This window comes from Tianweitania sp. (assembly GCF_032053605.1).
GTDB lineage: Bacteria > Pseudomonadota > Alphaproteobacteria > Rhizobiales > Rhizobiaceae > Tianweitania.
In genome coordinates, this window is the sequence record NZ_DAMBUH010000024.1 from 1 (window position 1) to 42,226 (window position 42,226).

At 60.2% G+C, this 42,226-nt stretch carries 35 protein-coding genes and 1 pseudogene; 24 read left to right on the forward strand and 12 right to left on the reverse strand.

The features are described 5' to 3' along the window. Window positions 1-34 precede the first annotated feature (34 nt). The 7 genes from RTX98_RS08090 (at window position 35) to RTX98_RS08120 (ending at window position 7,001) form a co-directional block, all read left to right on the forward strand. On the forward strand, window positions 35-1,495 hold the full coding sequence (locus tag RTX98_RS08090) for a pyruvate dehydrogenase complex E1 component subunit beta (protein WP_312795848.1): 1,461 nt from the start codon (window positions 35-37) through the stop codon (window positions 1,493-1,495). Between the two features lie 49 nt (window positions 1,496-1,544). Continuing rightward, on the forward strand, window positions 1,545-2,912 hold the full coding sequence (locus tag RTX98_RS08095) for a pyruvate dehydrogenase complex dihydrolipoamide acetyltransferase (RefSeq protein WP_416223086.1): 1,368 nt from the start codon (window positions 1,545-1,547) through the stop codon (window positions 2,910-2,912). Window positions 2,913-2,918: 6 nt separating this feature from the next. After that, window positions 2,919-3,557 carry an SGNH/GDSL hydrolase family protein gene (locus RTX98_RS08100; protein WP_312795852.1) on the forward strand — a complete coding sequence of 213 codons (639 nt, stop codon included), beginning with the start codon at window positions 2,919-2,921 and terminating at the stop codon, window positions 3,555-3,557. A gap of 10 nt (window positions 3,558-3,567) precedes the next feature. Further along, on the forward strand, window positions 3,568-5,031 hold the full coding sequence (lpdA, locus tag RTX98_RS08105; protein ID WP_312795854.1) for a dihydrolipoyl dehydrogenase: 1,464 nt from the start codon (window positions 3,568-3,570) through the stop codon (window positions 5,029-5,031). Between the two features lie 139 nt (window positions 5,032-5,170). Continuing rightward, window positions 5,171-5,428, forward strand: coding sequence for a GlsB/YeaQ/YmgE family stress response membrane protein (locus RTX98_RS08110; protein WP_312795855.1), 258 nt, complete (start codon window positions 5,171-5,173; stop codon window positions 5,426-5,428). Window positions 5,429-5,571: 143 nt separating this feature from the next. Beyond that, window positions 5,572-6,546 (forward strand): lipoyl synthase, encoded by a 975-nt coding sequence (lipA, locus tag RTX98_RS08115; RefSeq protein WP_312795856.1) that lies wholly within the window; start codon window positions 5,572-5,574, stop codon window positions 6,544-6,546. Further along, complete coding sequence (locus RTX98_RS08120) at window positions 6,546-7,001, forward strand: type II toxin-antitoxin system RatA family toxin (RefSeq protein ID WP_312795858.1); 456 nt, start codon at window positions 6,546-6,548, stop codon at window positions 6,999-7,001. The genes lipA and RTX98_RS08120 overlap by 1 nt, the downstream gene beginning before the upstream one ends. A gap of 1 nt (window position 7,002) precedes the next feature. Here the strand turns inward: RTX98_RS08120 and RTX98_RS08125 are convergent, their stop codons facing one another. Continuing rightward, window positions 7,003-7,494, reverse strand: coding sequence for a CinA family protein (locus tag RTX98_RS08125; RefSeq protein ID WP_312795859.1), 492 nt, complete (start codon window positions 7,492-7,494; stop codon window positions 7,003-7,005). Next, the gene (locus RTX98_RS08130; RefSeq protein ID WP_312795896.1) at window positions 7,491-8,684 is read right to left on the reverse strand and encodes a bifunctional 2-C-methyl-D-erythritol 4-phosphate cytidylyltransferase/2-C-methyl-D-erythritol 2,4-cyclodiphosphate synthase; all 1,194 of its coding nucleotides are present in this window, start codon (window positions 8,682-8,684) and stop codon (window positions 7,491-7,493) included. The genes RTX98_RS08125 and RTX98_RS08130 overlap by 4 nt, the downstream gene beginning before the upstream one ends. A 147-nt stretch (window positions 8,685-8,831) precedes the next feature. Between RTX98_RS08130 and dusB the strand changes: the two genes are divergently transcribed. From dusB to hflX, 9 genes are all read left to right on the forward strand, one after another. After that, window positions 8,832-9,827, forward strand: coding sequence for a tRNA dihydrouridine synthase DusB (gene dusB, locus RTX98_RS08135; RefSeq protein WP_312795860.1), 996 nt, complete (start codon window positions 8,832-8,834; stop codon window positions 9,825-9,827). Next, a complete protein-coding gene (locus tag RTX98_RS08140) occupies window positions 9,824-10,957 on the forward strand; it encodes a nitrogen regulation protein NR(II) (protein ID WP_312795861.1) in 1,134 nt (377 codons plus the stop codon). Before dusB ends, RTX98_RS08140 begins: the two co-directional genes overlap by 4 nt. Beyond that, on the forward strand, window positions 10,954-12,408 hold the full coding sequence (ntrC, locus tag RTX98_RS08145) for a nitrogen regulation protein NR(I) (protein ID WP_189502176.1): 1,455 nt from the start codon (window positions 10,954-10,956) through the stop codon (window positions 12,406-12,408). The genes RTX98_RS08140 and ntrC overlap by 4 nt, the downstream gene beginning before the upstream one ends. 114 nt (window positions 12,409-12,522) lie before the next feature. Further along, complete coding sequence (locus RTX98_RS08150; RefSeq protein ID WP_312795863.1) at window positions 12,523-14,796, forward strand: PAS domain-containing sensor histidine kinase; 2,274 nt, start codon at window positions 12,523-12,525, stop codon at window positions 14,794-14,796. Continuing rightward, window positions 14,786-16,150, forward strand: coding sequence for a sigma-54 dependent transcriptional regulator (locus tag RTX98_RS08155; RefSeq protein ID WP_312795864.1), 1,365 nt, complete (start codon window positions 14,786-14,788; stop codon window positions 16,148-16,150). Before RTX98_RS08150 ends, RTX98_RS08155 begins: the two co-directional genes overlap by 11 nt. A 19-nt stretch (window positions 16,151-16,169) precedes the next feature. After that, complete coding sequence (gene trkA / locus RTX98_RS08160; RefSeq protein WP_312795865.1) at window positions 16,170-17,546, forward strand: Trk system potassium transporter TrkA; 1,377 nt, start codon at window positions 16,170-16,172, stop codon at window positions 17,544-17,546. Between the two features lie 11 nt (window positions 17,547-17,557). After that, a complete protein-coding gene (locus RTX98_RS08165) occupies window positions 17,558-18,418 on the forward strand; it encodes a D-amino-acid transaminase (protein WP_312795866.1) in 861 nt (286 codons plus the stop codon). 120 nt (window positions 18,419-18,538) lie between these two features. Next, complete coding sequence (gene hfq / locus RTX98_RS08170) at window positions 18,539-18,787, forward strand: RNA chaperone Hfq (RefSeq protein WP_189502186.1); 249 nt, start codon at window positions 18,539-18,541, stop codon at window positions 18,785-18,787. A gap of 9 nt (window positions 18,788-18,796) precedes the next feature. Continuing rightward, a complete protein-coding gene (hflX, locus tag RTX98_RS08175) occupies window positions 18,797-20,152 on the forward strand; it encodes a GTPase HflX (RefSeq protein WP_312795897.1) in 1,356 nt (451 codons plus the stop codon). On the opposite strand, the gene mazG is transcribed toward hflX, so the two are convergent. From mazG to RTX98_RS08220, 9 genes are all read right to left on the reverse strand, one after another. Continuing rightward, on the reverse strand, window positions 20,135-20,974 hold the full coding sequence (mazG, locus tag RTX98_RS08180) for a nucleoside triphosphate pyrophosphohydrolase (RefSeq protein ID WP_312795870.1): 840 nt from the start codon (window positions 20,972-20,974) through the stop codon (window positions 20,135-20,137). The two genes, hflX and mazG, sit on opposite strands and share 18 nt — an antisense overlap. Before the next feature lie 197 nt (window positions 20,975-21,171). Beyond that, entirely contained in the window at window positions 21,172-22,377 is a 1,206-nt protein-coding gene (locus RTX98_RS08185) for an ABC transporter substrate-binding protein (RefSeq protein ID WP_312795872.1), read from the reverse strand. 130 nt (window positions 22,378-22,507) lie between these two features. Further along, window positions 22,508-23,326 carry an MBL fold metallo-hydrolase gene (locus RTX98_RS08190; RefSeq protein ID WP_312795874.1) on the reverse strand — a complete coding sequence of 273 codons (819 nt, stop codon included), beginning with the start codon at window positions 23,324-23,326 and terminating at the stop codon, window positions 22,508-22,510. Window positions 23,327-23,330: 4 nt separating this feature from the next. Next, window positions 23,331-24,122: a TatD family hydrolase gene (locus RTX98_RS08195; protein WP_312795876.1), complete on the reverse strand. Its 792-nt coding sequence runs from the start codon at window positions 24,120-24,122 to the stop codon at window positions 23,331-23,333. Window positions 24,123-24,124: 2 nt separating this feature from the next. Continuing rightward, entirely contained in the window at window positions 24,125-25,735 is a 1,611-nt protein-coding gene (metG, locus tag RTX98_RS08200) for a methionine--tRNA ligase (RefSeq protein ID WP_312795898.1), read from the reverse strand. A gap of 2 nt (window positions 25,736-25,737) precedes the next feature. Next, window positions 25,738-26,778 (reverse strand): DNA polymerase III subunit delta', encoded by a 1,041-nt coding sequence (locus RTX98_RS08205; RefSeq protein WP_312795878.1) that lies wholly within the window; start codon window positions 26,776-26,778, stop codon window positions 25,738-25,740. After that, window positions 26,771-27,442, reverse strand: coding sequence for a dTMP kinase (gene tmk, locus RTX98_RS08210; protein ID WP_312795880.1), 672 nt, complete (start codon window positions 27,440-27,442; stop codon window positions 26,771-26,773). The genes RTX98_RS08205 and tmk overlap by 8 nt, the downstream gene beginning before the upstream one ends. Before the next feature lie 80 nt (window positions 27,443-27,522). Continuing rightward, window positions 27,523-28,707, reverse strand: a complete 1,185-nt coding sequence (locus tag RTX98_RS08215) for a D-alanyl-D-alanine carboxypeptidase family protein (RefSeq protein WP_416223084.1) — start codon at window positions 28,705-28,707, stop codon at window positions 27,523-27,525. A 63-nt stretch (window positions 28,708-28,770) separates the two neighbouring features. After that, entirely contained in the window at window positions 28,771-29,892 is a 1,122-nt protein-coding gene (locus tag RTX98_RS08220) for a septal ring lytic transglycosylase RlpA family protein (protein ID WP_312795884.1), read from the reverse strand. A gap of 296 nt (window positions 29,893-30,188) precedes the next feature. On the opposite strand from RTX98_RS08220, the gene RTX98_RS08225 reads away from it, so the two are divergent. Next, the gene (locus RTX98_RS08225; protein WP_312795885.1) at window positions 30,189-30,935 is read left to right on the forward strand and encodes a glucose 1-dehydrogenase; all 747 of its coding nucleotides are present in this window, start codon (window positions 30,189-30,191) and stop codon (window positions 30,933-30,935) included. Between the two features lie 112 nt (window positions 30,936-31,047). Here the strand turns inward: RTX98_RS08225 and RTX98_RS08230 are convergent, their stop codons facing one another. Beyond that, the gene (locus tag RTX98_RS08230; protein WP_312795887.1) at window positions 31,048-31,215 is read right to left on the reverse strand and encodes a hypothetical protein; all 168 of its coding nucleotides are present in this window, start codon (window positions 31,213-31,215) and stop codon (window positions 31,048-31,050) included. Here RTX98_RS08230 and bcsN point away from each other — a divergent pair. The 7 genes and pseudogenes from bcsN to RTX98_RS08260 all read left to right on the forward strand — a co-directional run. Next, window positions 31,184-32,146: a cellulose biosynthesis protein BcsN gene (gene bcsN / locus RTX98_RS20790; protein WP_416223085.1), complete on the forward strand. Its 963-nt coding sequence runs from the start codon at window positions 31,184-31,186 to the stop codon at window positions 32,144-32,146. The two genes, RTX98_RS08230 and bcsN, sit on opposite strands and share 32 nt — an antisense overlap. A gap of 225 nt (window positions 32,147-32,371) precedes the next feature. After that, window positions 32,372-34,561: a UDP-forming cellulose synthase catalytic subunit gene (bcsA, locus tag RTX98_RS08235; RefSeq protein ID WP_312795889.1), complete on the forward strand. Its 2,190-nt coding sequence runs from the start codon at window positions 32,372-32,374 to the stop codon at window positions 34,559-34,561. Window positions 34,562-34,824: 263 nt separating this feature from the next. Beyond that, window positions 34,825-37,014 (forward strand): cellulose biosynthesis cyclic di-GMP-binding regulatory protein BcsB, encoded by a 2,190-nt coding sequence (locus tag RTX98_RS08240; protein ID WP_312795900.1) that lies wholly within the window; start codon window positions 34,825-34,827, stop codon window positions 37,012-37,014. Then, on the forward strand, window positions 37,011-38,075 hold the full coding sequence (locus tag RTX98_RS08245; protein ID WP_312795890.1) for a glycosyl hydrolase family 8: 1,065 nt from the start codon (window positions 37,011-37,013) through the stop codon (window positions 38,073-38,075). Before RTX98_RS08240 ends, RTX98_RS08245 begins: the two co-directional genes overlap by 4 nt. Further along, the gene (locus RTX98_RS08250; RefSeq protein ID WP_312795891.1) at window positions 38,072-40,573 is read left to right on the forward strand and encodes a cellulose synthase; all 2,502 of its coding nucleotides are present in this window, start codon (window positions 38,072-38,074) and stop codon (window positions 40,571-40,573) included. The genes RTX98_RS08245 and RTX98_RS08250 overlap by 4 nt, the downstream gene beginning before the upstream one ends. A 141-nt stretch (window positions 40,574-40,714) precedes the next feature. Further along, the gene (locus tag RTX98_RS08255; RefSeq protein ID WP_312795892.1) at window positions 40,715-41,836 is read left to right on the forward strand and encodes an acyltransferase; all 1,122 of its coding nucleotides are present in this window, start codon (window positions 40,715-40,717) and stop codon (window positions 41,834-41,836) included. A gap of 36 nt (window positions 41,837-41,872) precedes the next feature. Then, a pseudogene (locus RTX98_RS08260) lies at window positions 41,873-42,226 on the forward strand (formate dehydrogenase); the annotation flags it as partial.

Here is a 42,226-nt window from a genome sequence, read left to right on the forward strand (position 1 = left end):
CTACACCGACATTCTGCTTTGAGGAGAGACGGGTATGCCGATCGATATCCTTATGCCCGCTTTGTCTCCCACGATGGAGGAAGGCAATCTCTCGAAATGGTTGAAGAACGAGGGTGATTCTGTTGCCCCTGGCGACGTAATCGCCGAGATCGAGACCGACAAGGCAACCATGGAAGTGGAAGCCGTCGACGAAGGCACGCTTGGCAAGATCCTGATTGCGGCTGGAACCGAAGGTGTGAAGGTCAATACGCCGATCGCGGTTCTGCTGCAGGAAGGCGAGAGCGCTGGCGATATTGGATCCAGCAAGCCTTCTAGTTCCGAAGATGCAGCAGCATCGCCGGTCGCGAACGTCGACAAGGAAGACAAGGCGACTGTGAGTTCTGCCGGTGATGCAGGCGAGAAGGCGCGCCGCTCGACGGACGAGCCGTCGTCTCAGGCCGACAACACAAAGGTTCCCGCGACGCCGAAGGCAGAGGTCGCAGCTGATCCGGATATTCCGGCCGGAACGGAAATGGTTGCGACAACCGTTCGCGAAGCCCTTCGCGACGCCATGGCGGAAGAAATGCGCCGTGACCAGGACGTGTTCGTCATGGGTGAAGAGGTTGCAGAATATCAGGGCGCCTACAAGATCACGCAGGGCTTGTTGCAAGAATTCGGCCCGCAGCGTGTGGTCGATACGCCCATTACAGAGCACGGTTTTGCCGGTGTCGGCGTCGGCGCGGCGATGTCCGGATTGAAGCCGATCGTCGAGTTCATGACCTTCAACTTCGCGATGCAGGCGATCGACCAGATCGTCAACTCGGCCGCGAAAACGCTTTATATGTCGGGCGGCCAGATGGGCGCGCCGATCGTGTTCCGTGGCCCGAACGGTGCTGCGGCACGCGTAGGTGCCCAGCACAGCCAGGATTATGCGGCCTGGTACAGCCACATACCAGGCCTGAAGGTTGTGCAGCCCTATACTGCTGCCGACGCAAAGGGTCTGTTGAAGGCTGCGATCCGCGATCCCAATCCGGTGATCTTCCTCGAAAACGAGATCCTTTACGGTCAGTCGTTCGATGTGCCGAAGCTGGATGATTTCGTCTTGCCGATCGGCAAGGCGCGCATCCATAAGCAGGGCAAGGATGTGACGATCGTGTCGGCCGGTATCGGCATGACGTATGCCGTTAAGGCAGAGCTGGAACTGCGCGAATTGGGCATCGATGTCGAGATCATCGATCTGCGCACGATCCGTCCGCTGGATTTCGACACGATCCTCGCTTCGGTGAAGAAGACGAACCGGCTCGTGACCATCGAAGAAGGCTTCCCGCAAAACTCGGTCGGCGACCATATCGCCAGCCAAGTCATGCAGCGCGCCTTCGATTATCTGGATGCGCCGGTCATCACGGTTTGCGGAAAGGACGTTCCGATGCCCTATGCCGCGAACCTAGAAAAGCTGGCTTTGCCGAGCGTTGCGGATGTGGTCGAGGCGGTCAAAGCCGTCACCTACCGGGGTTAAGGGGAGCGTCATGCCGATCAACATCACCATGCCGGCCCTGTCGCCTACGATGGAAGAGGGCAACCTCGCCAAGTGGCTGGTCAAGGAAGGCGACAAGGTTGCGCCCGGCGATGTGATCGCCGAGATTGAAACGGACAAGGCCACGATGGAAGTCGAGGCTGTTGACGAAGGGACCGTCGCCAAGATCGTGGTTCCAGCCGGCACTGAAGGCGTGAAGGTCAACTCGCTCATCGCTATCCTCGCGGCCGAGGGAGAAGACGTCAGCGCGGCTGCAGCGGGTGGTGGCGACGCCGCTTCCCCGCAGACCGCTCCGGCAAAGCAGCCAGCAAGCACCAAGTCGGAAGAGGACGCAGCAACCAAGTCCGGTTATGGTGGCAGTGCGGCTTCTGCGGCAGGCTCCGAGAAGCCGGTGGAAGCTGCAATGAGCGAGGCTTCACAAGCTACTGCTCCCGCGAAGTCGGAAGGTGGGCGGGTATTCGCGTCTCCGCTGGCGCGTCGCCTGGCGAAGGATGCCGGGATCGATCTCGCAAGTCTTTCGGGCTCCGGCCCGCGTGGTCGCATCGTGAAAGCCGACGTGGAAGGTGCGGGCAAGGCCGGCGCAACTCAGCCGGTCACTTCGACAGCTGAGACGGCCGCTTCAACTGCTCCCGCTTCGGCACCCAAGGCCATGTCAGACGAAGCGGTTCTCAAGCTCTTCGAGCAAGGCTCCTACGAACTCGTGCCGCATGACAACATGCGCAAGACGATCGCGCGGCGTCTGGTTGAAGCCAAGACGACCATCCCTCACTTCTACCTGACGGTGGATTGCGAACTCGATGCGCTTCTGGCGCTTCGTCAGCAGCTCAACGCCGCAGCTCCGATGAAGAAGACCGAAAAGGGCGACGCGCCGCTCTACAAGCTTTCGGTCAACGACATGATCATCAAGGCGATGGCGCTCGCGCTGCGCGATGTTCCAACGGCCAATGCCTCGTGGACGGAAACCAACATGGTCATACACAAGCATGCCGATGTTGGCGTGGCCGTGTCCATCCCAGGCGGGCTGATCACGCCGATCATCCGCCGCGCGGAAGAAAAGTCGCTCTCGACCATCTCCAACGAGATGAAAGACCTTGCCGCACGAGCACGTTCGCGCAAGCTGAAGCCCGAGGAGTACCAGGGCGGCACGACTGCCGTTTCCAACCTCGGAATGTTCGGCATCAAGGACTTCTCCGCAGTCATCAACCCGCCGCATGCCACGATCCTCGCGATCGGCGCAGGCGAGGAGCGGGCTGTCGTGAAGGGCGGCGAGATCAAGGTTGCGACCGTGATGTCCGTGACGCTTTCGACCGATCACCGTGCGGTTGACGGCGCCTTGGGTGCGGAGCTGATTGGCGCCTTCAAGCGTCACATCGAAAACCCACTCGGCATGCTGGTCTAAGCGGCCATGAAGACGGCGCTATGTTATGGTGATTCGCTGACTTGGGGTTACGATCCCGAAGGCCGCGGTCGCCACGCCTATGAGGATCGTTGGCCAAGCGTGCTTCAGGCAGCACTGGGCGATCAGGCAGCCATCATCGCCGAAGGCCTGAATGGTCGCACGACGGTCTGGGACGATCACCTCGCGCCGGCGGACCGAAATGGGGCGCGCATCCTGCCCTCCATCCTATCGACGCATGCACCGCTTGATCTCGTGATCTTCATGCTCGGGACCAACGACATAAAGCCTCAGATTTGCGGCAAGGCGTTTGGCGCTCGACGCGGTGTGGAGCGGTTGATCGAGATCGTGCGCTATCATGCCTATCCCACGGCGGCGGATGCGCCCGACATCCTCATCGTTGCGCCGCCGACGATTTGTGAAACGGCGGATCCCGATTTTTCAGCCATGTTTGCCGGCTCCATTCAGGAGTCGCAGATGCTTGCGCCGCTCTATGCCGACTTGGCCGATCAGCTCGGCTGCGGCTTCTTTGATGCAGGCGCGGTTGCGAAGACCTCGCCGTTGGATGGCATCCATCTGGATGCCGCCAATACAAAAGCTATCGGCAAGGGTCTTGAGCCGATCGTACGCATGATGCTCGGACTTTAAGGAGACGGTGATGGCCGACACAATCTACGACGTGATCATCATCGGCTCGGGTCCCGGCGGCTATGTCGCCGCCGTGCGTGCGGCACAGCTTGGCCTCAAGACGGCGATCGTCGAGCGGGAGCATCTCGGCGGCATCTGCTTGAACTGGGGCTGCATTCCCACCAAGGCGCTGCTGCGCTCGGCCGAAGTCATGCACTACGCCCAGCATCCGGAAGCTTATGGCTTGAAGATCGACGGCCAGGTGTCTGCCGATGTGGATGCCGTGGTGAAGCGGTCGCGCGGTGTGTCGCTGCGCCTGAACGGCGGCGTCGGCTTCCTTATGAAGAAGAACAAGGTCGACGTGATCTGGGGCGAAGCCAAGATCACGAAGGCTGCCAAGGGCGAAGCGCCAGGCGAGATCGTCGTCGGCAAGTCATCGAAGAAAGCCATGGAGCCTCAGCCGCCGGCCCCGAAGGGTACGCTGGGCGAGGGCACCTACAAGGCCAAGAACATCATCGTCGCAACGGGCGCGCGCCCGCGCGTTCTGCCCGGCATCGAACCAGACGGCGATAAGATCTGGACCTACTTCGAAGCCATGGTTCCAAAGGCACTGCCGAAGTCTTTGATCGTGATGGGCTCGGGCGCCATCGGCATCGAGTTCGCCTCCTTCTATCGCACCATGGGTGCCGATGTGACGGTGGTTGAACTGCTGCCGCAGGTCATGCCGGTGGAAGATGCCGAGATTTCCAAGTTCGCGCAGAAGCAGCTGGAAAAGCAGGGACTGAAGTTCCTTCTCGAAGCCAAGGTCGCCAAGGTCGAGAAGACGGCTGACGGCGTGATCGCGCATATCGAAACCAAGGACGGCAAGACGCAGCAGCTGAAGGCCGACAAGCTGATCTCCGCTGTTGGTGTGCAGGGCAACTTCGAGAACCTTGGTCTTGAAGCGCTTGGCATCGAGCTCGATCGCGGCATCATCAAGACTGATGGTAAAGGCTCGACCAATGTGCCTGGCATCCATGCAATCGGCGATGTCGCCGGCGCGCCGATGCTGGCACACAAGGCCGAGCATGAGGGCGTGACCTGCGTCGAGAAGATCGCTGGTCTCCATGTTCATGCACTCGACAAAGGCAAGATCCCAGGCTGCACCTATTGCCAGCCGCAAGTCGCCTCAGTTGGCTTGACGGAAGCGAAAGCCAAGGAGACAGGTCGCGAGATCCGCGTTGGCCGCTTCTCCTTTGCAGCCAACGGCAAGGCGATTGCGCTCGGCGAGGATCAAGGTCTCATCAAGACGATCTTCGATGCCAAGACCGGCGAGTTGCTCGGCGCGCATATGGTGGGTGCCGAGGTCACAGAGCTTATCCAGGGCTTCGTGGTTGCCATGAACCTCGAAACCACCGAGGAAGAGTTGATGCACACGATCTTCCCGCATCCGACCTTGTCCGAGATGATGAAGGAAAGCGTGCTTGATGCTTATGGACGAGCGCTAAACGCCTAATATCCACAGCCTTCCTCATAGCTCGCCGTCCTGTCACGGAACCGAAATGCATCTAAGAACGTTTCCGGTCTGGAATGGCAAACGCCGTTCCCCGGAAGCGCACTGGGTATTTTGCGCCGGGCAATCAAAGGAGCGGGCAATGGAAATGAATGGCGTAGGTTGGCTTGCAGCCATCATCATCGGCGGTTTGGCTGGTTGGCTGGCCGAAAAGGTCATGAAGAGCGACATGGGCCTCTTCATGAATATCATTCTCGGCATCATCGGTGCGGTCGTCTTGAATGCGATCCTCGTGGCGCTGAACATCGGCATTCTTGGCGTTGGCTGGATTGCCTACCTCATCACGGGCTTCATCGGCGCCTGTATTCTGATTTGGGTCGGCCGCCTGATCCGCCGCTAGATCCAGCATTTCTGCAAGGCAGATCCCCGTTCGCGCTCGCCAGCGCGGACGGGGTTTTCTTTTGCCTGCTGGGAGCTTACATGCGGAAGGGAAGGGTGAACCCGCAGCGCGCGCGGTAGCCTGGCATGTTTGTTAGGATTGGCATGGTTACCGTCCTCGATACCGTTCAGCGGTCCCGTTTGCGCCACCCTGAGAAGGCGCACCGTCCCGACCAGGAAGTCGCGAAGAAGCCGGATTGGATCCGCGTCAAGGCGCCGACCTCGAAGAACTATGCCGAAACCCGCTCCATCGTGAAGGACAATAAACTCGTCACGGTATGCGAAGAGGCCGGCTGTCCGAACATCGGCGAGTGCTGGGACAAAAAGCATGCCACCTTCATGATCATGGGTGAAATCTGCACGCGCGCCTGTGCCTTCTGCAACGTTTCAACGGGGCGACCGCTGGCACTTGACCCCCTTGAACCTGCAAACGTCGCCAAGGCGGTTCAGCAGATGGGGTTGACGCATGTCGTGATCACATCTGTTGATCGCGATGATCTTGCCGATGGCGGTGCGCAGCATTTTGCCGAAGTGATCCGCGCCATTCGCGCGCTCACGCCGCTCACCACCATCGAGATCCTGACCCCTGACTTCCTTCGCAAAGATGGCGCGCTGGAAGTCGTGGTTGCCGCTCGGCCGGACGTGTTCAACCACAACCTCGAAACGGTGCCGTCGAACTATCTGACAGTGCGGCCAGGTGCTCGCTACTTCCATTCCATTCGTTTACTGCAGCGCGTGAAGGAGCTTGATCCATCGATCTTTACCAAGTCTGGCATCATGGTCGGCTTGGGTGAAGAGCGGAACGAAGTGCTTCAGCTGATGGATGATCTGCGCAGCGCCGAAGTCGACTTCATGACAATTGGCCAATATCTTCAACCCACAAAGAAGCATCATCCGGTCAAGGCCTTCGTCACCCCGGACGAATTCAAGTCGTTTGAGACGGTGGCACTTTCGAAAGGCTTCCTGGTTGTGGCATCGAGCCCGCTGACGCGGTCGTCGCACCATGCCGGCGAGGATTTCGCACGCCTACGCCTGGCGCGTGAGGCGCAGCTGAAAGCTTTCGCAGCAACCGCCGCCTGATGCCGCAGTTTACGACCACCCGGCATGTCCGCCATGCGCCGGACAAGATGTTTGCGCTGGTTGCGGATATCGAGCAGTACCCGCAATTCCTGCCGCTTTGCGAAGCCCTAAGCGTGCGTTCGAAGCGCGAGCGCGATGGGCTGACCGTGCTCGTTGCCGACATGAGTGTCGGCTACAAGGCGATCCGCGAGACCTTCACGAGCCAGGTCGTGCTGAAGCCGGCCGAGAACATCATCGACGTGAAGTATCTGGATGGCCCGTTCCGTTACCTTACCAACCAGTGGCAATTCATGCCTACCGCGGATGGTGGCACTGACATTCAATTCTTCATCGATTACGAGTTCAAGAGCCGGATACTTGGCGCCATGATGGGCGCGATGTTCGATCGCGCCTTTCGGATGTTCTCCGAAGCGTTCGAGAAGCGGGCCGACGTCATCTACGGCCATCCGGCCTAGCTCACGCGCCGCGCAACGCCTCCACGCCGTATTGCAAGGCAGTTCGTGCGGCTTCACGGCGGATGAAGTCGCGACCGCTGTTCTCGAACACGCGCTTGATCGCCAAGGGCTTGCGACCTTCGACGGCAATGCCGAACCAGACGAGGCCGACCGGCTTTTCGTCTGTACCGCCCTCAGGGCCGGCCACGCCCGTTGTAGCCAAAGCGATCCCCGCCTTGGAGTTCGCCAACGCGCCAGCTGCCATTTCCAAAGCTGTCTGCTGAGAGACCGCACCGAATTGCTCAAGCGTTTCGATCGCTACGCCCAACATCTCGACCTTGGCTGCGTTGGAATAGGTCACGAAGCCGCGGTCAACCACGGCCGACGCACCCGGCACGTCAGTTAGCATCGTTGCAATCAGTCCGCCGGTGCAAGACTCAGCCGTCGTGGCCATAACCCGCCGTTCCCAGCATGCCTTCAGGAACGCCACGACGAGGTCCGTATCTTCGCTCATTCTTCCAGGCTCCCGGGGTAAACGACAGTTGCTGTGGCGATTGCTGCGATGCCTTCCGAGCGCCCGATAAAGCCGAGGCGCTCGTTGGTCGTGGCTTTGACGGAGACGCGGTTTGGGTTGATGCCGAGCATCGTAGCCATCGCGGCAACCATTACTTCGCGGTTCGGTCCCACCTTTGGCGCTTCGCAAATCAAAGTCACGTCGGCATTGGCGATGCGCCCACCATTCTGGCGAACGACTTTCGCAGCATGCTCCACAAAGATCTTCGAGGCGGCGCCGCGCCATTGAGGATCGGACGGCGGAAAATGCGTTCCGATGTCGCCCGCGCCGCAGGTCGCGAGCAAGGCGTCGGTGAGGGCATGCAGGCCGACGTCAGCGTCCGAGTGTCCCGACAGCTTCTTGTCGTGTGGGATCGAAACGCCGCAGAGCCAAACAGCGTCGCCAGGCTCGAAAGCATGGACGTCGTAGCCGTTGCCGGTGCGTACGTCCGGGAACGCGGATGCCGAGTGAAGGCGTTGATCAGCCATTGCGATGTCTCTCGCCCAAGTCAGTTTAATGTTGTCGACAGAACCCCGCACGATCCGCACGGGAAGACCCGCCCAGGCAGCGATGGCCGCATCATCGGTAAAGGCGTCGAGCCCGGCTCCAGCAGCCTGACGATGCGCGTAGCGGATGCGTTGATAGTTGAAGGCTTGTGGGGTCTGGGCGGCATGCAGATCCTCGCGCGGCACTGTCTCCAGCACGTTCAAATCCCGGTCTGAACGCTTGATCGTGTCCGATACAGGCAAGGCGGGGAGAACGGCCTCGGCTTCGATCAAAGCGGCCGCGACTCGATCGATAAGTTCCGCGTCAACAAAGGGGCGGGCGGCGTCATGGATCATGACGTGCTTAGGAAAGCTCTCAGCCAAAGCCTCCAAGGCCAGCCGCGTAGAGGCTTGCCGTGTCGCTCCACCATGAACCAACTTAATACGCCGAGCATCATCGCCCACAGCTTCGCGAAACAAGGCATCGTCATCTGGATGGATCGCAACGATGATCTGGCCCACCGCGGGATGATCGGTGAACGCTTCCAGCGACCGAGCGATGACGGCCTTGCCGCCGATCTTGCGATATTGTTTTGGGCCTTCAGCCTGTCCGGCACGCTCGCCTCGTCCGGCCGCGAGAATGATGACGGCAATGTCTGAAGGCATAGGATCTGAGATGGTCAAGCTTGCACGCCTGTGAGGCTGGAGGTTGTTCCATAAGCAATGCTGCACAGAGTCGGTGCAGCACCATTGCGAGCCGCGGCAAAGCTGGTTAGAGAACAAGCATTCCACGCCAATGCTTGGTTTTTGAGCATGACCGAGTTGAACATTCTAACGGTACCTCTCACGATCGGCTCGGCGATCGTGCGCAATCGCGTGTTTCTGGCTCCCATGTCGGGTGTCACCGACGAGCCGTTGCGGCAGCGCGCCTATGATCATGGCGCCGGACTTGTGGTGGCCGAAATGGTCGCCAGCGGCGAACTCGTCAAGGGCCACGAGGATTCCCGCAGACGCCTACGCCATTCCGGCCTGCCCGTCCACATGATCCAGCTTGCCGGCCGCGAAGCCGGCGCCATGGCCGAAGCGGCGAGGGTGGCGGCAGGTGAGGGCGCTGACATCATCGACATCAATATGGGCTGCCCGGCGAAGAAGGTGACTGGCGGCTATTGCGGGTCGGCGCTCATGCGCAACCTCGATCATGCGGTGTCCCTTATCGATTCGGTTGTAGCCGCGGTCTCGGTGCCCGTGACCGTAAAGATGCGGCTCGGCTGGGACGACGACTCACGCAACGCACCTGAACTTGCCGCCCGCGCCGAACAGTCGGGCGTGTCGATGGTGACCGTGCATGGGCGCACGCGCTGCCAGTTCTACAAGGGCGCAGCCGATTGGAGCGCGGTTGCGGCCGTTAAAGCTGCCGTATCTTTGCCCGTCGTCGTCAACGGCGACATCGAGACACAGGCTGATGCACAAGCTGCGTTGGCAGCCTCCGGCGCCGATGCCGTGATGATGGGCCGCGCCCATTACGGAGCGCCTTGGGCGGCGGGTCATGTCGCGGGTGGCACAGCCACAAAGCCGGATGAATTAGCCAGCTACGTCATTGCCCACTACGAGGATATGTTGAGCCTCTACGGTCGCGAAAGCGGGCTTCGGCAGGCACGCAAGCATCTCGGCTGGTATCTGGACCGGCATGCTTCCCATGTTCCACAGCCACGAAAGGCGGCCATAATGACCAGTCTCGATCCTGCCGTGGTTATCCGGGAACTGCGTCTGGCTTTTTCGTCTTCACCCGATCTGGAGCTGGTTGCATGAGCCGCGATATGTCTTCCGCGGCAGTTCCTGCGAGCATCGTCCTGAACACCATCCGCCGGCCTGTCGTAATGGTGGATCAGGAAGGGCTGATCAGCTTCGCCAATGCTGAAGCCGAAGATTTCTTCCGTTCCAGCGCAGCTGTTCTCGCCAAGAACTCCTTGGTGAAGCTGCTTCCTTTCGGCAGTCCCTTGTTGACGCTCGTGGATCAGGTTCGGGAACGCAACGCACCCGTCAACGAGTATCGCGTCGACGTTTCCAGTCCTCGTTTAGGTTTGGAGAAACTGGTCGATGTCTATGTGGCGCCTGTTCCTGAGATATCCGGCTCCGTAGTGGTGATGCTGCAGGAACGCTCCATGGCCGATAAGATCGAGCGCCAGATGACGCATCGCAGCGCGGCGCGTTCCGTTACTGGGCTTGCTGCGATGCTCGCCCATGAGATCAAGAATCCTTTGTCCGGTATCCGCGGCGCGGCGCAGCTTCTTGAAACCGCTGTGTCTGATGAGGACCGTTCGCTCACCCGACTGATTACCGAGGAGACTGACCGCATCGTCTCGCTTGTCGATCGTATGGAGGTCTTTTCCGACGAACGCCCCATCGAGCGTCAGCCGGTCAACATCCATGTCGTTTTCGATCGTGTGAAGGCCATTGCTGCAAACGGCTTCGCGCGTCGCATCAAGATCAACGAAATCTATGACCCCAGTTTGCCGCCGGTTTACGCCAACCGCGACCAGTTGGTGCAGATATTCCTTAATCTCGTGAAGAACGCGGCTGAAGCGATCGGCAATGATCCGCAGGGCGAAATTACCCTGACGACCGCGTTTCGTCCCGGCATCCGTGTCATGGCTCCAGGCTCCCGGGACCGTGTTTCGCTACCGCTCGAATTCTGCGTGATCGACAACGGGCCGGGCGTGTCCGAGGACATTTTGCCGATCCTGTTCGATCCGTTCATCACCACCAAGATTAACGGGTCAGGCCTTGGCCTTGCGCTGGTTGCCAAGCTCGTGGGCGAGCATGGCGGGGTGATCGAATGTGACTCCACACCACGCGGCACCTCATTCCGCATTCTGATGCCTGCCTGGAAAGACGACCATCCCAGGCATTCCTTCTCCGACGGGAACCAAGCACAATGACAGTCAAAGGCAGCATCCTGATCGCCGATGACGACGCCGCTATTCGCACGGTGTTGAACCAGGCGCTATCACGCGTCGGCCACGATGTGCGCGTGACCTCCAACGCTGCAACACTGTGGCGTTGGGTATCGGCGGGCGATGGCGATCTGGTGATCACGGATGTGGTGATGCCGGACGAGAACGCCTTCGACATGCTGCCGCGCATCAAGAAGGCCCGGCCGGATCTACCGGTCGTCGTCATGAGCGCGCAGAACACGTTCATGACCGCGATCCGCGCGTCGGAATCCGGCGCTTACGAGTATCTGCCGAAGCCTTTCGACCTCACTGAACTGCTCAACATCGTCAATCGCGCACTGTCGGAGCCGAAGAAGCCGCGCCACGATCGCAATCTGGAAGAGCAGCCGGACTCTATGCCATTGGTCGGGCGCTCGCCCGCCATGCAGGACATCTACCGGATGCTTGCGCGCATGATGCAGACGGATCTCACCGTCATGATCTCCGGAGAATCCGGCACGGGCAAGGAATTGGTGGCACGCGCGCTGCATGAATATGGCCGGCGCCGAAATGGGCCGTTTGTCGCCATAAACATGGCGGCCATTCCCCGCGACCTGATCGAGTCTGAGCTCTTCGGCCACGAGAAGGGCGCCTTCACGGGCGCACAGAATCGTTCGACGGGCCGTTTCGAACAGGCGGAGGGCGGCACGCTTTTCCTTGATGAGATCGGCGACATGCCGATGGAAGCGCAAACACGTTTGCTGCGTGTGCTTCAGCAGGGTGAATATACGACGGTTGGCGGCCGCACGCCGATCAAGACCGATGTCCGCATCGTCGCCGCCACCAACAAGGATCTGCGCACTCTGATCAATCAGGGTCTGTTCCGCGAAGACCTGTTCTATCGCCTCAACGTCGTACCATTACGCCTGCCGCCTCTGCGCGAGCGCAGCGAAGACATTCCGGATCTGGTGCGGCACTTCTTTAAGCAAGGGGAAAGCGAAGGGCTGCAGCAGAAGCGCATCTCCCCTGCCGGTTATGATCTGATGAAGCGCTATCCCTGGCCAGGCAACGTGCGCGAGCTCGAAAACCTGATCCGCCGTTTGGCCGCGCTGTATCCCCAAGATGAGATTGCGGCCGAGATCATCGAACAAGAATTGCGGACGCGGGATGCCGTAAGCGGCGGTGGGATCAGCACCGGCCTGCCCGACGACCTTTCTATCGGTCAAGCCGTGGAGATTTACCTCCAGCGCTACTTTGCTGAATTCGGCACCGACCTTCCTCCGCCGGGCTTGTATCAACGGCTATTGGCAGAGGTCGAGTATCCGCTGGTGCTGGCTTCGATGACAGCCACGCGCGGCAACCAGATCAAGGCGGCTGAGCTTCTCGGTCTTAATCGCAACACGCTGCGCAAGAAGATCCGCGAGCTGGGCGTCAACGTTTATCGCGGCGGCCGCTGACCGTCAGCGCACCTAAGCGGCTGTTGATGGAGATGCCTTCTACAGGCGTTTGTTGCAATCTCGCCACATTGCGTTGCATAAGTGCAACGGAGTCGAGGGATGATTTGCAACCACATGACAGCGCAGGCACCAGCCGCATCCGGTCCGCTGTTGAGACAGACTTACACGTCTGAGGGCAGGCGCGTCAGCCTGCTTCCGGGCGTGATCGCTGTGGTTTGCGCGCTAGTCATAGGCGGTATCTCCTTTACGATCCTGATGGGTTTGACGCCCATCGAGCCGAACGAAGAGGCGGTCCTCGCGCTGATCGGCGCCAACGCGCTCTCGGTCCTGGTTCTGTTCGGCCTGATCAGCCGCGAAATCTACCGCATCTATCGCGCCCGGAGAGCGGGCAGGGCGGCTTCCCGGCTCCATGTCCGCATTGTCGCGATGTTCGCGCTGGTTGCAGCCATTCCAGCAATCCTGGTTGCGGTTGTCGCCTCGATCTCGCTGGATGTCGGTCTCGACCGATGGTTCGAAATCCGCACTAAGACCATCATCAACACCTCGCTATCGATCGCCGAAGCCTATGTTCAGGAAAATGCCCGCAATCTGCAGGGCACGACGCTGTCGATGGCCCATGACCTCGATCAGTCCCGCTCGGTCTACAATCTCGACCGTACGGGGTTCAGAGATCTCATGCAGCGGCATGTCATCGGCCGTGCCCTCGCGGGTGCGGTGCTGATCCGCGGCGACGGCTCGTTCGAGATGTCAGCCGACGCGCCGAATAACAATTTCGAAATCCCACCGCCGCCCATCGAAGCTGTGCAAACGGCTGTGGACGGCAAACCTGTTCTCATTCCACCGCTGCGCCAGAACATCGTAGGCGCGATCATCCGGTTGAAAGAGCTTCCGGATCTCTACCTCTACACCATCCGCCTGGTTGATCCCGAGGTCATTCGCGCCCGTCAGATCGTGCGAGCCAATGCTGATGCCTATCGCGACCTCGGCAACAATCGCCGCACCACGCAGATTGCCTTCGCCCTCATCTATATCGGGCTGACGCTCATCATCGTCCTGTCTGCGATCTGGACCGGCATCGCAGTTGCTGATCGCCTCGTGCGTCCGATCCGCCAGTTGATTGGCGCAGCCGACAAGGTTGCAAGCGGCAATATGGATGCTGCCGTACAGGTCCGCGCCACCGATGGCGATGTCGCTTCTCTCGGCGACACGTTCAACAAGATGGTTCACCAGCTGAAATCGCAGCGCAATGAAATCCTGTCAGCGCGCGACGACGCCGAAGACCGACGCCGCTTCTCGGAAGCTGTCCTGTCGGGCGTGACCGCCGGCGTGATCGGCGTCGATCCTCAGGGCGAGATCCAGGTCGTCAACCGTTCTGCTTTGACGATGCTGGCTCTGCCTGTTGCGACAGCGATCGGGCGAAACCTGTCTGAGGTCCTGCCGCATGTCGGCGGCGTATTGAACACCGCCCGAGACTTAGGCCGTGCCGTTTATCGCGAGCAGGTAACGTTCTTCCGTGCCGGTGCCGAACGTACCTTCAACGTTCAGGTGACGATCGAAGATAGCGGTGAGGAGAACGAACGCTCATATGTGGTAACGGTCGACGACATCACCGATCTCGTCCAGGCGCAGCGTTCCTCCGCATGGGCGGATGTCGCTCGCCGCATCGCGCATGAAATCAAGAACCCGCTGACGCCGATCCAGCTGTCGGCTGAGCGCATCCGCCGCCGCTACGGCAAGGTCATCACGGAAGACCGCGAAGTCTTTGATCAATGCACGGACACGATCATTCGCCAAGTCGGCGATATAGGCCGCATGGTCGACGAGTTCTCGGCCTTTGCACGCATGCCGAAGCCGGAACTAAAGCTCGTTGACCTGCGAGAATCTCTGCACGAAGCCTCCTTCCTTGTTGAGGTTAGCCGCTCGGAAATCAGCTTTGAACGCGACTTTGGTCCTCTGCCATTGAAGGGTCAGTTCGACAGCCGGCTCCTTAGCCAGGCATTCGGCAACATCATCAAGAATGCGGCCGAAGCGATCGACGGTGCCGAGCGAACCGACGGCGTCATCCGGGTTGCAGCCAGACGCGAAGGCGCGATCATCCAGGTCGATGTGATGGATAACGGCAAAGGTTTGCCGCGCGAAAATCGTCAACGCCTGCTCGAGCCCTACATGACCACGCGCGAGAAGGGCACCGGCCTCGGCCTCGCGATTGTCAAGAAGATCGTCGAGGACCATGGCGGCCACCTCGAACTGCATGACGCCCCTAAGGACTTCCACGAAGGCCGCGGCGCCCTGATCCGTATCGTTCTGCCGGCGGTGGATCAGGCCGACCAAGTTCCAGCCGGCGCCGCGACGCAACCCGTATCCGAGAAGGTGATCGATGGCCTCTGATATCCTCATCGTCGACGACGAAGCCGACATCCGCGACCTCGTTGCAGGCATTCTGGACGATGAGGGGCACGAGACCCGCACGGCCCATGATGCCGACAGCGCGCTCGCGGCAATTAACGACCGCGTACCGCGTCTGGTGTTTCTTGACATCTGGATGCAGGGTTCACGCCTCGACGGGCTGGAACTGCTCGCCGAGGTCAAGAAGCTGCATCCGGATCTGCCGGTCGTCATGATTTCAGGTCACGGCAATGTCGAAACGGCCGTGTCTGCCATCCGCAGCGGCGCGTATGATTTCATCGAAAAGCCGTTCAAAGCCGACCGCCTCATCCTGATCGCCGAACGCGCTTTGGAAGCTTCCAAGCTAAAGCGCGAGGTGTCCGACCTCAGGAAGCGCAGCGGCGACAACTTCGATCTGATCGGCACGTCGGCTGCAATGAATCAGCTGCGCCAGACAATTGATCGGGTCGCACCGACCAACAGCCGCATCATGATCCTGGGGCCATCTGGCTCCGGCAAGGAGATGGTGGCGCGGGCCATCCATGCGCATTCAGCGCGGAAGAACGGACCCTTCGTAGCGCTCAGTGCGGCCTCGATCACGCCGGACCGCATGGAAATCGAACTGTTCGGCACGGAGTCGTCGGATGGCGGCGGGCGCAAGGTTGGCGCGCTGGAAGAAGCGCATCGCGGCATCCTCTATCTCGATGAAGTCGCCGACATGCCGCGCGAAACGCAGAACAAGATCCTGCGAGTGTTGGTGGATCAACAGTTCGAGCGCGTCGGCGGCACGAAGCGCGTGAAGGTCGATGTGCGCATCATCTCTTCCACGGCGCACAATCTCGATTCGATGACCGCCCAAGGCCGCTTCCGCGAAGACCTTTACCATCGCCTTGCCGTCGTGCCAGTCGTCGTTCCCGGCTTGGCAGAACGTCGCGAAGACATTCCGTTCCTCGTGGACAGCTTCATGCGTCAGACTGCCCGCAGTGCAGGCATCAGGCCGCGTCAGATCGGCAATGACGCTATGGCCGTGCTGCAAGCCCATAACTGGCCCGGCAACGTGCGCCAGCTTCGCAACAACATCGAACGGCTGTTGATTCTGTCGCGTGACGGTGAGGAGAGCGCGCCCATCACCGCTGACCTGCTGCCGGCGGAAATCGGCGACATGATGCCTCGCGCGCCGAACCAGTCGGACCAGCACATCATGGCGCTGCCGCTCCGCGAAGCACGCGAGCATTTCGAGAAGGAATATCTCATCGCGCAGATCAATCGTTTCGGCGGCAATATCTCGCGTACCGCCGAGTTCATTGGTATGGAGCGGTCAGCGCTTCACCGGAAGCTCAAGTCGCTCGGCGTCTAGTTCCTGAACAGGGTCTGCCATGAAGGTCATTATCTGCGGTGCCGGCCAAGTCGGATACGGTATCGCGGAACGTCTGGCGGCCGAGCGCAATGACGTGTCGGTTATCGACGTCTCGCCTGAACTGATCCGCAACGTCCGCGATACGCTGGATGCCAAAGGCTTTGTCGGCCACGGCGCGCATCCCGATGTTCTGGCGCGCGCCGGTGCGCAGGATGCCGATATGATCGTGGCGGTGACGCTCTACGATGAAGTGAACATGGTGGCCTGTCAGGTCGCCCATTCGCTCTTTAACGTCCCAACGAAGATCGCCCGCATACGGGCGCAGTCCTATCTCCTGTCGCAGTACCAGGATCTGTTCGCACGCGAACAGCTACCGATCGATGTCATCATTTCGCCCGAACGCGAGGTGGCTGAACTCGTTCTGCGACGGATCGCACTCCCGGGGGCAACGGACGTCGTCAGGTTCGCCGAAGGTGCAATCGCCATGGTGGCAATCGAATGCCTGGACGAATGTCCGGTCATCAGCACACCGCTCGCCCAGCTGAGTGAACTCTTTCCCGACCTGCTTTCCACGGTCGTGGCCATCAGCCGGGAAGGGCGCTTGTTCGTTCCGCGCTCGTCGGATCAGTTGATCGCCGGCGATCTCGCTTACGTCGTGACGGCCAAGGACCACGTACGTCGTACGCTCGGCCTGTTCGGGCACGACAAACAGGAAGCAACCCGCATCGTTATCGCCGGCGGCGGCAATATTGGTCTCTACGTCGCCCAGACCCTTGAGAAGCGACAAAGCCGCACGCGCGTAAAGATCATCGAAAGTGGCCGCGAGCGCGCCATCGCCATCGCCGACGAGCTACGCCGGACGGTTGTTCTGCATGGCAGCGCGCTTGACCAGAAGCTGCTCACGGAAGCCGATATCGACGACACCGATCTCATGGTGGCTTTGACCAATGACGATCAGGTCAATGTCCTGTCCAGCATCATGGCGAAGCGTCTCGGCTGTAGGTCCAATCTGACCCTGATCAACAATCCGTCGTTCCAGGATTTCACCCACACGCTCGGGATCGAAGCACAGGTGAACCCGCGATCCGTGACGATCTCGCGTGTGCTGCAGCATGTCCGCCGAGGCCGCATCCGTGCGGTTCACAGCATCGGGCGCGGCGCTGCAGAGATCATCGAAGCGGAAGCGCTGGAAACGTCTCCGCTGGTGGGCACAGCCTTGCGCGACCTCAATCTGCCATCCGGCATTCGCATAGGCGCCATCTATCGCAATGGCGCCGTGCTGCGGCCGTCCGGCGAGTTTCAGATCAAGGCGAAGGATCGCGTCGTCATGTTCGCTCTGGCTGAGGGCGTCAAAAGTGTGGAACAGATGTTCCGTGTCAGCCTCGAATTTTTCTGAGGGATTATACCGTGCCAAGAATTGCCTACGTCAATGGCCGCTACACCGCCCACGCCGATGCAGCCGTTCACATCGAAGATCGCGGCTACCAGTTTGCCGATGGCGTTTATGAAGTCTGCGAGATCGCGCGGGGCTACATTGTCGATTCAACGCGCCACCTCGACCGGCTGGATCGCTCGCTCCGCGAGTTGAAGATCGCTTCGCCCATGGCGCGGCAGCCATTGTTGACGGTCATGCGGGAAGTTATCCGCCGGAACCTGGTTGAGAACGGCTTGGTCTATCTTCAGGTCACACGCGGCGTTGCACCCCGCGACCATGCCTTCCCGGCCAATACCAAGCCAAGCCTCGTCGTGACCGCCAAGCGAATTGATCCCGCCGGCGGCATCAAGCGCGCGGAAAGCGGCATCAAGGTCATCACCGTGCCGGAAAATCGCTGGGAGCGCGTCGACATCAAGTCGGTCGGGTTGCTGCCCAATGTCTTGGCAAAACAACAGGCTAAGGAAGCCGGTGCCCAAGAAGCCTGGTTCGTCGATCCAGACGGCACGGTGAAAGAGGGTGCTTCAACCAACGCCTGGATCATCACCAAGAACGGCGTTCTGGTCACGAGGGCGGCTGATACGGGCATTCTGCGCGGCGTTACGCGCACAACGGTGCTCGACATCATCAAGAAACATGGCCTGTCTGTTGAAGAACGGCCCTTCACCGTCGAAGAAGCCTACGATGCGCGAGAAGCCTTTATCACCTCGGCAACAACCTTGGTGACGCCTGTCGTGACCATTGATGATCGCACTATCGCCAACGGTCACCCTGGTTCGATCGGTTCCTCGCTTCGTCAGGCGTTTTTTGACATTGCGGAAAAAATCAAGGCCTGATACCCGCAAAGAGGGGGAAGAAAGGTCGAACGCAATATTGCTCGCGGATGACCTTTCTTGTGCCAGCTTCAGCGAAGCGCGGCATCATCCTCTCTACGAGACCGGCGAAAGATAAGAACAATGGCCGAACGCGCACAAAATCTTCAAGACCTTTTCCTCAATTCGGTTCGCAAGACCAAAAACCCGCTCACGATCTTTTTGATCAACGGCGTGAAGCTGACAGGCGTGGTAACGTCCTTCGACAATTTCTGCGTTCTCTTGCGCCGCGACGGGCATTCGCAGCTCGTCTACAAACATGCAATCTCCACCATCATGCCGAGCCAGCCGGTTCAGATGTTCGATGGTGAAGAAGCAGGCCGGGACGCCTGATTGGCTGAAATGAACGAGACGGGCGCCGAGCGTCCGCTGATCGAAACGGGCGAGGGCGGTTCAACAGGACGCACCCTCGTCATCGTTCCCGTTCTCACGCGCCATCAGCGCCATGAGGACGAGCATACCGGCCGGCCGCGTTTGGGCCGCTCTCCCGAAGCACGCCTCGAAGAGGCCGTCGGCCTGGCACAAGCCATCGACCTCGAGCCGGTTTTCACCGACATCGTCATGCTGGCTGATCCTCGGCCGGGCACCCTGCTCGGGTCGGGCAAGGTCGCTGAACTGGCTGAAATCGCGAAGGAAGCGAAAGCTAATCTCGCGATCATCGATCATCCGCTTACGCCGGTGCAGCAGCGCAATCTCGAAAAAGAGCTGAACATCAAGGTCCTCGACCGGACCGGTCTGATCCTTGAGATTTTTGGGCGCCGCGCGCGCACGAAGGAAGGTTCGCTTCAAGTCGAGCTCGCGCATCTGAACTATCAGCGCGGCCGTCTCGTTCGCAGCTGGACCCACCTTGAACGTCAGCGCGGTGGCGCCGGCTTCCTTGGTGGTCCCGGTGAAACGCAGATCGAGGCGGATCGCCGTCTTCTGCAAGACAAGATCATCAAGCTGAAGCGCGAACTGGAAACGGTTCGCCGCACGCGTGACCTTCATCGCGCCAAGCGCCGCAAGGTGCCGTTCCCGATCGTGTCGATCGTCGGCTACACCAATGCCGGCAAATCCACTCTATTCAACCGCCTAACAGGCGCCGGTGTGCTTGCCGAGAACATGCTGTTCGCCACGCTCGATCCGACGCTGCGGCGGGTGCAGCTGCCGCACGGCACGACGATCATCCTGTCGGACACGGTCGGCTTCATTTCCGATCTCCCTACGCACCTCGTGGCTGCTTTCCGCGCAACGCTCGAAGAGGTCGTGGAAGCGGATCTCGTGATCCATCTCCGTGACATTGCAGATCCAGACACGGCTGCGCAGGCAGAGGATGTTGAGCAGATCCTGTCGGATCTCGGCATCGACGCGGAGGATGCCGAGCACGTCTTGGAAGTCTGGAACAAGGTCGATTTGATCGATGACGCGACCCGTGAACAGCTTCTGCAAGCGACCGACGGACCGCCGATCTCGGTTTCAGCCATCACAGGCGAGGGCATCTCGGCACTTGCCGAGCTGATCGAAACCCGCATTGCGGGCAAGCTGGCCAACATCGAGGTCGTGCTTCGCAACGACCAACTCGGCCTCCTCGATTGGATCTATCGCGGCGGCGATGTTGTTGAGCGTGAGGATCGCGAAGACGGGTCTGTGGCACTCACGCTTCGCGCTACACAGGCACGCCGCACCGAGATCGAAACGCGCCTAGGTGGCGCTGCCTGACGGCAGCGTCTTGGCTTTCTGCCAAAGCGCTTCCATCTCCTCCAGGCTGCTATCGTTCAGCGTGCGACCATCCGCTTGCAGTGCATCTTCGATCGCGTGAAAACGCGTCTTGAACTTGGCATTCGTGCCTTGCAGGGCCTTTTCCGGATCGACGTCGAGGTGGCGGCCAAGATTGACCAGCGAGAACAGGACATCGCCAAACTCGTCCGCCTTCGCAGCAGCGTCGTTTTCCCTGAGTGCCTGCCGAAACTCGCCGATTTCCTCTTCTATCTTCGCCAGGATCGGCTCGGCCTCAGCCCAATCAAAGCCGACTTTTGCCGCTTTCTGCTGCAGCTTGATCGCTCGCGTCAGCGCCGGCATGTTGACGGGAACGGAGTCGAGGTAACCGGCACCATGGTCCTCAGCCGGCAGACCACGCCCCACGCGACGCGCACGCTTCTCCGCTTTTTCTTCAGCCTTGATGCGCTCCCACTGACCCTTTGCCATACCTCCGTCGGCGGCGCGCGCATCACCAAAGACATGCGGGTGTCGGCGGATCATCTTGGTGGTAATAGCCTCGACCACATCGCCGAAGCTGAACTGGCCGGCTTCGCTCGCCATCTGCGCATGGAAGACGACCTGCAAGAGAAGGTCGCCGAGTTCATCACGAAGATCGTCTAGATTGTTGCGCTCGATCGCGTCAGCAACCTCGTAGGCTTCCTCGATCGTATAGGGCACGATGGATGCGAAATCCTGTTCGATGTCCCACGGGCAACCGGTTTCGGGCGTCCGCAGGGCAGCCATGATTTCGAGAAGTCGGGATATGTTTTTGCTGGGCTTCATGCCCGACCGTAGCCCTTGCAACGGAGACACGGCAAGGATGCCGGAGTACATGGGCGATCTATCCACACGAGAACGTCATAGGGACGTTAAGCCGCCGCATCAGCTTAGATCACATAAGATGGATTATGGAACCTATTAGAAGGTGTGCGACCATGAGGTTGCGGCGGAGCATCGACTACCCCGCCGCAAATCCGGGATTATTTCACCAGTGGACAGCCGCTTTCCTCAGGCTTCGCGAAAGCTTGGTCAGCCGGCACGGTGGCCAGCACCGTGTAGTAATCCCACGGCACATCGCTTTCGCCAGGCTTCTTCACCTGCATAAGATACATGTCGTGGAACATCCGGCCGTTCACGCCAACCTTGCCATTCTCTGCGAAAATGTCGTTGACCGGCATCTCATGCAGTGCCTTTGCGACAGCTTCGGTTCCGTCCGTCTTCGTCTGGTCAACGGCTTTCAGGTATTGCAGGACGGCAGAGTAAGTGCCGGCATGGACCATGTTCGGCATCGCATTGGTACGATCGAAGAAGCGCTTGCTGAATTTCTCCGTGTCTGGCGTCCGCTTCCAATAGAAGCCTTCGGTGAGAACCAGACCTTGAGCGGTGTCTAAGCCAAGCCCGTGCACTTCGGCCAGAGTGACGAGCAATCCGGCAAGGCGCTGTCCACCTTCCACGATGCCAAACTCTGCTGCCTGCTTGATGGCATTTGCGGTGTCGGCTCCGGCATTGGCCAAACCGACGATCTTTGCGCCTGATGATTGCGCCTGCAGCAGGAAGGACGAGAAGTCGCTTGTGCCGAGCGGATGACGTGCAGCACCCACGACCTTACCGCCGCTGGCTTTTACGAGGTCGCCGGTCTGCTGTTCCAAGGAATGGCCGAAGGCATAATCGGCCGTGATGAAGAACCAGCTATCCCCGCCTTCCTTCACCAACTGACCGCCTGTTCCCACGGCCAGAGCATGCGTGTCATAGGCCCAATGGAAGCCGTATGGCGTGCATTGCTTGCCCGTCAGCTCCGCGGTTGCAGCGCCGGTGTTGATGGTGATCTTCTTCTTTTCTGCCGATAACGCCTGTACCGCCAGGCCAACCGACGACGTGGTCAGGTCCATGATCGTGTCGACCTGTTCCAGATCGTACCACTGGCGCGCGATGTTTGCGGCGATGTCGGCCTTGTTCTGGTGGTCGGCCGAAACGATCTCGATCCGCTTTCCAAGCACTGTTCCGCCGAAGTCTTCGACGGCCATTCTGGCCGCTTCTACGGAATTTTTGCCGCCAAAGTCGGCATAAACTCCGGATTGGTCGTTCAAAATTCCGATCTTTACGACGTCATCGGAAATTTCCTGCGCGAAAACCGGGCTCGCGCCAAGAAGCAAGGCTAGGCTCGAAGCCAGAGCAGCACGTTTCATCAATTCCTCCCAAAATTGCAGCCATCAAGGTTGTATGCGCCGAACCTCCATCAGCGCGTTCAAACAAACAATTGGCCAAACGTATGACGTCACTGCGAAGACCGTTCTGTCAAGCGGCCGACGAGATCTCTCAGGCTTGATCCACGCAATCCGCTTCGATCACCAGACCATCAAAGGCCGGCGAAACATGATCAGGGGTTTCACGCTCGACGACGTCATAGTCGAGCGGGACGTGCATATGGGTGAGCACCGCGCGCTTTGGCGCGAGACGCTTGATCCAGCCAAGTGCTTCGCTAAGGGAGAAGTGGCTTGGATGGCTGCGATACTGAAGTGCGTCGATGACGAGGCAGTCCAGACCGTTCAGCCTTTCGGCGGTTGCGTCGGGATATTGGCTCACATCAGAGCAATAAGCGATCGAACCGAGTCGGAAGCCAAGCGAGATGATGTCGCCGTGTTGTTGCGACAGGGGCTCGAAGGTGAGGGCACCCCCCTTCCCTTCAATCGTGAACGGCTCGAAATGTTGAATGCGCCGGTCGCGCAGGATTGGCGGATAGCTGCTGCCTGGCGGTGTCGTGTAGCAATAACCGAACGCCTGATCGACGCGCTCGAAAGTCATTTGATCGGCATAGACATCAATCAACTGGCGCTTGTCGAGATAGTAGCTGCGCAGATCATCGATGCCGTGAATGTGGTCGGCGTGGGCGTGAGTCAGAACGACAGCATCGATGAAGTCGACCTTGGCGGCGATCATTTGCTCGCGAAAGTCGGGACCGGTGTCGATGACCACGCGGGTAACGCCGCGATCAGAAATGCGCTCGACCAAGGCGGCAGCGCGCTTGCGCTTGTTCTTCGGGTTCGAAGGATCACAAGCGCCCCAGTCGCCGTTCGGACGCGGCACGCCCGGCGACGAGCCGCAGCCAAGGATAGTCAGGCGCAGCCGATCAGCCATGCGATCAGGCAGCGTCCGCTGGACGCCGGCACTTGGCGAACAAGTGGAAGAAGTTGTCTGTCGTGGCCTGTGCCATTTCTTCTGGCGATACGCCGTGAACCTCAGCCAGCACCCGCGCAGTGTTGACCACGAAGGATGGTTCGTTGCGCTTGCCTCGATGTGGAAGCGGCGCGAGGAAGGGAGCGTCAGTTTCCACGAGCAGGCGGTCACGCGGCACGCTGGCTGCGATCTCCCGTAGGGCTTCCGACTTCTTGAAGGTCAGAATGCCGGAGAATGAGACGTAACCGCCAAGTTCGACACCAACCCTTGCAAGTTCCGGGCCGGATGAGAAGCAGTGCAGAATGAACGGGAAGGTACCCTTCTCGCTTTCTTCGCGAAGGATGGTCGCCACGTCCTCGTCGGCATCGCGGGCGTGGATCACGAGCGGCAGGCCGGTGGTGCCCGCGGCCGCGATATGTGTACGAAAACCCTGCGCCTGCAAATCGCGCGGCGCCTTGTCATAGAAGTAATCGAGACCCGCTTCGCCGATCGCCACGACCTTCGGTTCCTCGGCAATACGCAGGATTTCGTCCAGCGTGACGTCCGCTTCCTCACCGGCTTGATGCGGATGCGTGCCGATCGAGCACCAGACATCGTCATAAGCCGCCACGATCGCGCGCAGCCGGTCGAACTGCCGGACGCGCGTGGAAATCGTCACCATCGTGCCGACACCCGCCGCACGCGCGCGATCAACGATCGCGTCGCGTTCAGCCTCGAAGTCCGGGAAATCGAGGTGGCAGTGGCTATCAACCAGCATGATCAGGCCTGCCCGGTCTCACTTTCGACGTAGCGCGGGAACACGCCCTGTGGAGCCGGCAGGCTCGCACCGGCCTTCAGCGCGCCGACGTCGCCGAGATCAGCAAAGCTGCGCTTGTCGGCCGGCACGTCCAATTGATCGAGCAGCTTGTCGGCCGAAGCCGGGATGAACGGCGTGCAAAGAATGGCGATCCGCCGGATGACCTCCGCCGTGGTATAAAGCACGGCTTCCATGCGGGCCGGATCGGTCTTCTTCAGCGCCCAAGGCTCCTGGGCCGCGAAGTAGCGGTTGGCTTCCGACACGACGGCGAAGATCGCAGCGAGCGCATGATGCGTGGCCTGCTCAGCCATCGTTGTCCGAGCCGTCGCGAGAGCTGCATCGGCCTGCGCCAGGATCGCACGATCGATGTCGTTCGTCGCCGCCGACGACGGCACCCTGCCCTCGCAATTCTTGGCGATCATGGACAGCGAGCGCTGTGCGAGATTGCCAAGGTCGTTGGCGAGATCCGCATTGGTGCGGTTGACGATGGCTTCATGGCTATAGTTGCCATCCTGGCCAAACGGCACTTCGCGCAACAGGAAGTAGCGCAGACGATCAAGCCCGTAGTGATCAACAAGCGCCATCGGATCGAGGACGTTGCCAACGGACTTCGACATCTTTTCTCCCTTGTTCAACACGAAACCGTGGCCGAATACGCGCTTCGGGAGTTCGATGCCGGCCGACATCAGGAAGGCTGGCCAGTAGACCGCATGGAAGCGTGTGATGTCCTTGCCGATGACATGCGCGTCGGCCGGCCAATATTTCCAGCGTGGAGCATTCACATCTGGGAAGCCGGCCGCCGTAATGTAGTTGGTCAGTGCATCGACCCAGACATACATCACGTGTTTCTCGTCGCCAGGAACAGGGACGCCCCAGTCGAAGGTCGTGCGCGAAATCGACAGATCCTTGAGGCCGGAGCGCACAAAGCTTACGATCTCGTTGCGACGTTCGGTCGGCGCGATGAAGCCCGGTTTAGACTCGTAGAGGGCGAGCAGCCGGTCCTGATAGGCCGACAAACGGAAGAAGTAGCTTTCCTCTTCGATCCACTCCACCGGCGTACCCTGCGAGCCGTAGCGGACGTCGTCTGCACGAACTTCGGTTTCTTCCTCACCGTAAAAGGCTTCGTCGCGCACGGAATACCAGCCGGCATAGCCACCCTTGTAGATGTCCCCGTTGGCTTCCATGGCTTTCCAGATCGCCTGCGAAGCGATCTTGTGACGCTCTTCCGTGGTGCGGATGAAGTCGTCGTTGGATGCGTTCAGAGATGCAGCCATGCGCTGGAATTCGGCGGTGTTGCGATCCGCCAGCTCGCGCACGGGGATGCCCTCCTTGCGCGCGGTCTGCAGCATTTTGATGCCGTGCTCATCGGTGCCCGTCAGGAACAGGACGTCCTTGCCATCCTTGCGCTGAAAGCGAGCCATCGCATCACAGGCGATCAGTTCATAGGCGTGGCCGATATGCGGTTTGCCATTGGGATAAGAGATCGCGGTCGTGATGTAGTATTTTTCGGACATGCGGGAGCGGCCAATTGGGAAAGCTTGCCTCCTAGACCATCCCTGCCCGGATGGCCAGATGCTTAGGCTGCAAGCTGCTCGCGAAGCGTTTGAAGCATGGACATCACATGCTGCTTCTTGTCGAGGTTGTAGGCTTCCGCTTCCCCGATGCGTCGTGTGGCATCGTTCCAGGCATCGGCGACCCGCGCAGCGGCTGCCGTATGACCGTCGCGCCCGAGCGTCGTTGCCGCTTCCGACAGCCTTTGCAACGCATAGGCATTGAACAGCTGAAACTGCATGCCGGCTTCACGGCCGGTGACAGCATCCGCCAGCTTGTAGGCAGCCGCAACATCATCCAAGCGGCCAGAAATCAGCTGGTCGGTCGCCTGCGCGATCTCGAGCCCGCCATGAAGCGTTAGAAGGATCGCTGCCCTTAGGCTGCCGCCGGCACGTCGTGCGAGTTCAGCACGTTCCTCAGCCGTGTTCGGTAGCGCGGCTGCGAACGAGCCCATCGCTTCGAACAGCTCGTCTGCGCTCAGCGGGTGAAACTTTATGACCTGCGCGCGCGAGCGGATGGTAGGCAGAAGCCGACCGGGCAAATGCGAGATCAGGATGAACAGTACCTTTGAAGGTGGTTCTTCCAAATTCTTCAGCAAGGCATTGGCCGCACTGCGATTCATGTCGTCAGCAGGATCGACGATCACGACGCGATAGCCGCCATCATGCGTTCGCAGAGACAGAAATCGACTGACGCGGCGGATCTCATCTGCTGTGATAACAGTGCGAAATTTCTTCGTCTTGTCGTCGTAAGGGCGGCTAAGATGAAGGACGCCGGGATGCGCGCCGCTGGCGATCTGGCGGTAAAGGGCACCAGCAGGATCGCGGGGATCGAAGCCGCCGGGCATGCCCTCACCCAGCAGCTGAGCTGCGAACTGAAAGGCGAGCGTAGCCTTGCCGATACCCTGCGGACCGGACAGCAGCATGGCGTGGTGGAGCTTGCTCGCAGCATGGGCGGAGCGCAGCATTTCGCGCGCTTCATGATGTCCGACGAGGCGTAAAGTCTCAGATGGCTCCGGAATGTCGTCGAGCGAGTCGTGCGTCAGGGGTGCGAGGCGTTCATACATCGCCGCCGCCCACCTTGTCGGCTTGTGCAAGCTCCGGGAGACGTTCCTTCACGGCCTGCCAGATGCCTTGCGCGGTCCGCTCGACATCGTGCGAGGCATTGACCACAGCGCACCGGTCGGGTTCTGCGCGGGCAATAGCCAGAAAGGCGTCACGACGGGCGCGGTGGATCGCCAGCGTTTCCTTCTCGAAGCGATCGGCCACATCGCTGCCCCGGCGCTGATTGGCGCGCGTGAGGCCAAGGCGCGGATCGATATCCAGGATGAGTGTGAGATCAGGCAGCATGCCGTCAATTGCCAGGGCTTCCAGCCCTTGCATGAAGGCCGGATCGAGGTTGCCGGTGACGCCCTGGTAAACGCGCGACGAATCCATGTAGCGGTCGCAGAGCACGACCTTACCCGCCTGAACCGCCGGACGGATGACCGTATCGACGTGATCGGCACGCGCGGCAGAAAACAGGATCGCCTCGGTCTTCGGCCCGAACGGCTCGGCAGCGCCTGACAAAAGCACATGGCGGACCGCCTCGGCACCGGGTGAGCCGCCGGGTTCACGCGTAACCACGACCTCGCAGCCGGCCGCTTCCAGCCGCTGGGCAAAGCGGCGAATTTGAGTGGACTTGCCTGCCCCCTCGCCGCCTTCAAATGTGATGAAAAACCCGTTTGCCAAAGATGCCGTCCTGGCAGCCAATCCGCCTGCCGGACATCTAAGCTATACGCCGGAGCATATCCAGCCGCGGGTGATTGGATCTAGCGTAGCCATCCAAAGGCAAGCTCATGAGCGGCATCCGCTGCGCGGCTGCTGAGCGAGCCGAGTGCCACATCCTCGGCTGCAGCCAACTGAAAGCTTTTTGCGAGATTGTCGCCGATCCAGACCTGGAGCGAACCGATCGGCTGATCCGAGGCAATGGGTGCGCGCAATGGCCCGTCATAGACGAGGTGCACCTTCACGAGATCCTTGTCGGTTAGCGGCACGAACACCTCGACCGGATCGAGTGCCTTAAGCGGCACCTCCTGCTTCATGCCACCGTAAACACGTGCCGTGCCGATGATGGCGCCGGCATCGAACAGGTGCGCATCTTCGAAGCCGTTCAATCCGTAATCCAGCAGCTTGCGCGCTTCTTGCGCGCGCTCTGCTTCGCTCGTCATGCCGCTCATGGCCGCAAACAAGCGGCGGCCATTCTGCTCAGCCGAACCAAGGATCGCGTATCCGCTGGCTTCCGTATAGCCGGTGCCCAGGCCGTCCGCGCCGATCCCGTAAGAAAGCAGCGGGTTGCGATTGCGCTGGGTGATCTTGTTCCAGGTGAATTCCGGCTGCGCAAAGATGCGGTAGAATTCAGGGTAAGTCTGCCAGATGTGACGACCGAGAAATGCAAGTTCGCTGAGGCTGACCACCTGCCCTTCGGCCGGCAGGCCGGTGGCGTTCTTGAAGACCGACTGCTTGAGCCCGATCGCACGCGCGCGCTGGTTCATCAGCTCGGCGAACTTTTCTTCCGACCCGGCCATGCCTTCGGCGATGATGATGCAGGCGTCGTTGGCGGACTGAACGATCGCGCCCTGGATGAGGTCGTTCAGCGTGATCTTCGACTTAAGTGCGGCGAACATGGTGGAGCCGCGTGACGGAGCGCCGCCTTTGCGCCAGGCGTTTTCGCTGACCGTATAAATGTCGTCGAGCTTGACGCGGCTTGTCTTCAGCGCGTCGAACACGACTTCCATGGTCATGAGTTTGGCAAGGGCCGCCGGTGCGATCAGCGTTTCCGGCTGCTTGGAAAACAGGACCGTGCCAGTTTTCGCTTCCATGAGATAGGCTTGCGGCGCCTTCGTCTCAAACGGCTTTGGACCATCGCCTTGCGCCCATGCCGTCGGCGTAAGCAGTGCGAGTGCCAGGCTCAGAGCAACCAGGCTGCCGCGACGTCTTTGGGTCAACACTGCCATCCTCGTCTGCCCTTCAAGGAGGTTTGTCCTCCTGTGTCCTAGCAGACGGAGGTAAACGACTTGTCAGTCGTGGATCACGAACGCATCAGACGCGCCATTGTCCCAGGCAGCCTGCAACAGGTCGTCGATGGTGGCGCGGCCATCCGGGCGCAGCGTGAGTGCAACGCCAGCGTCAGACGTTTCGAAGCCGATCTTGCCGAAGGAAGACAGGGCTGCCGACTGCTCGAGCGCTTCTGCCTGCGTGGCATAAGTGCCGACCGCGACATACTCGTTCAAGCCATCGAGTGCCTGCTTCCACTGCTGTGCGACGGCAGCGGCAACGGGCGCCTTGCCTTCCAGTGCGGAGAAGGCGGCGGCTGCCTTGGCGGAACGCTGCTCGGCGTAACCAAGCACCGGCATCGTTGTACCGGCAACCTGGAACGCGCTGGGCCGATCCGGCGCCATCGGACCATAATCCGGCAGAACCACGGATGCGACCGATACCGCGCCGAAGGCAGCTAAACCACCATTCGGGTAAGCCACCGTCGAAGCGCTTGAAGAAGAGCTGCTCGGCGTCGCGCCATTCATGGCGACCATAACGCCGGTCGGCATGCCATCGCTTGGATCCAGCGCGCCACGGCCAGGGCGATACGACGCCATGAGGAAGCTGTCGTCCTTGCCGTCGAGCGGGGCGCGACCGACATAATCCACCTTCACAGCGGCCATGCCGGTGTGGGCGTAATCGAGCATCTCCGCAGCCTTCTGCGACAGATCGATCACACGACCCTTCTCGTAGGGGCCACGATCGTTGACGCGCACGATGACGGAGTTGCCGTTCTTCGTATTTGTGACGCGAGCATAGCTCGGCAGCGGCATCGTGGGATGCGCGGCTGTGAGATGCGTCATGTCGTAGATTTCGCCGTTGGCGGTCAAACGACCGTGAAAAGCCGAGCCATACCAAGAGGCTTCGCCAGTCTTGGAGTAGCCTTTTTCTTCCTTGGGATAATACCAGCGACCCTTTACCATGTAGGGCTTGCCGGTCTGATCGCGACCGCCGCCGCGCGGCAGCTTGGTGCGCAAATTGCTGACGCGAGGGCTCGCCTTCACGCCATAAACGGACTCCGCGAAATATTCCTTGGACCGCGTCTTCTTGGAGGAAGACGTCTTCTGCTGGCTTGCGCAGGATGCGACCAGAACGGCCAGCATCGAAACTGCAACTACGCCCGTGATACGTCGAACTCCGTTTACGGAAGCCACTCGCATCCTGTTTGTCCCCACGTACACACTACTCATACCGGCATACACCCGGATCGTGGTTCAGCGGCGCCCGTCCCTGAGCTTTCGCCTTCACTGTTGTTGTGCACAACCAACCCTTAGTACTGCATTAACGAAATGCGGCAGCAACAAGGCAATTGCCTGAGTCGTGGCTGCCGGTTGACAAGAAAGCGCCATGCGCACTTTAAGCCATCAACTACCATCGGCATAGAGCAGGGAGCAACCTCATGCGTCTTCAAGACAAGATTGCCATCGTCACGGGCGGCGGATCGGGCTTCGGCGAAGGCATCGTGCGCAAGTTTGTAGCGGAAGGCGCCAGGGTGCTGATCGCGGATCGCAATCTCGAAGGTGCCACAAGCGTCGCCGAGTCCATCGGCGAGCAGGCGAAAGCCTTCGAAGCTGATGTTGCCTCACAAGGCGGGTTCGAGTCTATCGTCGAAGCTACAAAATCGGCGTTCGGCGGCATCCATATCCTCGTCAACAATGCCGGCGTCGGCCACCTGCCCCAGCCACTCGAGTCCGTTGAAGAGGATGTCTTCGACCGGGTCGCAGCCGTAAACATGAAGGCGATCTACTTCGGCGCCAAGGCCGTGGTGCCGCTGTTCAAGGCGCAAAAATATGGCGCGATCCTGAATGTCGCCTCGACCGGTGGCGTCAGCCCCCGTCCGAACCTGACCTGGTACAATGCATCGAAGGGCTGGGCCATCACCGCCACACGCGGCATGGCGGTCGAGCTTGCGCCCTTCGGCATTCGGGTCAACGCCATCAACCCTGTGGCTGGGGATACACCGCTGCTCAAGACCTTCATGGGCGAAGACACGCCGGACACCCGTGCCAAGTTCCTGTCAACAATCCCAATCGGCCGCTTCTCGACGCCGGAGGACATGGGCAACGCAGCTGCATTCCTGTGCTCGGACGAGGCCAGCATGATCACGGGCGTAGCCATGGAAGTCGACGGCGGCCGCTGCATCTGAGGCTCGCATCCGGCCGATGACGTGTCAGTAGATTTGCGAGCTACAATAAACACTTAAAGCCTGCGCCAAAGCCTGACGCGAAACTTGCGCCGGTCTGGATAGTTTGATCCGGCTACCCTTCATGCTCCTTGCCGAATCTTCTATGAAAATCGGCCATGAAGCGCAGCAACTCGACCACCGCGGGCCGATTAGGGCTGATATTCCTGGCAGCCGGAGCGGTTTTCGCGACGGCCGGCTGCACGCGGACGATGCAGGTTGGAACTTCGTCGAGCGAACGCACCGTCGCAAACAGCTCCGCCTACATCTTGCCGCCTCCGGGTGGACCTGCAGTTGTAGCGGTCACCGAGCGCACTTACACAAACGGTATCCAGCAAGATATTGCGCTCGCGACAAATTCAAGTTTGCCGGTGCAGAACGGGTTTCGCGTTCGTCTTTATGGGCCGATCAAAGCGGTTGCCGAAGGCCAGACGGCCATGCCCGAGCAGTTCCAGCCATTGCGCAACATAGACAGCGAAGTGCGGCGTGTTGTGCCTGGCATGCCCCTCCAGCGCGCGCCCTTCTATGTTCAGAACCGCTATGGCGCCTTCGGCTATGCGGTTGGCCGGAAGGGCCGCGAGACATGTCTGTATGGGTTCCAGAACATTCGCTCGCGCCAGTTCACATGGAACGACCGCGGGTCGATCGATATTCGACTGCGGCTCTGCGAGACAGGCGCCACCGAAGCGCAGCTGTTGGCTGTCATGTATGGTTACACGGCCAATGTGTTCGTGGATGCGGCGGGCTGGAACCCCTATGGTCAGCCAGCAGCGGTTCCTGAGGGCTTGGGCTCGCCTGGTCCCGATGTTTACCCGACTGCAATGGGACAGCTAGAGCCGGTCCTGCCGCCGGCGCCAGCCGCACCTGTTGTTCGGACACCGCGTCGGACACGAACGGTAGCACCTGCCGTAGCGGCCCCAGTCGAGCTCCCGCAACCTGTTGGACCCGCCGTTCCGCCGCCACCCGCTGCGGTTAGAACCAGTTCTGCCGCTGTAACGCCAAGCTCACCAGCTGCTTCGAACACCGCCCCTATACGTTCGGTGTCCACACTCCTGCCGACAGTGCCGGCTGCATCCAGGCCCGCACAGTCCACGCCGCGATCTGCCGTGCCGATCGCGTCGCCATCTGCTTCAAGCGGGTTCGGAGCTGTGCCTCCGCCCCCCGAAAACCGCTAACGCCGCAATGCCGCGCGTTGATCTGGAACACCGGATGCATCGCAGGGCGGCTGCGAATTCTCGTGGTACGGCAAGGATTTATACACGGTCATGGAGGTTTTCGACCGAGGTTAACGAAAGTTCACGACGCATTAACCCTCATGCCTTTGAGGTATTTATGCAGACAAGCACGATCGAGCGGTTCGTTGCCTTGTTCCAAGCACTGCTAAAGGGAAACAAGCGCTGATGCGCAAGCTCGTCATCGTAGCATTCTGGGCCGCCATGTCGGTAGCCGTGATCGCGCTCGTTACGCTGCCGATCAGCTTGCGGACGCAGCTTATCGCCGGCTTGTTCGTGCTGTCCGTGATGATGATCCTGAAGTCGATCAGCGCGGAAGGCATCTGGCGCCTGATCTCGCTGGCTTTCGGTACGGCGATCGTCATGCGCTATGTCTACTGGCGCACCACCAGCACCTTGCCGCCGGTCAACCAGCTCGAAGATTTCATTCCCGGTCTGCTGCTGTATCTCGCGGAAATGTACAGCGTGATGATGCTGGCGATCAGCCTTTTCGTGGTTGCTCTGCCGCTGCCTGCAAAGCCGTCGCGGGCAAAGGAGCAGCGCGAGAAATGGGACGATCTGCCAACCGTGGACGTCTTTATTCCGACCTACAACGAAGACTCCGACCTCTTGGCGAAGACGATCGCCGCGTCCGTCTCGATGGACTATCCGGCCGATAAGTTCAAAGTCTGGCTGCTTGATGACGGCGGCTCGGTGCAGAAGCGCAACTCGGCCAAAATCACCGACGCGCATGCGGCCGAAGCCCGCTATGTCGAGCTCAAGAAGCTGGCGGAAGATCTCGGTGCGACTTATATCACCCGCGAGCGAAACGAGCATGCCAAGGCCGGCAACCTCAACAACGCGCTGGAGCATTCGACCGGCGATCTGATTGCCGTCTTCGATGCCGATCACGCCCCTGCCCGCGACTTCCTTCTGGAAACGGTGGGTTACTTCGCCGAAGAGGACAAGCTGTTCCTCGTTCAAACGCCGCACTTCTTCCTCAATCCCGATCCGCTGGAGCGCAACCTCCAGACCTTCGAGAAAATGCCGTCCGAGAACGAGATGTTCTACGGCATCATTCAACGCGGCCTCGACAAGTGGAACGCATCGTTCTTCTGCGGTTCTGCCGCCGTACTGTCACGCAAGGCGCTCGCTGAAACCGACGGCTTCAGTGGTATTTCGATCACCGAAGACTGCGAGACGGCCCTTGCGCTGCACGGCAAAGGCTGGAAGTCGATCTATATCGACAAGCCGTTGATCGCCGGTCTGCAGCCTGCCACCTTTGCGAGCTTCATCGGGCAGCGCAGCCGCTGGGCTCAAGGCATGATGCAGATCCTGCGTTATCGCTTTCCGCCCTTGAAGCGTGGGCTCTCGCTGCCCCAGCGCCTTTGCTACATGTCGTCGACGCTGTTTTGGCTGTTTCCGTTCCCGCGCGCGATCTTCCTGGTCGCGCCCTTGTTCTACCTGTTCTTTGATCTCGAAATCTTCACCGCCTCGGGCGGCGAGTTCATGGCCTATACGCTGACCTACATGGTCGTGAACCTGATCATGCAGAACTACCTTTATGGCGCCTTCCGCTGGCCCTGGATTTCCGAACTCTACGAGTATGTGCAGACCGTGCATCTCCTGCCGGCCGTCATTTCCGTCATTCTCCATCCGAGCAAGCCGACCTTCAAGGTTACGGCCAAGGATGAGTCCATCTCGACCAGCCGCTTGTCAGAAATCTCGACACCCTTCTTCATCGTCTTCGCCGTTCTTGTTGTGGCGGTCTTCGTCACGATCTACCGCGTTTACACCGAGCCCTTTAAGGCGGACGTGACGCTCGTCGTGGGCGGCTGGAACTTGCTGAACCTGATCATGGCAGGCGCCGCACTCGGCGTAGTGTCGGAACGCGGCGAGCGTCAGATTACCCGCCGCATCAAGGTGAGCCGTCGCTGCGAATTCCAGTTCGGCGACAACTGGCTGCCCGGCACGATCGAGGACGTATCGGTTTATGGCGTGCGCATCGTGCTCTACGGCCACGAGGCATCCGCAGCCAAGGTCAACGATCTCTCCGGCGTTCGCTTCAAGACCTATTTCGACCAGCAGCCGCATATCCTCCCGATGAACATTCGCAATGTGCAAACGCTCGGCGAGACCACGGCGATCGGCTGCCTGTTCGCACCGCAGGAGCCGCTGCACCAGAAGCTCATCTCTGATCTGGTGTTCGCGGATTCCAGCCAGTGGACGCAGTTCCAATTGTCGCGCCGCGGCAACCCGGGCCTGCTGAAAGGCAGCGTTCGCTTCTTCGGCCTGGCCTTGTTCCAGACCTATCGCGGGTTGGTGTATCTGGCGCGCTCAGCTCGTCCGGCCAAGCCTGCTGTAAAGGCCGCCAGATGAAGCGCACGGCCACCATTCTCACGTCACTCTTGGTCACGACTGTGCTGGCTTCCGGCCAGTCGGTTCCGTTCGACATGTCGACGGAGCGGAAGGATGAGCCGCAAGCCCCGACAGCGCCGACTGCACCTGTCGTGCCGACGCAGCCTCCAGTTGCTCCGCCTGCAACGACGCCGACGCCACCAGCAACACCCGCCGCCGTTCCGCTCGCGCATCCACGATCGAGCGCGCCAGCAACGTCGACGACAGCTCTGCCTTCCGCATCCATGGTGTCTTCGCCATCGACGCAGCCCCCCAGCGGCAGCCTTCGGCGCTTCCTTATTCCTAGCGATAAGATGTCGCTCAACGGCGAAATCGCACGTCAGCAATGGACTGTTCAACTCACGGCGGATGAAGCACGCACCGCCACCCAGTTTCACCTCGGCTACCAGAACGCTCTTGTGATTGCGCCAGAGTTGTCGCGACTAAAGGTCGTGATGAACGGGATCACTGTTCTGGACCAGCCGGTTCAATCGTCTGAGGGTGTCAGCGACGTCACCGTCAACCTGCCGCAGGATGTGATGCGGGCGGGCAAGAACCTCATCTCGTTCGAAGTCTCACAGCGCCATCGAACCGACTGCACCATCCAGTCGACCTATGAACTATGGTCTGAGATTGCGCCCGAGCGTACGTTCCTGACTTTTGGGCAGAATGCGTCGCGCCGAATCACGAATTTCGAGGATGTTGCGACGATCGGTGTCGATGAAGAAGGCAGCACGCGTTTCAACATCATCGCGCCCGGCATAGACAGTCCTGCCGCCACAGGGCCTGTCCTTCGATTGTCGCAGGGCCTGGCTGTTTTCGCCAACATGCCGAACCAGCGCATTTCCGTGTCGCGGGAGCCGCAGGCCAATCTGGCGGAAGGCGCACTCAACATCGTGGTCGGCCTGCCTGCCGAGATTTCGAAAGTCCTCCAAACCGTACCGGATGGCGCAACCGTTTCGCCGACGATCACCTTTGTTGACGATCAGCGAACCGGCCCGAGCACGATGGTGGTGACCGGTCCGACCTGGCAGTCGATTGCTTCCTCGGTAGAAAGCGTCATCGCTCCGGCGGATCGGCCTTTGGATAGCACGCGGACAAACCTCTCGACGGAAGCGTGGCACTACCCCGATGCACCGATCTTTTTCGAGGCTGGCCAGCAATCATTCGCTCAGCTTGGGTTGCGAACCGAGGAGTTTGCCGGTCGTCGCTTTCGTACCGACTTTCTGATCGGCATTCCGTCCGATTTCTACGCCAACGACTACGGTCAAGCACGCCTGCTTCTGGACGCCGCTTATTCCGCTGAGGTTCAGCCGGGCAGCCACATCGACGTTTATGTCAACGGCAATATTGCCGCGACCGTGCCGATCACCAACGCCGGCGGCGCCATTTTGCGCAAGCTGCCCGTTCCGGTAACGATGCGCCACTTCCGGCCAGGCACAAACACGATTGCCCTTGAAGCCGTGCTTATGACTGCAAAGGACGCAGTCTGCGCGCCGGGCGCATCGGGTCAAACCGACTCGCGCTTCGTGCTGTTCGATACGTCGGCTTTCGAGATGCCTCGCTTTGCCCGCATGGCCCAATTACCCAACCTCGCGCGCACGGCCGGAACCGGCTTTCCATACAACCGCTCGACTGCGCCGATCCCTGTGATGGTCGACAAGAGTGAGGTCGGCTCGCTTTCGACAGCGGCGACCCTACTGGCCCGAATGTCGCTTGCCGCCGGGCGACCCTTTGCGATCGAGCCGGTCATATCGGTCCAGGCGATCGGCGAACGGGACGCCATGTTCTTCGGTCCGATCGGTCGGTTCGACCCAGAAGTGCTGACGCAGGTTGGTTTGACGGCGGACAGCCGCGTGAGTTGGGGTCAGGAAACCAATCTTCCGACCGACAACCGAAATGCCGGCCAGACCACGGCTACCTTTGACAAGTGGCGGGACCAACTTTCCGGCGCTGGTTGGCGCGGGCAAGTCAGCAGCTTCAGCGAATGGCTGAACAGCAAGTTCGACATTTCGCTCGACACGCTGCGCCTGACGCCGCGCATGGCAGAACCGCTCACCCCGCCAGCAGATGCGTCGCTCGTGGTCGCCCAGCGCCCCGGCCCCGACGAGCGCCACATTTGGACGATGGTGACCGCACCAACGGCTGACGCATTGTGGCAAGGCGCGGATGGTCTCGTTCACACCGATCAGTGGAACAAGGTGGGCGGTGAGATGACGCTCTACAACGCCACCGGCGATATCACCTCGACGCGCGATGTCAGCACCTTCGAGTTTCGCGAAACGCAACCTTTCTCGGTCGCCAATTATCGTCTCATCATAGCCAATTGGCTGTCAGGCAACGTGCTGTCCTACGCCGCTGGTTTGTCTGTCATGTGCATGCTCTTGGGGATCGCCACGGCGACTCTCCTGAAGAACTTAGGAAGGCGCCAATGACCCTCCGTTTGCTCGCGGCTTCCGCCCTCGCCCTGATGATTGGACTTGCCGTGCCTGCCCAGGCCCAAACCCAAACGGCGACCGCCACAGCAGGGACTATCAGCGTCGAGGACTGGACCGCCTACAAGGCGAAGTTCCTCGATCCGAGCGGTCGCATCATCGACACGGCCAATGGCAACATCAGCCATTCGGAAGGCCAAGGCTACGGTCTCATTCTGGCGTTTCTCGCCAACAGCGTTGCGGATTTCGACCAGATTTGGACCTTCACCAAGACCGAGTTGCTGCTTCGCGATGACGGATTGGCGGTCTGGCGCTGGGACCCCAACAAGACGCCTCACGTTACCGATGCCAACAATGCCAGCGACGGCGATATCCTGATCGCCTATGCGCTGTCTCTTGCCGGAGAAACCTGGCAGCGGCCGGATCTGACGAGTGCAGCGCAGTCGATGATCGCTGCGATCGGCAAGCATGTCGTGGTGGGTACGCCAGGAGGAAGCATCACGCTGCTGCCCGGTGTGACCGGCTTCAAAAGCACCGAGCGCGAGGATGGCCCGGTCGTCAATCCTTCCTATTGGGTGTTCGAAGCCATGACGCGCTTTGCAACACGCGACAAGGCGACAGACTGGAAGGCCTTATCGCGGTCTGGCCAGGCCCTGGTGCAAACGGCTCGGTTCGGTGATCGCCAGCTGCCTGCAGAGTGGGTCTCAATCAAACAGAGCCCAGTGCCCGCAGAAGGCTTTCCTGCGGAATTCAGCTACAACGCCATCCGCATTCCGCTTTACATGGTGCGCGCAGGCATCACCGATCGCAACCTTCTGCGGCCGTTCATGGCGGATGCTGGCGGGCCAGGCTTGTCCCTGGTGGAGTTGAAGAGCGGCGCGGTCAGCGCCACGCTGAGTGACCCGGGATACAGGATCATCCCGTCTCTAGTTGCTTGCGTTGTCGACAAGAAGCCCCTGCCGCAGGATCTGCTGCGCTTCACACCGACGGATTATTATCCGTCCACCCTGCAGTTGCTTGCCTTGTCTTATCTGAGGAACATCCCTGGAGGCTGCGCGTGAAAACGGCGATCGTCGCAACTGCGATCCTCACCAGCCTCAGCACTACAGCCTTGCTGCAAGTGCGGGACTCGATGCGAGAATCCCCTCAGATCAGCTTTCCACCGGCGCCTGCACCCCTGGTGGATTTTCGTTCAACCGGTTCAGTCCCACCAGCCGCAGTGCAGAGCGATAAAGACGACCGCCTGGGTCTGACGTCGCCAGGCAAAAGCGACAGGCTCTCCGGCTTGCCGGTCAAGCATGTTCGCTCGACCTCGTTTTTTGCAGCCTATGCCAGCGAGGCGCCGGAAGATCAGTCGATCTTGCTCGCACAGGCTGACACGTCTCCGAATGGCAGTGTACCCGCTCCCGCTGTGCCTGCCCCGGCAGTTGCAGCCAGGCCCGCTATCGATGAGAGTGCGCTGCGCTATTTCGCCCGTCAGGGGGATCAGCGCCGTCTCGATGCGGAAATTGCTCGCCTTCGTGCTTTGTATCCGGACTGGACCCCGCCAGCGGATCCGCTTGCCGTGCCGAATGTTGGCGATCCGCAACTCGATGCTATGTGGCAGCTCTATTCGCAGGGCAAATATGCCGAGATGCGCAAAGCGATCGCCGACCGCCAGACAGCGGATCCCAGCTGGCAGGTGCCGGCGGACATGCTCGAACGTTTAAGCGTTGCCGAAGCGCGCGAACGGCTGATCAACGCATCCGATCTAAAGCAATACGAAACCGTTGTGCGCACTGCGGCTGAAACGCCGAGCCTCTTGACCTGCGCTGAAGTCGACGTGCTTTGGCGACTGGCAGAAGCCTTTGCAAAAACCGAGCGCCCGGAACGCGCACGCGACGCCTACAAATACGTGCTCGATAGCTGCACTGATCCCGCACAGCGTCTGGCAACTGTGGAAAAGGCGATCCCACTTCTGCCCAAGCCTTTGGTGGATCAACTGCTTGCAACGGAACGTACCGGTCCAGACGGTAAGGGCGAGTTCCAGGAAGCTCGCTTGGCTCTATCCCGCCAGACCGTCGCCAATGCGGGCCAGGACCCTAAGCTTGTTGTGCCGCCAGCGGATCTCAATGCCGTGAAGGCCGTTGCCGAACCGGATACCGGCAACGCCTCTGACCCTCGCCTTCTTGGCTGGTATTATATCCGCCGTGACCAGCCGCAGGATGCAGAACTCTGGTTCAGCAAATCGCGTGATCGCGAAGAAAGCGCCGAGGCTTCGCAGGGCTTGGCATTGGCTAAGATCGCCTTGAACAAGCCGGGTGAAGCCGAAGACATTCTCTACAAGTATCGCGACGAGAACGACGACATTCGCAAGGTCTACATGGCGGCCGCCGCCAACTTCCTTGCGAGCGAGCCGCGCGTTGCGATCGATCCTGCCATTCTGGCGCGTATGGCACAGGAAACTGCCGAAACCCGCGATCCCGCAGCGGCCCAGCAGTTCGGCTGGTATGCGCGCGACCTCAACCAGCATCAGACGGCTGCTCAGTGGTTCACGACAGCGCTGCAGTGGAAGCCGGACGACGAGCCATCCGCCTATGGCTTGGTGCTGACGCGCAACCTGCTTGGTGACAAGGCCGGCGTTCGAGAGATCCAGAGGCTGTGGGCTGGGCATTCCACACGCATCGCGAATCTGGGCGAGCCGGTTGAGCAGACACAAGCCAATCGGCGCATCCCTGCGCCAACGGACGCACCTTTGACCGGACCGGCGAGCGCACCGTTGACAGCCTCAACAACGGCCCCTCAAGCAACGATCTCCGCTTATACAGGCCCGGCAACCCAAACAGCGACGGCGACCGGAGCCTATTCCGCTGCGCCACTTCAGGGTCCCACCGGAGCCAATATTGCTATGTCTGACCGCATGGCGCCCGCCGACGTCAACGACGCAAATCGCGGCGCGGCTATACAAGAGGCTTACACCACGACCCGGACCCGAAATGCAGCAGTCGCAAGCGCCGAACCACGGCAAAACGCTGGGTCCCGAAGCGGTGGGCGTGCACCTCAAGGTCGCAATTGTTCCACGACAGACCAATACACCGAGCTGACCGGTCAAGCCGCTCTTGCTCGTGCCTGGTGCCTATCAGAAATGAACCGCCCGCTGGAGGCCGCGGCGACCTTCGAACAGGCGATCCGAACCGGAAACGCCGCCGTTCAGCGTGAAGCCGCTTATGGCCAATCGCTCGCCTATCTAAGCCGTAACATGGTGGACGATGCGGCCTTGTCTGCCAGCAAGGCTGCGCAAGATCCCAAGCGCTCACATCAGCTGGAAGTCGACATCCTCACCCAGCGCGCCCTCGGCTTCTATGAACAGAAGCGTTACAACGAGGCCCTTCTAGCCCTCGACCAACGCTCGCGTATCGCGACAGAGCGGGTCGATCTCATGGCCATCCGCGGTTACGCCTACCTCAACCTCAAGCGCCTTGGCGACGCGGAGCGGGTGTTCAATGCGATGGCGGCTGTCGGAAGCAAAGAAGGCTACAAGGGGCTGGCCACGATCCGTGATGTCAGGCGACTGCCATGATCATGATTGGACATGAGGCTCTGCTTTTTCCCTGAAAGGACGTAGATGCGCAGCGTTTAAGGTCGCGACGGCATTTACCTTCTCTTAAGGTTTTCCCTGCCGCGTGTGTTCGTGACAGCCGATCAAGGCTAGTGCAGTTGCATGAGCACTCCTCCCGGCGCATCACTGCCTAACCACGACGGCCGCCTCGCCGCACTGGACGCGTTGCGCTTTGTTGCCGCTTCAAGCGTGCTTGCCTTCCACTACTTCTTTCGTGGCTCCTCTGCTCCTGGTTTCCTGGATGTCGGCTACCCGGAAGTCGCCGGCATGGCGATGTACGGCTATCTCGGGGTCAACCTGTTTTTCATGATTAGCGGCTTCGTCATTGCCTGGTCTGCGGAAGGACGCGGTGCCGTGACCTTTGCCCTGCTCCGCTTTGCGCGGATTTATCCCGCTTTCGCCGTTTGCATGAGTCTGACGTGCCTTGTGGCATTCACCGCTGCCGACCCTCGCGTTCCCGTTTCAGCCGCACAGTGGCTGGCAAATCTCTTCATCTTCTCCCCGGCAGCTGGGCAGCCTTTCGTTGACGGTGTGTATTGGTCGATCGTCCTGGAGCTGATCTTCTACGGCTGGATGACCCTGGGGATTGCGACCGGCCTCATCAAAAGCCGCTTGCTGATCCTGGTTGCAGGCTGGATGCTCATCTCGGCCATCAACGAGTTCGTGTTGAACAGCAGCGCTCTGCGTGTGCTGCTCATCACGGAATATTCAGGTTGGTTCGCCGTCGGCATTCTCATGCATCGCCTCCGGACAGTGGGATCATCGTTTTACGCATTTGTTTTGTTGTTCGCTGCCATGCTTCTTGCGACCGCCACATCGTTCCGCGGTCAAGAGTGGATGGTGGAGCATTATGGTGTTGCACTGGAAGACACGGAGTTGATCGCGGCCGTCCTTGCTTTGTTTGCCATTTTCATCGCGACGGTGCGCTTCGGCGGTGCTGTGCGCTCCACTCCCTTGCTGCTCGCTATAGGAGGGCTCACTTACCCGCTTTACCTGCTGCACCAGAACATCGGCTACATCACGCTCAATTGTCTTAGCCCTCTTCTGGGTCGCTGGACGGCATCGTTGGTGGTCGTGATCGCCATGGTGGCACTGGCCTACCTTGTGTTTCGCTGGATCGAACTACCCGCACGGCGCTGGCTAGCATGCAAGCTCCGTGCGCGTCCTGTGATCCCGGATGGCAGCAGCGACAATGCGACCGGGAACCAAGCCGTATCCGCCTGATTGTGCCAGTTCCAGCCTTCTTGCCAGGAACAGCACATGCACGACAGCGACCATTATGAACCCTATGAAGGACCAGCTGGCGGATGGGGATCGGTTCAGTCTCTGACCAAGTATGCCCTGGAAGAAGGCCATGTTCTTCAGAACTCAGCCATTCTCGCCAAACAGAACAAGCCTGATGGCTTCGCGTGCGTCAGCTGCGCCTGGGCAAAACCGGCAGATCCGCATCCGGCCGAATTCTGCGAAAACGGAGCAAAAGCAACCTTCTGGGAGCTGACCACCAAGCGAGCCGGACCGGACTTCTTTGCACAGCACACGGCCACGGAACTCCAGACTTGGCCGGATTACGACCTTGAAGCCACCGGTCGGCTTACACACCCGATGCGCTTCAAC

Excerpts from the sequence above, each read along its gene's own strand:
- RTX98_RS08090 (WP_312795848.1), top strand. The coding sequence starts at position 35 with ATGCCGATCGATATCCTTATGCCCGCTTTGTCTCCCACGATGGAGGAA.
- RTX98_RS08095 (WP_416223086.1), top strand. The coding sequence starts at position 1,545 with ATGGAAGAGGGCAACCTCGCCAAGTGGCTGGTCAAGGAAGGCGACAAG.
- RTX98_RS08100 (WP_312795852.1), top strand. The coding sequence starts at position 2,919 with ATGAAGACGGCGCTATGTTATGGTGATTCGCTGACTTGGGGTTACGAT.
- lpdA (WP_312795854.1), top strand. The coding sequence starts at position 3,568 with ATGGCCGACACAATCTACGACGTGATCATCATCGGCTCGGGTCCCGGC.
- RTX98_RS08110 (WP_312795855.1), top strand. The coding sequence starts at position 5,171 with ATGGAAATGAATGGCGTAGGTTGGCTTGCAGCCATCATCATCGGCGGT.
- lipA (WP_312795856.1), top strand. The coding sequence starts at position 5,572 with ATGGTTACCGTCCTCGATACCGTTCAGCGGTCCCGTTTGCGCCACCCT.
- RTX98_RS08120 (WP_312795858.1), top strand. The coding sequence starts at position 6,546 with ATGCCGCAGTTTACGACCACCCGGCATGTCCGCCATGCGCCGGACAAG.
- RTX98_RS08125 (WP_312795859.1), bottom strand. The coding sequence starts at position 7,494 with ATGAGCGAAGATACGGACCTCGTCGTGGCGTTCCTGAAGGCATGCTGG.
- RTX98_RS08130 (WP_312795896.1), bottom strand. The coding sequence starts at position 8,684 with ATGCCTTCAGACATTGCCGTCATCATTCTCGCGGCCGGACGAGGCGAG.
- dusB (WP_312795860.1), top strand. The coding sequence starts at position 8,832 with ATGACCGAGTTGAACATTCTAACGGTACCTCTCACGATCGGCTCGGCG.
- RTX98_RS08140 (WP_312795861.1), top strand. The coding sequence starts at position 9,824 with ATGAGCCGCGATATGTCTTCCGCGGCAGTTCCTGCGAGCATCGTCCTG.
- ntrC (WP_189502176.1), top strand. The coding sequence starts at position 10,954 with ATGACAGTCAAAGGCAGCATCCTGATCGCCGATGACGACGCCGCTATT.
- RTX98_RS08150 (WP_312795863.1), top strand. The coding sequence starts at position 12,523 with ATGACAGCGCAGGCACCAGCCGCATCCGGTCCGCTGTTGAGACAGACT.
- RTX98_RS08155 (WP_312795864.1), top strand. The coding sequence starts at position 14,786 with ATGGCCTCTGATATCCTCATCGTCGACGACGAAGCCGACATCCGCGAC.
- trkA (WP_312795865.1), top strand. The coding sequence starts at position 16,170 with ATGAAGGTCATTATCTGCGGTGCCGGCCAAGTCGGATACGGTATCGCG.
- hfq (WP_189502186.1), top strand. The coding sequence starts at position 18,539 with ATGGCCGAACGCGCACAAAATCTTCAAGACCTTTTCCTCAATTCGGTT.
- hflX (WP_312795897.1), top strand. The coding sequence starts at position 18,797 with ATGAACGAGACGGGCGCCGAGCGTCCGCTGATCGAAACGGGCGAGGGC.
- mazG (WP_312795870.1), bottom strand. The coding sequence starts at position 20,974 with ATGAAGCCCAGCAAAAACATATCCCGACTTCTCGAAATCATGGCTGCC.
- RTX98_RS08185 (WP_312795872.1), bottom strand. The coding sequence starts at position 22,377 with ATGAAACGTGCTGCTCTGGCTTCGAGCCTAGCCTTGCTTCTTGGCGCG.
- RTX98_RS08190 (WP_312795874.1), bottom strand. The coding sequence starts at position 23,326 with ATGGCTGATCGGCTGCGCCTGACTATCCTTGGCTGCGGCTCGTCGCCG.
- RTX98_RS08195 (WP_312795876.1), bottom strand. The coding sequence starts at position 24,122 with ATGCTGGTTGATAGCCACTGCCACCTCGATTTCCCGGACTTCGAGGCT.
- RTX98_RS08205 (WP_312795878.1), bottom strand. The coding sequence starts at position 26,778 with ATGTATGAACGCCTCGCACCCCTGACGCACGACTCGCTCGACGACATT.
- RTX98_RS08215 (WP_416223084.1), bottom strand. The coding sequence starts at position 28,707 with ATGGCAGTGTTGACCCAAAGACGTCGCGGCAGCCTGGTTGCTCTGAGC.
- RTX98_RS08220 (WP_312795884.1), bottom strand. The coding sequence starts at position 29,892 with ATGCTGGCCGTTCTGGTCGCATCCTGCGCAAGCCAGCAGAAGACGTCT.
- RTX98_RS08225 (WP_312795885.1), top strand. The coding sequence starts at position 30,189 with ATGCGTCTTCAAGACAAGATTGCCATCGTCACGGGCGGCGGATCGGGC.
- bcsN (WP_416223085.1), top strand. The coding sequence starts at position 31,184 with ATGCAGGTTGGAACTTCGTCGAGCGAACGCACCGTCGCAAACAGCTCC.
- bcsA (WP_312795889.1), top strand. The coding sequence starts at position 32,372 with ATGCGCAAGCTCGTCATCGTAGCATTCTGGGCCGCCATGTCGGTAGCC.
- RTX98_RS08240 (WP_312795900.1), top strand. The coding sequence starts at position 34,825 with ATGGTGTCTTCGCCATCGACGCAGCCCCCCAGCGGCAGCCTTCGGCGC.
- RTX98_RS08245 (WP_312795890.1), top strand. The coding sequence starts at position 37,011 with ATGACCCTCCGTTTGCTCGCGGCTTCCGCCCTCGCCCTGATGATTGGA.
- RTX98_RS08255 (WP_312795892.1), top strand. The coding sequence starts at position 40,715 with ATGAGCACTCCTCCCGGCGCATCACTGCCTAACCACGACGGCCGCCTC.